The following is a 48937-nucleotide window of genomic DNA, read 5'->3' as shown; positions in this document are numbered from 1 at the left end:
GCAGCCTGCATCAAGATGTGATTTAATATTAAAGACCCATCTAACCAAAAATACGCCGGAATGCCAGCACTACTTTGGCAGAAAATTTGGGACAGGGATTCCTGCTGGCTACGATCAGTGTTTCATGAAAGGCCCGTTATAGTGAAAGGCTGGCGATGAATGATAACTGGCGATCGGGTCTGGAAGTGTGGTTCGAGCCATTTCTGGCTGCATTGGGCCGTAAAGCGTCGAGGCGGATGCGGCCAACCCTGTGGGCAATGCCGCGGCCTGTGGAAACCTTCCAATTCACATCCCACAAGGTATTTCCCAACGTTTTCCCTGGTTATTCTATCGGGGATATAACAGTAGTAATCAAGCTGAAGAATTTATAGAATCTGTTACTTGATGCATTGGCAATATAGATAAGATCGTGATCCCGCATCATGAAACGTTCCGCAAGGAAATAGCTGCTGGGGTTCATCATATCCAACTGATAAACCACAGGTGCCGTTGTCGCGCTATCAGCAATCGGCATGCCAAGGCGGCGGACGATGTCTGCATTTTCAAAGCGGAACAGATACACCGCATTGGGGTCCGCACGGGAATCAATCGGGCCACCATTACGTGAAATGGCTTCGGCCATGGTCAGGGTCGGGGTCGTGAACTGGGTCTGGGTTACCCGACCACTTGCGCCAAAAACCGAATAACTGCGTGGTTTGAAGGTTAACTGTACCCGATCGCCAGGCTGCATCAGGATATTCTGCGCCGGCGTATTTTCAATTGTCTTGAGCGGCAGTTCAGCGATCTTGCCGTTGCGCGTCAGGCGCACGACATAATCTTCATCCGGCTGGTTGGGGTGATCCGCGCCACCGGCCAGAGCGATGACATCCAGGATATGTTCCCGATTTGGTGTCAGGGGGACACGGCTGGGCCGTCGTACACCACCATAAACCATGACTGAATTGGCGATATCCGCCATAATCCGCACCAGAACCTGCGGCGAGAGGGATTTCTGCTTCAGTCGTGCCCTGATTGCTTCCGCCACCTGAATGGTGGTCATGCCAGCCACATGGATTTCGCCCACAAAAGGCACCCGGATATTGCCGCTGGCATCAACGCTAAGTGGGGGCAGGTTGGAACCCGAAGACGTACTCGGTATCGTACTTGCACCACCGGCCGCATTTGTCGAGGCGGCCATATTCACGCTGCTGAGACTGAACAGGGAACTCCCGACCTCGTATATCGAAACCTGCAGGATATCGCCCGGGCCAACCGTATCGTTATGGGTGTAATTAACAGGCGTATTATTCTGGTCCAGACTGCTGAACAGGGGTGGCGCCTCACTTTCCAGAAGGGAAATGAGGTCCGGGCTGACCTGGACAATAGCATACCCGACCGCATTGCGTTTCGGGTCACGCTGGGCGTGGTTGACCTGCGCTTCCGTTGGTCCGCTATCTGGCAGGGAATTGCAGCCAGCCAGTAACAGGAGTGTGCCACCGATCACAGCAAGATGCTGACCTTTTCGACCACGCTGTAGAATTGAACCCAAATTTTTCGGAAAGCAGAAATTGGTCAATGTAGCACCGCGACTGGAGGTTATAGTGAAGGTAGCAAACAGGTTTAAGGACGTATTCCCATGTCTACGGCATGTTGTGTGGACGTGGCCTGTCAATATCTATGCGGAAACTTTTTATCACGTCGTATTTTAGCTGGCTATGTTAATTCATGACGTGAGAGGCTTCACCCTGAAAATGGCTGAAAACTGCCGTAAAAAGCAATTTTTATCCTTGATGCCCGGCTGGTGGTGGCTGTCCCTGACCGTTCTGAAGGAATGTCGTGACCGTTGCAGGCGCTCCTGTCGGGACGGTCTGGTTTTTGGTCCTGCGGCAAAAAATGCAGACATTCAATTAGCATCTTTATGGACAGCAGACGGCATCGTGAGGGTGGAGTGTCATCAGTTTTTTCAGGACCATAATTCCGGCAGGACCGACCGGCTATTATAATCATCATACCCATGCGGGTGCCGTTTGCGCCACTGCAGGGCGGTTTCTACAATTGCATCGATACTATGGTATTTGGGGTTCCATCCGGTTTCACTGCGCATCCGTGATGAATCAGCCACCAGGATGGCTGGATCTCCCGAACGGGGCGGGGCCCATTCCCATGACACTTTCTGTCCGCTTACGCGTTCTACGCTCTGGATGACTTCAAGGTTGGTAAATCCCAGACCGTTGCCCAGATTATACGAAACCGACCTTTCATCCAGTTGATCAATAACACGGATATGCGCATCTGCCAGATCGGTTACATGGATGTAATCGCGAATGCATGTACCATCCCGTGTGTCGTAATTATTGCCAAATATTTTCAGGCAGGGACGCACACCCAGAGCTGTATCAATGGCAAGGGGGATCAGGTGGGTTTCCGGTCGATGGTCTTCTCCCAACCGTCCCCTGGGATCAGCGCCAGCAGCATTGAAATATCTCAGGCAGGCACTGCGCATGCCATAAATGCGATCCGCCCACAGTAATGCACGTTCAATGAAAAATTTACTATCACCATAGGGAGATGTCGGATTGACCAGTGCATCATCCGTAATCTGGGGTAAATCGCTTTCATCACCGAACAATGCCGCAGTGGAGGAAAAAACAAAGCGCCTTACATTATGGAATGTGCATGCCTCGATCAGGTTAAGGGAGTTCATGGTATTGTGCCGCAGGTAGTGGAACGGCTCGGAAATGGAATGCCCTACCGATGAAAGGGCGGCAAAATGGAATACGACATCCCAGTTTTCCCGTGCCACAGCGTCATATGTCGCCTGCGCGTCTTCCAGATCGACATTCCAGAAGCGAACCCCTTCAGGAATGGCGGCAATATGACCCGTGCTCAGGTTATCCAGAATAACGACGTCATGTCCGGCATCCAGCAGGCTTATTACAACATGGCTACCCACATAACCTGCCCCACCTGTAACAAGACATTTCATAATAGTTGCCGGTTTCCCTATGATCCTGAACGTATGGGGAGATTTGAAAAGCTGAAAATTATACAATATATGTCTGTCTATGGCAATATACAGGCATATGCTTTCGCCCTGCCTGCATGGCCTGCCGTCAGCATTGATCCGGCTGGATAGCGCCAGTACCCATCATGCAAAACAATCCTGAAAAAATCTGAAGCATGTGCCCTGTCTGTCCGGCAATTTTCTGAAACAGGCGAGCCTATAGCAGTTTCATGATCTTGAGCAGCAGCCATGTAATCATCATGAACACGAAGCAGATCCCGCCGGCTTCCACGGTTCCCAGTGTGCCGGTGGCCAGAAACATGCCGCCAGTATTCATGCCGAAAAAGCCCGTCACAAAGGTTGCGGGCAGCATGAGTGTCGTCACGATGGACACGGTATATAGGCGGCGGTTGGTTTCTTCCGCCTGACCGGACGCCAGTTCGTCCTGCAGCGATCGTGCACGATCCTGCAGGGCCAGCAGGTCATCAAGGGCCGCATGGATCTGTCGCTGCGAACGGTCGCGGATGTCATCTTCCGCCCATTCGGGCAGTTCCAGATCCTCGTTATGGAAAATACGGTCCACGGGCGAGATCACGCGGCGCAGTTCGGTTGAACGGCGGCGCACACGCCCGATCAGCCCGCTTATGCGACCAAAATCAGTGTGCTGGTCCAGCGTCAGCAGCAGGTCCTCGGCCCGGTCCAGCTGGTCATCCAGCATGGCGATATTGCGCCGTACGGTATCGGCAAATTCCAGCAGGGTATGATCCACCACCTCGGCAGGGGAGTCGTAAGAAGCCCGCTGCATGGCCCGGTAAATCACCCCCAGAGCCGGAACCGGCTGTCGGCGTGTGGTAATCAGCAGGTCGGGCAGGACCGCAAAACGCCATGCAGACAGATTCTTGTCGTCTTCCGACATGGCGTCGTCAAAGCCGGGCAGGGCGCCATAGACGATGTTCCCTTCCGCTTCGACATTGGTGCCCCGGTCCGTGCTGCCCAAAGCAAGGCGCACTTCTTCGGACAGGCATGGAATGGCCTGGATATGGGCACGGCTGGCAGTGTGAACAATATCGTAATGCAGCCAGACCCACGTGGCTGGCTCACTGGGGGGGCTGCCTTCCAGCGCGCGGACAATCTGTTCATCCGTCAGACGCTCGGGCTTCTGACCCGGCTGGCAGGCAATGGCCCATACAAGACCATTGGACACAGAAGACGCGGATAACATGTCAACAGACAGCCCGGTGGCGTTGTCCATCATGGGGAAGTCGGGGACGTTTTCCATCGCGTATCCCTCCGTCATGCTGCCGGTCTGGCTGGTTCTGGTGGCCCTGTCCGTAGCTGATACGAAACGGGCGGCCGGTGGCCAGTGGCCACACGCCCGCCCGTTTCGCCAGCGGCGTATTACTTCATCAGGTCAGGGGAGACCTTGCCACCATTTGCGGCCAGCTTCTGCATGACCTGCTTGATCAGCCAGACGTTCATGGAAGCAGAATCGTTCATGTCACCGGTGTAGTGCAGTTCCGTCGCCAGTTCCTTGCGCGCGGAAAGCGAGCTGTCCAGACCCAGCAGCTTCAGCAGGTCCACGATGGAGGTCTGCCAGTTCAGCTTTTCAGGGTTCTTGGCAGCCAGCGCGCTCAGCACCGCGTCCACGTCAACCGGCTGTGCCGGGGCGGTGGGAGCCGCAGCTGCTGCAGGTGTTGCCGCTGCTGCAGGTGCAGCAGTGGTTGCGGCATCCGGCGTAGCGGCAGCAGCTGTGTGGTTTCCGAAGATCTTGGACAGGATTGAACCGAAAATGCTCATGTTCTCTTTCTCCATCACATGATGTGGTCCGGCGGATGCCGGACCAGTCACGCATATGTTAGGGACGTTTGCAGCACTTAGTAACGATACAGGTCATTCTTGAACGGGCCATTGACCGGCACGCCAATGTAATCCGCCTGCGTCTGCGACAGCTTCGACAGCTTCGCACCCACTTTTGCGAGGTGGAGGAAGGCTACCTTCTCATCCAGGTGCTTGGGCAGGGTATAGACCTTGTTCTCGTACTTGCCCGCCGGTGCCTGCCACAGGTCGATCTGCGCCAGCGTCTGGTTGGTGAACGATGCGGACATGACGAAGGACGGGTGGCCCGTCGCGTTGCCCAGGTTTACAAGGCGCCCTTCGGACAGGACGATCAGGCGCTTGCCGTCAGGGAAGATGACCTCGTCCACCTGCGGCTTGATGTTGTCCCACTTGTAGTTGCGCAGCGCGTTGATCTGGATTTCGGAATCGAAATGCCCGATGTTGCACACGATGGCACGGTTCTTCATCTCGCGCATGTGCTCGATGGTGATGACGCCCTCGTTGCCGGTCGCGGTGACGAAGATATCGCCGCGCGGCGCAGCATCTTCCATCGTCACGACCTCATAGCCTTCCATCGCGGCCTGCAGCGCGCAGATGGGGTCGACTTCGGTCACCAGCACGCGGCAGCCCGCGTTGCGCAGGGATGCGGCCGAACCCTTGCCCACGTCGCCATAACCGGCAACCACGGCAACCTTGCCCGCCATCATCACGTCCGTGCCACGGCGGATCGCGTCCACCAGGCTTTCACGGCAGCCATACAGATTGTCGAACTTCGACTTCGTGACGCTGTCGTTGACGTTGATGGCCGGAACCTTCAGCAGGCCCTTCCTGGCCATGTCCCACAGACGATGCACGCCGGTCGTGGTCTCTTCAGAGACGCCCCGCACGTCATTGAGCATGTCGGGATACTTCTCGTGCATCAGCGTCGTCAGGTCCCCGCCGTCGTCGAGGATCATGTTCGGCGTCCAGCCGTCAGGCCCCTTGATGGTCTGCTCGATGCACCACCAGAACTCATCCTCGGTCAGACCCTTCCACGCGAACACGGGCACGCCAGTCGCGGCGATGGCGGCAGCCGCCTGGTCCTGTGTCGAGAAGATGTTGCACGAGGACCAGCGCACCGTGGCGCCAAGCGCCGTCAGGGTCTCGATCAGCACGGCGGTCTGGATCGTCATATGCAGGCAGCCGGCGATACGGGCGCCCTTCAGCGGCTTGGACGCGCCATATTCCTCACGGAGCGCCATAAGCCCCGGCATTTCGCCTTCCGCGATCGAGATTTCCTTGCGGCCCCACTCGGCAAGCGAGATGTCCTTGACCTTGTAGTCGGTGCTGGTGGTCATTTCTTATCCTGTATTCGTCAATGCGGCACAGGATATACCCCGTTGGGCCCGCGTGATCCAGAGCGCGCGGGATTCCATATTCACGCGATCGTGCTGGCGACCTCTTCCGCCTGCTTCAGGATACGCAGGAAATTTTCTCCCCACAGGGCCGCGATCTGGCTGCGGTCATAGCCACGGCGCAGCAGTTCTGCCGTAAGATTGGGCGATTCCGATGCATCGGCCCAGCCGCGTATGCCGCCTCCGCCATCGAAGTCGGACGAAATGCCAACATGCTTGATCCCGATTCGCTGCACCGCGTAATCGATATGGTCCACGAAGTCCGCCACCGTGACCGGGCGTATGTCGCGCACGTCACGCGGGCGCAGGAAGGCATCCATGGCGGTAATGTGGATGACACCGCCACAGGCCTTCAGCGCATCAAGCTGTCCATCATCAAGGTTGCGCGGGTGATCGCACAGGGCGCGCACACAGGAATGGCTGGCGAAGACCGGCGCGCGGGACAGATCGACCGCCTGCATCATGGTGTCGCGTGACGTGTGCGATACATCAACCAGCATGCCCGCGCGGTTCATCTCGGCCACCGCATCCCGGCCAAGGCCGGACAGCCCGCCATGCAGCGTTTCGGGATCATCAAGGTGATGCATGGGCCGAGCCGAGTCGGCCAGCTGGTTGTGCCCGTTATGCGTCAGCGTCATGTAACGCGCGCCCAAGGCACGGAAACGCGCGATAAGCGACAGCTCCTCGCCAATCGCATAACCGTTTTCCACGGCGGGGATGATGGCGATTTCCCCTGCGTCATAAGTGGCGCGCACTGCTGCCGCCGTATCGCATACCCGCACGCCCGGAATCTGGCCGGTCTGCCCGATTACGCGCAGCATCGCTTCTGCCCGGGTGGAGGCCGCCTCATGCCCCGTCACGTCACGTGCGCCCTGTCCTACATAGGCGACAAGACAGGCCGCCCGCAGGCCGCCTGCGCGCATGCGTGGCAGGTCCACCCGTCGCGACGGTGCACCCGTGGCGAAATCATCCCGGTCCGGCCAGGGGATGTCCACATGGGTATCGATGGTCAGCAGCGTGCGGTGCAGTTCGATCGCGTCCGTGGCGGATATGTCGGTTGGTGTGTCAGTCATGGGGCCTCCAGCAATGGTGATAATGAACCACATGCAGCCCAGTCCTGAAAACTGGGCATAAACCAAAAGTGGTTGCCTGTCGTTAGGGTAGGGACCGGCGACGCACGTCCAGCCCCCGGCCCGGTCGCCACCCCGCCGCCTGCGCGCCGGGGCACCATGAGCCGCCGGGAGCGCCTGACGAAGGAACGACCATGACCACCTCCATTCCCCTGCTTAAGCTGAATGATGGCCACAAGATCCCCGCCATGGGGTTCGGCACCTATCCGCTGGACAATCCGCAGGCCGAAAAGGCCGTGCGTGAGGCCCTGACGGCGGGCTATCGGCTGTTCGATACCGCGTCGCGTTACGGAAATGAAAGCGGGGTAGGGACCGGGCTGGTCAGCTTTGACGTGGGGCGTGAGGACATTTTCGTCACCACCAAGCTGCGCGGCGCCGATCAGGGATATGACAGCACGCTGCGCGCGTTTGATGAGAGCCTGGCACGTCTGAAGATGAGTTATGTCGACCTGTACCTGATCCACTGGCCGCTTCCCGCCAAGGACCAGTATGTCGAAAGCTGGAAGGCGATGATCCGCCTGCAGAAGGAAGGACGCGTCCGCTCGATCGGTGTTTCCAACTTCCTGCCTGCGCATCTGCAGCGCCTGATTGATGAAACCGGCGTCACCCCCGCCGTCAACCAGATCGAGATGCATGCCGATTTCGCGCAGTCGGAACAGGTCGCGCTGCACAGGAAACTGGGCATCCTGACCGAGGCATGGAGTCCGCTGGGGCGCGGGAAGCTGCTGGAAAACCCCGTTGTCAAACGGATCGCGGACCGGCATGGCAAATCCACCGCACAGGTCCTGCTGCGCTGGGTGATCGATTGTGGCGTGGTGCCCATTCCCAAGAGCGCGCATCCCGATCGTATGCGCGCGAACCTGCATTCATTCGATTTCCAACTGACATCGGATGACATGAGTGATCTGGCAACACTCGATAGCCCCCACAACCGCACCGGTGGCGACCCGGCCACCTACGTCGAGGAATGAGAGGTCATTAAAAGGTAAAAGGTTTCGGGTGCCGCCTTTTTTCAAAAGGGCGGTATTCTTCTGAAGCTTTCTGCCTGCAAAAACTTCACTAGGCATTGTGACAGGCCCATATCAACCTGACCCGCCGGTTACGTCATGGACATGTTAACGGGTCAGGATTGCACAAGCCGAAGTCACGCTGGTATGGTGCGGCGCCCGTCCCGTCGGGCGGGCCATGTTGGCGCGTCTGCCATGGGAAAATGGGCATGACCGGGATCATACCACCAGCATGGCACCAGCGCAGGCAGTAGCGGCATCTGACGAACATGACGGTCTGGCGCAGGCTTCCTCCAGACGTCGGTCACTGCGATGGCTGGCGCTGGGGTTCGCGGGCATGCTGGCCGCCTGCGCTCATAATCCTTCTTCTGAAATGAGCGAGGAGCAGATCATTCACGAGGCCGAGTCCTATCGTGCCCATGCCCACGCCAACTATATCCCGCCAGGGCCGCCGGAAGACCCCTGGGGGCCTTATATCAACGAGGCCGCGCAGCGTTTCGATGTGCCCAGCGTCTGGATTCGTGAGGTCATGCGGCGCGAGTCGGGGGGCCAGCTTTACCATAATGGCCAGTTCGTGACCTCACTGCCGGGCGCCATGGGGCTGATGCAGCTTATGCCGCCGACCTACGATATAATGCGGGCGCGCTACAACCTTGGCCCTGACGCCTATGACCCGCATGACAATATCGAGGCGGGCACGGCCTATATCCGTGAAATGTACGACATTTACGGCTCCCCCGGTTTCCTTGCCGCCTATAATAGCGGACCGGGACGACTGGATGATTTCCTTGACCGTTACCATACCCTGCCCAAGGAAACGCGCGATTACGTCGCTTCCATCGGGCCACGGATCGTGGGCAGCAGCCCGGTCAACCGTTCACAGGCCGACCTGCTGGTGCAGGCGCGCGCCCTTGCCCGCGCGCAGGCGGCGCAGAATGCGCGTGGCGGCCGGAGCCGTGGCCGCCAGCTTCTGGCATCCGTGCCGCGCGGGGCTGCGGCTGATACGCCATCGCCTGAGGCCGCCGCAGTGCGCGCGGCATGGAGTGCCCGGGAACAGAATGGACTGGCCCCGATGGCCACGGCCGGAACCCGCCCCGGCGTCATCAGTATGGCAAACAGTCATGACTGGGTGGTGCAGGTCGGTGCTTATGGATCGATCGGGCAGGCGGAGCATGCGGCGGGGCAGGCACGGGCGAAGGTTTCGTTCAGTGGCGTGCATACGCAGGTTGCAACCGTTGCATCGGCGCGCGGTCATGTCTATCGTGCAAGGCTGACCGGCCTGTCGCACGAAGCGGCCCAGCAGGTCTGTCAGCGACTGGGTGGATCAGGATGCCAGATCCTGCCGCCAACCACATGATGGCATAAACCCTGTCCCACAGGGTGATGAGGATACATGAGGTATTTTTACAGGCGTTCACGCTGGTCCCTGCCGGGGCTGTGCCTGCCGCTGGTTGGTGTCATGGCGTTTGCCGGCTTTGTCTGTTTTTCCTCCGCGCGCGCGGCCCTGCCGGTAGGCAGCCAGGCCCCCATGTTCGATGCGCAGGCTACCACGAATGGCAGCGAGTTCGATTTCCGGCTGGCCGATGCGCTGCGTCAGGGACCCGTAGTGCTGTATTTCTATCCCGCTGCCTTTACCCGTGGCTGTACCATGGAGGCGCATGATTTCGCCAACGCCATGGATCAGTACAAGGCGCTTGGTGCCACGGTCATTGGTGTTTCCACCGATGACATGCCAACCCTCGACCGTTTTTCCGTAAGCGAAGGTCATGGCCGCTTCCCCGTCGCGACCGACCCGAAGGGCCAGATTGCAAAGATGTATGACAGCCGCCTGCCGCTGGTGAACCGCGCCAGCCGCACGTCCTATGTCATTGCCCCGGATGGCAAGGTGATTTACGCCTACAGCGCCCTGTCGCCCAAGGGACATGTCAGCGGGACGCTGGGGGCGCTGAAGCAGTGGCACGCGGCGCAAGGTAATGCCAGCAAGGTCACGCTGCCCGCCACATCCCGGTAAAGACCTGTTTCCAAAAAATACTGATAAAGATAAAAGTTTTTTGAGTGCCGCCTTTTTCAGAAAGGCGGCGTTTCCTGGAGCTTTTTGAAAAAAGCTTCACCAAAAACTTCTTATGATTTCACATAGACTTCTGAAGTAGCCCTCAGGGCCGCAACATTGACTTGCGCTCTCTGCGCGGTATTGACTGGTCTCTCCGTATCCGTGGGGAGAAGCCGGTGGGATTCCGGCACGGTCGCGCCACTGTACACCGCAGCCCATGCGGAAGTCAGACCTCCCGGCGGATAGAGCTTCATTCCGTTACGGGACGCGCTTTCCCGACAGGAGATCTGACCCCATGTCCTTTATTTTTCCCCATATGCATCGGGATATGCCCTGATGGCCGGACGCCTTCTGCTGCGTGGCATGCTGGCTGGCATTGCCGCCGCTGCCCTTGCGTTCCTGTTCGCCCGTGTGTTCGGCGAACCGCAGGTCAACCTTGCCATCGCCTTTGAATCCGCCATGGATGCGGCGGCGGGTGAACCGCCGGAACCCGAACTGGTCAGCCGGGGCGTACAGGCATCCCTTGGCCTGCTGACGGCGGCCGTCATGTATGGCGCGGCCTATGGCGGGCTGTTTGCGCTGGTGTTCTCGCTGGCGTACGGCCGTATTGGCCGCTTTTCGCCGCGCATGCTGTCCATGCTGCTGGCGGGGGCGGGGTTTCTGGCCGTGGTGGTGGTGCCGGACCTGAAATACCCGGCCAATCCCCCCGCCGTGGGGCAGCCGGAAACCATTGGCCTGCGCACGACCGCCTATTTTGAAATGGTTGTCTTTTCGCTGTGCGCTCTGACGCTGGCGGTCCTGTCGGGTCGCGCACTGGCTGTACGCCTGGGCAACTGGGGTGCCACGCTATGTGGGGGGGCGGTGTTCGTTGTGCTGGTGGCGCTGCTGCAATGGGCACTGCCCGACATCAATGAAGTGCCGGACAATTTCCCCGCCACCCTGCTGTGGCGCTTCCGTGAAGCCGCCCTTGGCATGCAGATCGTGCTGTGGGGCGGCCTCGGGCTGGTGTTCGGCATGATGGCCGATCGGCTGCTGGGACGCGGTGCGCCGCGTTACGGCTGATCCGGCGTATCATCCCCATCGTTCTTTCCGCCCATTTTGTCAGGCGTCGGGGCGGCGGTGGGGGTGTTGTCCTTCATGACCCTGTCCCATATCGCGTGCAGCTTGGTGTCCATGGCCTCATCCAGCACGGGGAAGGAATGGCTTGCCGCGATATAGGCAGGCTGCTGGTCCCAGTGAAGTGCGGCTTTCGTGTCCGCATCAAGCGGCGCGCCTGTATTGGCGGGCATGCCCCAGAAACACGATGACGTTGCCAGCCGTGCCTGTGCCGCAGGCGTGCGCAGGTATTGCGCGAATGCCAGCGCCAGCGCCTTGCGCTGCGAGGCTTCGATGATCGAGATGCCATGCTGCCACCGGATACCGCCCTGCCGTGGCAGGGTGAATGTCAGGTCCGGCCGCTGTTTCGGGATATCGGGTTGTGCCGTGGGCGTACTGACCGTGCCACCTTCGCCAACACCCGCCGTGGTCCATGCGCCACCACCAACGACAATATCCACCACGCCATCGGCCAGCGCCTGTTGCACGCTGGCGCTATCGCCCACCAGTGTTGCATTGGCGCGCAGGGCCACAAGCCTGTCCTGCAATGCGGGCAGGTCGGCGTCCGTCAGATGCGCGGGATCAAGTCCCAGCGCCAGGGCGATATAGGACAGGATGGGCAGGTAGCTGTCATAAATTGCGATATGCCCGTGATAACGCGGCTGCCATACCGCGTTGATGTCCTGCATGTCCTGCGTGCTGACATGGGCCTGATTGAAGGCGACGGCGTGGAAGCCGTATTTTTCCGGTACCGAGTACAGCCGCCCCTGGTACGAACCGCCTGCCGGATTGGCAATGGCGGCAGGAATGCCGTCCGATGGGAAATCCGCTGTGTCCAGCGGCGCCAGCAGGCCGGCGGCGGCCAGTTGCGGGGCGGCTGTTTCCTCCAGGATCACCACGTCCCAGTCGCCTGCCTGCGACTGGCGCAGGATGGTCCGTGCAGCGGCGGTGCTGTCGATATCCTTGAAATGGACCCGTACCTTGTTCGCCTGTTCAAAAGGGCCGAGCAGTTCCGGGTCTTCATGGTCGCACCATGTCAGCACGTTCAGCACATCATCTGCCGCCCATGTCGGGCCGGGCTGGATGGCTGCAAGGATGATGAGGGCGGTCGTGGCGGCAACAAGGGGGCCGCGACGGCTGCATGCGGACATAAGGGACAACTCCTGAAGGATAGGGGCCCAACATGGACGGGTATGCACGATGGGTCCAGTCAGGAAGGATTACAGATGTGACAAACGGATCGCATGACGCGCATGGATATTCATGCATCCATAATATGACCGTATGATGAAAGGGTTGATGCATGCCGCGTCGTTGCGTGCAGGACACGTCCCGTGCCTTGCACGCTTTCGCCATATTGTCGCGTCCCATCAGGTGGGGCTATGGATAGGCGCATGATCGCCGATTTCATCCGCCGCCTTATCCGGCGTCGCTCTCCACAGCCTGTGTCCCGGTCCACGTCGCGCGCTGCCCGTCCGGTCATTGCGCCCCAGCCCGGGTCGGTTGCGGAACGGGCCATCGCCACCACAACGGTCCTGCCATCGGGGCGCATACGCGCCTGTGCCCGGACCGTGCGCGGGGTGGGCCGCCTGGCCGCCATTACCGTGTGGGTACCACTGTCGGTCGGGTTCGAGGCGGTGCTGCTGCTGGTGCCCGGCACGGCCAAGATCCGGTGGACGCGGATGGTCTGGGGCGGGCTGTGCCTGCTGCTGTCGCTGCGTATCCGCGTTGTGGGGCGCAGGGCTGGCGGCGTGGGTGGCAGGCGCGCGCGACAGAATGGCGAACGCCCGGTAATCTATGTGTCCAACCATTCGTCATGGCTGGATGTGCCGGTGCTGGGAACGGTGCTGCCGTCCAATTTCGTAGCCAAGGGCGATATCGAGGGCTGGCCCATCATGGGACTTGTCTCGCGTATTGGCCGGACCATATTCGTCAGCCGCCAGCGCAGCACGACAGGCCGGGAACGGGACGAAATGCTGCACCGCCTGATGGTGGAAGGCGACAACCTGATCCTGTTCCCCGAAGGCACGTCGTCCGACGGGTCGCGGGTGCTGCCGTTCCTGTCGGCCTTTTTCGCCATTGCCAAGCCGCCGCGCCTGCCGCCGGGCAAGGCTCCGGCGGCACCGGAAAGCGAGGCGGAAGCCATCGCGGCGCGTCCCGGCATGACGCCGCTGATCCAGCCGGTATCGGTGGTGTATGACCAGCTGGAAGGCGTGCCGGTCAACCGTGGACGTCGCCCGGTCTTTGCCTGGTATGGTGATATGGAACTGGGGCCGCATGTGTGGCAGCTGGTCAAATGGCGTTCGATGCGTGCGACCGTGCTGCTGCATGCACCGTTGGACCCCAATGATTTTCCCAGCCGCAAGGCGCTGGCACAGGCGGCATGGCGGGCGGTAGCCGCCGGGGCCGCCGAACTGCGCCAGAACCAGCCCCAGCCGGAAAACGAAAGTGCGTATGCCTGCCGCCCGCTGGCGGGCATGCTGCCGCAGGATCTTGAACGGAGCCGGAACTGAAGGCTTTGTGTCAAGATTGAGGCATGTCATGTTTTCCCTGTTCCTTACCCCGTAGGGTAACCCCCCAATCGACGGTCCCGGTGGTGTCTGCCGCCGTGTAGGGCTGGTCTGCCCGGCGTGGTATCGCAGGCGTACCCGCCACGATCAGGAAAAGTGATCTCACATGGCGCGATGTGTTGTGCCAACGTTCTGGAGTTTACGGTGGATCAGCCGAAGATAAGCGCCGATGTCCTGCTGTCCGCAATGGAGCAGGCCATTGATCCCATGGTCGTGATTGATGAGCATAACCGCATCATCTTCTTCAATGCCGCGGCCGAACGGATATGGGGCCTGCCGCGCGCACAGGTCATGGGACAGAATGTCAGCTGCCTTGTGCCGCAGACGGACCGCGCGCTGCATGACAGCTATATCGACCGTAACCGTGAGACGGGCATAGGCCGGATTGTCGGCACATCGCGTGAGGTGGAATTCCGCCGCGCCAACGGCGAATATGTATGCGGTGAACTGTCGATTTCCCGCGTGCAGGTAGGTGAGGCAGGCAGGATCTACTACATCGCCGTCATGAAGGACGTGACGGAACAGAGCCGCCAGCGCAGGATCCTGATCCTGCAGAACGAAGTGCTCCAGTCGCTGGCATCCGATGTCACCCTGCAGGAAGTGGGCGACCAGCTGTGCCGCCGCGTGGACAGTTTCGTGCCCGGCGGTGTGGCGGCCCTCCTGATGTTTGACGGCGCGCACAAGGTCTCCGTCACGTCTTCCCCCGGCATGCCCAACCGCTACCGTACCGCGCTGGACAGCATGCAGCTGACGCCGGAACAGATGGATGCGCTGCGCAGTGATCCCGCCAGCAGCAACACCGTGGTGTGGGATGGCTATTCCTCCCTCGCCCGTTCGCTGGGGCTGGAGCGATGCTGTTCGTCCGCCATCATTTCCCGCAAGGGGCAGGTCATGGGTGTGTTCGCCCTGTATCTGCGTGATGACGAGCCATCGCTGGCATGGCCCGAACGGGTGGTTTCGACCTGCATGCCCTTCTGCGCGCTGGCGATCGAACAGAACCAGACGCGCCAGCACATTGCCCAGCTGTCCAATTTCGACAGCCTGACCGGGCTGTTGAACCGTACGTCGCTGCATAATGTCATCGAACGCCTTATCATGCGTGGCGGTGACAGCCAGTTCTCGCTGTTCATGGTGGATATCGACCGCTTCCGTGATATCAACGACGCGCTGGGTCATGTGAACGCCGACCGTTTCCTGATCGAGATCGGTCGCCGCATTCGCGCGTTGGTCAATGACGAATATATCGTCAGCCGTTCGGGCGGGGACGAGTTCATCATTGTCGTGCCCGACTGTTCGCACAGGCGCGCGGAACAGTTTGCCGAAAACCTGATCAATTCCATCGCCAAACCCCTGCAGGTCGGTGAGAACACGCTGAGTATTTCCTGCTGCGTGGGCATCAGCACGTTCCCCGAAAACGGGCCGGACAGTGAATCCCTGCTCAGCCTGGCCGATGCCGCCGCCCGTCAGGCGAAAGAGGACGGGCGTGGCCTGTACCGCTTTGCCGGTCACGAAAAAAACCAGGTGGCGCAGGAACGGCTGATGCTGGGGTCTGCCCTGCGGGACTCTCTGGCCAGGGGCATGCTGAAGCTGCATTACCAGCCGCAGGTGGAAACCATGACCGGGGGCCTGTACGGGGTGGAAGCCCTGTCGCGGTGGCATCACCCGACATTGGGCAACATCTATCCTTCCCGCTTTATCGCGGTGGCGGAAGATACGGGGCAGATCGAGGCCATTGGCCGCTGGTCGCTGCAGGAAGCCTGCCGCCAGATGGTGAAATGGGACCGCGACGGGGTGCATGTCCCCACGGTTGCGGTCAACCTGTCGGCGGTGCATTTCCGCAATCGCGCACTGCCGGAATATATCGCCAACCTGCTGAAGCATCATAACCTGACGCCCGACCGCCTGACGGTGGAAATCACCGAAAGCGTAATGATGGATAACAGCAGCGACACCGAAGAGGTGCTGTACGCCATCCGCAGGCTGGATGTCGGACTGTCGATGGATGATTTCGGCACGGGGTATTCGTCCCTGTCGCGGCTGACGCGCCTGCCGCTGACGGAAATCAAGATCGACCGCAGCTTCATCAATGATTTCGAGCATGATACCAATGCCCAGGCCGTAACCATGGCTGTGATCGGCATCGGTTCGCGTCTGGGCATGACGGTGGTGACCGAAGGGGTCGAGACCGAGCAGCAGTGGCGCCTGCTGGAAGAACTGCACTGCGATGTGATGCAGGGCTACCTGTTTGCGAAACCCCTGCCGCCGGAGGAACTGGAAAAGTGGTTTCGCGAGCGACAGGAACGCGGTTCGTTCCTTGTCCCGACCAAGGTATAATATGGCGTGGTCTCTGGCATGACGAAGCTGCATGGGTATATCATGCACCGTTCCGGTCCTGTTGCCGGGCTGATTTCATGAAGCATTCTGTTCTGTTTTTTATTGTAGGTTCCAGGCGGGAATATGGCATTGCAACACGATGATCGGCTGCGGGCACTGACACATCAGGATTCGGATTTCTGGGCCGACCTGGTTGATAGTGTCCTGATCGTCGCCATTACCGACACAAAGGGGGTCATCACCTATGTGAATGACCGTTTTTGTGAAATCAGTCAGTACTCGCGTGAGGAACTGATCGGTTCCACGCACCGTATCGTCAATTCCGGCTATCATGACGCGGATTTCTTCCGTGACCTGTACCGCACGATCGAGGCGGGCGAACTGTGGCAGGGCAATATCTGCAACCGCGCCAAGGACGGGTCGCTGTACTGGGTGGCGACCACCATCATCCCCAAGAAGGACAGACAGGGCCGGATACAGGGGTATGTCGCCAGCCGGTTTGAGATTACCGAACTGATGAACACCCGTGACCGCCTGTGTGAACTGGCGGAAACGGATACGCTGACGGGGCTGCTCAACCGGGGCGGGTTCAATACTGCCCTGGCTGACGAGATCGCGCGCTGCCGCGAAACCGGTGGTGGCGGGGCGCCCCAGCCAGCCCTGGCCATGTTCGACCTTGACGGTTTCAAGCAGATCAATGATGTGCATGGCCATCATGCCGGTGACATCGTGCTGCGCGCCATTGCCTCGCGTCTGATTGAAATGACCCACCCGGATGACCCTGTCAGCCGTCTGGGCGGGGATGAGTTCGCGGTGATCCTGCACCGCACGCTGGAGGATGTATCGCTGGAGCGGTACATGGACCGCCTGCAGGGCGTGCTGGAACGTCCCATCGACATTGAAACGGTGACCGTAAGTGTCGCGGGCAGCATTGGCGCGGTGCTGCTGGATGGCACCGACACGATGGAAGACGTTCAGAAAAACGCCGACATGGCGATGTATGCGGCCAAGCGTGCGGGTGGCAAGCAGTCGCAGATGTTCACCCGCAGCCTGCGTGAGCGCGCGCAGGCCCGTGTGTCCATCCTGAGCGAGGCGCGGTGCGGTGTCGAACGCAACCAGTTCGAGGTCTATTACCAGCCGATCCTGAACTGCCGCACGCGTGAAGTGGACCAGATCGAGGCGCTACTGCGCTGGCAGCACCCTGAACGCGGGCTGCTGGCGGCGGAAGATTTCTCCGATGTGTTTACCGATGCCGGCCTGGCGCAGGCCATGGGCCCACGCATGATCGAGGCTTTCCGCCATGATGTGTGCATGTGGAACGAGAAGGGCCAGCCCCCGCGCCAGCTTGCCATCAACCTGTCGCGCATGGACCTGATCCGCGATGACTACCAGCGCGAACTGGAGGAATCGCTCAGGCGTTTCAACATGTCCCCGGACAGCTTCGTGCTGGAAGTGACCGAGGCGATGCTGCATGGCCGCCGGGCGGATCAGGGGATCCGCAACCTGCGCGAACTGGCCCGTTCGGGTTTCCGCATTGCGCTGGATAATTTCGGCAAGGGGATTACCGTGCTGAACCACCTGCGCGAACTGCCCTTTTCACAGGTCAAGATCGACCAGAGCATGGTCGCCAACATCGTCGGCAATCCCGATGCCTGCATGGTCCTGTCCAGCCTGATCGACATGGGGCAGGGATTCGGGATGGAAATCACGGTCGAAGGCGTCGAAAACCGTGAACAGTTTGACCTGGTCATGCAGATGAAGCCGGAACGGATACAGGGTTTCTATATTTCTTCCGCCCTGTCATCGCAGGATATACTCAAGCTGCCATCGCATTTTGATGGGACAACCTGCGCATGACCGATACCCCCCGTACCGTTGCCGCCCGGATTGGTGACGACCTGCCGCGTATCGATGTAATCGAGCTGGCCAATACGCGGCGCATCATGCATGCCGAACGGCATAATGACGGGTCGCGCATGCCCATGTTCATTCCGACTGCGGCATGGGCAAGGCTGTTGGAACTTCATTGCACCGGTGACGGCCCGCCAGGGCACCCGCGCCTTGCCCCATCACGTGTCATGGATGGGCTGGAACGTGCGCTTGGCCGCATCATGACGGAGGTGGCGCGCCATGACGCCACGGACAATGAACCCCTGCGTCCGGCCTATGTCGTGACATCCGATCTGTTTGGCGCGGAAGGCCCGGTGGATATCCGCATGGTGGTGGACCGCACGACCGGGGTTGCCTGCATGCTGGCGGGGCCGCCTGCGGATATTGCGGCCCTTGGGCTGGATAGCCTGTAATCAAAGAAATTCTGGTGAATCTTATTTTCAAACAGCTTCAGAGAGCGCCGTCTTATTTGAAATAAGGGGGCACGCAAAAACTTTTATCAGTTAGTATGCTTATGCAGTCTGTGGCACGCGGTAGTACTGCCGGTACCAGTCCACGAACGCATCCACCCCTGCCTGCACCGGTGTCGCAGGGCGGAAGCCGGTCAGGGTCTGCAGGGCGGAACAGTCGGCCCATGTGCGCGGCACGTCACCGGGCTGCATGGGCATGTAGTTGCGGATGCAGGGACGGCCCAGCGCCTTTTCAATCGCTTCGATAAACGCCATCAGGCTGACGGGATGGCTGTTGCCGATATTGATGACCCGGTAAGGGGCAACCGGACTGGCACCGGGATCGCTTTCGCCCGGACCGCGTGGCGGCTTTTCAGACAGCAGGCAGATCGCTTCCACCAGATCGTCGATATAGGTGAAATCACGTTCCATATCACCGTTGTTGTAAACGTCGATCGGTTGGCCTGCCAGCGTATTGGCTGTGAACCTGAACAGCGCCATGTCCGGCCGACCCCAGGGGCCATAGACGGTAAAGAAGCGGAAGGCGGTGATCGGCAGCTTCCAGATATGGGAATAGGAATGCGCCAGTTCTTCCGTGGCCTTCTTGGTCGCGGCATAGACGCTGAGGGGATGGTCACAGCGCTGGGTTTCCGAAAAGGGCACGTCTTTGCTGGCCCCATAGACGGATGAGGTTGAAGCGATCATCAGATGTGCGGGCTGGCATCGCCGGGCCTGTTCCAGCACATTGAAGGTGCCCACCATGTTGGCGCTGACATAGGTGCCGGGATTTTCGATGCTGTAGCGCACGCCCGCCTGTGCCGCCAGATGGACCACCAGTTCTGGATTGCAGCGCGTAAATGCGTTTTCCATCGCCTGCGCATCTTCCAGCATGAATTCATTGCAGGTGAAGTGTTCGAATTCACGCAGCATGGCATGGCGTTTCTGCTTCAGCGTGACATCGTAATAGCTGGTCATGCCATCAATGCCGGTGACCGCGTGCCCATCGCGCAGCAGGCGGCGGGCAAGGTGGAAACCGATGAACCCGGCCGTGCCGGTAACAAGGATACGCATCCCCGAACTCCCAAAAATCCGGACAGTCCTGGCAGGCTGCCCTGTTCACGTCCTTACGTCACGTGGTCTGCTTTTCCGTTATCGGCCTGCAGGTGGTTCGCCGGGAAAAGCGCATCATCTTCAGGCGGATAAATGGAACACGGGCCACGATACGACCAACGGTAAAAACGGATGGCAGCCCTTTCAGGCAGATTTGGGGCCGGTGTGGCCACGACCCACGCCGGTATACGAAAAGCCGGCCTTTTCCACGTCACCGGGGTTATAGACATTGTGCAGGTCCACCAGAACGGGCGTGTTCATGAGGTTGCGCATGCGTGCAAGGTCCAGCGCACGGAAGGCGTCCCATTCGGTCACGACCGCCACGGCATCCGCCCCGGTGACCGTTTCATACGCATCGGTGCAGAAGGTGATGCCGTCCAGCACCCGCCGCGCCTGTTCCATGCCAACCGGGTCAAAGGCGCGTATATGCGCCCCGGCATCGTGCAATGCGCGGGTTATGGCGATGGAGGGGGCGTCGCGCATGTCATCGGTATTGGGCTTGAAGGTCAGGCCCAGCAGGGCAATCGTCCGGTCCCGCACGTCACCGCCTGCTGCCCGGATGATCTTGCGGCCCATGGCGCGCTTGCGCTGTTCATTCACATGGGCCACGGCTTCGATGACGCGACCCGGCACGCCGTAATCCTGCGTGGTTTTTATCAGGGCGCTGACATCCTTGGGGAAGCATGACCCGCCAAAGCCGGGGCCTGCATGCAGGAATTTCGACCCGATGCGGTTATCCAGCCCCATGCCACGGGCGACATCCTGCACATTTGCTCCCGCACGTTCACACAGGTCGGCCATTTCGTTGATGAAGGTGATCTTGGTGGCAAGGAAGGCATTGGCCGCGTATTTGGTCAGTTCCGACGTGCGGCGGTCGGTAAACAGGATCGGGGCCTGATTGAGGAATAACGGACGGTAGACTTCCGCCATCACGTCGCGTGCGCGTGGGTCGGTCGTGCCGATTACGATGCGGTCGGGGCGCTTGAAATCACCAATGGCGGCCCCTTCGCGCAGGAATTCGGGGTTGGAGGCCACGGCAAAATCGGCATCAGGCCGGGCTTCGCGGATCAGGCGTTCGACTTCATCGCCCGTACCCACCGGCACGGTGGACTTGGTGACAACCACGGTATAGCCCCGCAATTCGGCAGCAATGTTGCGCGCGGCATCATATACATAGCTCAGGTCTGCATGCCCGTCCCCCCGGCGTGACGGGGTGCCCACGGCAATGAAGACGGCATCCGCATCGCCCACGCCCCATGCCAGGTCCATGTCGAAGCACAGGCGGCCTGCCGCCATATTGGTTGTAATCAGTTCCGCAAGGCCGGGTTCATAAATCGGAACCCTGCCCTGCCGCAGGGCCGCGACCTTGTCCGGGTCCGTGTCGATACAGCGGACTTCATGTCCAAAATCGGCAAAACAGGCACCCGTGACCAGTCCGACATAGCCAGCCCCGATGACAGCAATCTTCATTCCATTCCCTCCTTGTCGGGAAATCTGCCTGTGCGACAGCTAATTTGGTCGGGTTGATATCATGGTTCGGAATGCGAAAGGCTGTCCGCCGCATCCTTATGTCCTGCGTTCCTGCCATCGGTCAGGTCACAGACCGCCCCGTAAATATGGTACAGCGAACTGGCGGGCATATGATCCATTGCCGGGGTCCCGTCCGCATTCAGGCGGTCGATCCACCCTCCGTTCAGGTGGGGTGGAATGTAATGGGTGGTGAAATGGGCCAGCACGCCCGCGATCACGCCGGATGAGACCGCTGTGGAATGGTTCATGCCAAGGGAGCGGATCAGTTCCGTCTGGGGCCAGATGCGCGTCCCCCCATCCACGACCCGTCCGTCCTGCCCCACGGCATTGCGGATGACGGGGGGATGGATGGGCGCTGTATGGGCCAGCGCAGTTGAATGGAGCCGCACGGCGACCTGCCGGATACTGTCCGCATCCCGTGGCGCGCACAGGCGCAGGTATTCGTGCAGCAGCCACGACCATTCCAGCAGATGACCGGGTTCCGCACGGTTCTGCCCCGCAGGGTGAAGGGGCTGCCAGTTCGCAGTAAAGTCCTCCAGCAGCAGGCCGCTTGCCGGGTCAATGAAGCGTGTGATGGCCAGCGTGACCAGTCTGGCTGCGCGGTCGCGGTAAATATCCTCTCCCGTAGCTTCAAACAGGGCCAGCCACGCTTCCAGCAGGTGCATGTGGGGATTCTGTCGCCGGATGGCGTCATGGGGCGGGACGGCATCCATGAATCCCGGGCCAGGGGTGTGGAATATGGTCTCCAGTTCGGTCGCCGCATCCCCCGCACGGCGTCGCAGGCCCGGATCACCCGACAGGCGGTAGGCCCATGCATGGGCATACAGGATGAAGGCATGGCCATACAGGTCACGCCGCCGGTCAGCGGGCCGTCCATCGGGCGAGAGGGAGAAGACCCAGCCCGCCGCGCCATCGGCACGGTGGTAGCGGCGTTTGACTTCCGCAAGGCAGTGCAGGGCCATCTCTCCTGCGGGGTGATCACCGCGCAGGGCCGCGCGGCAGTAGGTCGCGATCTGGCGCGCCTGCACCATCAGGCGCAGGGCGGGCAGGATGATCGGGCGGCCACTGAAATCCAGCCGTTCATGGAACAGGGTCCGGTCCCTGTCGAACCCATTTTCAGACCATAGCGGCAGGGCTTGCCGGACAGCCCATGTCTGGAAGTGGTCGGGGGTCACGCTGTGGTATCAGTCTCGGCCCGGGGCTCGCCGCCTGCCTGCCGCACAAGCGATGTGGTTGACCGGCCGGGCATGATGTCAACCAGCACGACGCGTCCGCCACTGGCCTTTACAATATCGCCGCCCACCACTTCATCCTCGCGGTAATCGGCACCCTTTACGATGACATCAGGCAGGATCGCGCGGATGGCCTCTTCCGGCGTGTCCTGATCGAACAGCACCACCAGATCGACATTGCGCAGCGCGCCGATCACGGTAGCCCGTGCGCGTTCATCCTGTATGGGGCGGCTTTCCCCCTTCAGGCGGCGGACGGAGCGATCGGTGTTCAGTGCCACGATCAGCTTGTCCCCCTGGGCTGCGGCCCCCTGTATCAGCGAAATATGGCCCGGATGCAGCAGGTCGAAACATCCGTTGGTAAAGACAACCCGTGCCCCATGGTGCCGCCAGTCCCGCGCCATGGCAGCCGCCTGTTCGAGGGAGACGCATTTTCCCGAATCCGGCATGTCACGCATCAATGCGTGGCTGAGTTCGGCGCGTGAAACGGTGGTCGTGCCCAGCTTGCCCACTGCCACGGCAGCGGCCGTGTTGGCAATTGTTACCGACGTTTCCATGGAATGACCCGCTGAAAGGATCGCGGCCACGGTTGCAACCACGCAGTCCCCGGCGCCCGAGACGTCAAATACTTCGGCCGCCTGGCTGCGCACATGGCTGACCGCCCCATCATCCCGCCACAGCGTCATGCCTTCTTCCGAACGGGTGACCAGCACGCTGCCGCCAAACTGTGCGCCCGCCATCCGGGCTGCGGCAATGATCTGCTCATCCGTGCGGACCGGCAGCCCGGTGGCCCGTGCCAGTTCCTGCCGGTTGGGCGTGACCAGTGTCGCCCCCCGATAGGCGGCAAAGGATGTGCGCTTGGGATCGACAATTACGGGAATGTTCCGTGCGCGGGCGCGTGTGATGATTTTTTCCAGCACACCGTCATCCAGCACGCCCTTGCCATAATCCGAACAGATCAGGATATCGGCCCCGTCTATGGCCATATATGCCTTTTCCACCAGTTCAGCCTGTATGGCGGGGGCAGGGGCGTGAGTGTCTTCGTTATCAATGCGCACGATCTGCTGGCGACCGCTCATGACCCGTGTCTTGGTCGTGGTCTGGCGGTGGGTATCCTGTACCAGGCCATGGGTGTCGATATGGTCCCAGCGTGCAAGGGTACGGGCCAGACAGGTTGCATGATCGTCAGCCCCCACCAGTCCAACCAGTGCGACGCGGGCACCCAGTGCCGCAGCATTCGCCGCCACATTGGCGGCTCCGCCGGCAACGGTATTGAGGTGTTCATGCACCAGAACCGGCACGGGGGCCTCGGGGGAGATACGGTCAGTCCGGCCGGAAATATAACGATCCAGTATCACATCGCCCACAATGGCAATGTTTCCGAAATGCATGTTCTCGATCATGAGGTGCCTACCGTTCCCGTCCCCGCCTGCGGCACTGCTTTAATATGGGATCCATGCCCTTCACAAGAACAAGAGACTCCCTTTGCCCCGCCTGCATTGTGACCGGAACAGGCAACTGCGGCAGCATATTCGGCCACATGCACCCGGTCGAGAGGGGAAAGGCATCAGAATGTCTGATTGCTGCGGATATGGGGACAGGGCAGCCCGGTCGGGCAAAAGGGCGGGATATCCATGCGCCCGGTCAGCCATACTGGCCCAGACGGACGCGGCATGTGCATTTTATTCCATGGCCCACCCGGACCGGAAACATGCAAGGCGGAATATGTAGGGAAATCATGGTGCTGCTGGACAGGATTGAACTGTCGACCTCTCCCTTACCAAGGGAGTGCTCTACCACTGAGCTACAGCAGCACTGTATGCGCGCTTCCTAACTTTTCCTGCATCGGCTGGCAACCCCCTTTTGTCGTATTCTGGAAAATTGGGGGCATCCAGCCGGGAAGCAGGCGTCATCAGTCGTCGCGGTGGATGCGTTCCATGCGTTCGTGACGTTCCTGCGCCTCGATCGACAGCGTCGCGATGGGGCGGGCTTCCAGCCGTTTCAGGCCGATGGGTTCACCCGTTTCCTCGCAATAGCCGTAGGTCCCGGCCTCGATGCGCAGCAACGCCTGGTTGATCTTGGAAATCAGCTTGCGCGCCCGGTCGCGCGTGCGCAGTTCCAGTGCACGGTCCGTCTCGACACTGGCACGGTCGGTAATGTCCGCTTCGTGAATGCCGCCTTCGGACAGGCTGGCAAGTGTCTCGTCCGCTTCCTTGAGGAGGTCTGCTCGCCACTTCAGCAGTTTGAGGCGGAAATATTCCACCTGCTGCGGATTCATGAATTCCTCATCATCCGAAGGGCGATAATCGGGGGGCAATGTAATCATGATGACAGGTCCCTGCGCCGTGGTTCCGTGTGGCGGCGTATGCCCATCCAGTCGGGAACGGGGCGGCTTATACTAGCAAGGCGCGTGCACGCCAAGCCTTTAACGCCGGTTTCAGGCCGGTTGGTGCAATGTGGTGGGGGCAGGGCTGGTTGCGGGCGTGGTGGTCGTGACCGGGCCCTGGGCCGTCTTCGTCTGCTTCGTGCGGGGAACGGGTTCGGGATATGTGGTTTCCCAGCCACCGCCCAGTGCGTTGTAAAGACGGACAAGATTGCCCGATATGGTGGCCGTGCTGGTGGTCAGGTCGGACTGCGCGCCCAGGTACTGGCGCTGGCTGTCCAGCACGTTCAGATAGGTCACCATACCGTGACGGTACTGGTCCTGCGCCAGTTGCAGGGCATGGTGGCTGGCTTCCATGCGCTGGGTCAGGTTGTCGTGGCGGATCTGTTCATCGGAATAGGCGGTCAGCGCGTTGTCAATGTCATGCCATGCGCCCAGCACGGTCTGCTGGTAGCTGATGGCGGCTTCCTTCTGGGCTGCCTTGCGCAGTTCCAGCTGCCCGCGCAGGCGTCCGCCCTGAAAGATGGGCAGGGTGATGGACGGGCCGACATTCCATGCCTTCGCATTCCAGAAACCAAGGTCGCGGAACGACAGGGATTCAAACCCGAACCCGGCATTGATCGTCACGCGCGGATAGAATTCGGCCACCGCTTCGCCCACCTGCGCTGTTGCGGCGTGCAGGTTGGCTTCGGCGCGGCGAATATCGGGACGGCGGCGCGCCAGTTCGGACGGCACGCCCACCGGCACACGCGGCGGGACGGGGGGAATGGCGGATGCGGTCAACAGTTCATCGGACAGGGCACGCGGCGGCTCACCCATAAGCAGGCTGAGCGCATTGACCTGTGCCACCAGCTGCTGTTCCAGCTGAGGCAGTTGCGCCAGCGTGTTCTGGTACTGCACGCGGGCCTGTTCCACTTCCATGTCGCTGGCCAGTCCCCTGGTGTAGCGCTGCTGGTTCAGGTCCAGCATGGATCTGGCCACGTCGCGGTTTTCCATGACGATGCGCAGTTGTTCCTGCGTATTGCGCAGTTCCATGTAATCGCGCGCCACTTCGGCCTGGCGTGAAATCAGCATGCCGCGTCGGGCTTCGTTCGTGGCCTGTGCCTGGGCTGCGGCGGCTTCATACTGGCGACGCACGCGGCCCCACAGGTCAATTTCCCATGTGGCGTCAATGCTGTCGCGCCACTGGTTGAATAGTGGAATCTTGGCCTGTCCGGGTGCCGGCGCGTATTGGGAAAATACGGGGTTGTTGCTCAGTTGCGGGTCGCTTTCCACGTCGGTTACGATCCGCTGCAGCATCTTGGTGCTGTACTGCTGGCGGGCGTATGACCCGCTGGCTGACATGGCGGGATAGCGTTCGGCCCCTGCGATACGCAGTTCCGCGCGGCTTTGCGCCATGCGGTAGGCATAGCGGCGGACATCAAGGTTGTCGGTCGCGACGCGCTGTTCCAGCTTTGTCAGCTCGGGATCGTGGAAAATGGTCCACCATGCGGTATCGGGGTCATCCGACGAGGTCTGGCTTGCCACCGGCGCGGGCGTGCCATCCTTGCCATTCGTGGCCTGGATACGCTTCGGGCCGCCATACTCCTTGGGCGTCCACGGGGTTGGCTTGTGGAAGTTCGGGCCAACCGCGCATCCGGCGGTCATGACCGACAACCCAACCACCGCCGTGCGCCATGAAAATCCCTTACCCACCAACGCGGCCCCCTGTTGTCCCGGAAACAGTTAATATAAATCTGTATGCTCTTGGCATGGTTTCGTGACCATGCCATGAATTGACCGATCAGTTCGGTCAGTCCCCTAGCCTATCGGCTTTCCACACGGGGTCAATCGAAAGTACGCACCGATAATGGGAGCAGGATGATTTCCATGGGTACCACGCCAGACCATCCGGGCCAGATACAGGCCGAAAGCTGCCCGCTGTCCGGTGCGTCCGCAGCCAAGCGCCAGCAGATACTGGCCGGTGCCGCGCGTGTTTTTGCCCAGCAGGGGTACGAAGGGGCCAGCATGTCGGGCATCGCGCGGGATGCGGGCGTGTCCAAGGGAACGCTGTATAATTATTTCGAAAGCAAGGCCATGCTGTTCTCCGCCTTTGTGGAACAGTGTGCGTGCGAGAAAATGCCCCTGCTGTTCAGCCGGATTGACGAAGGGGCGAACCTTACGGAATCGCTCGAACACCTTGCCGTGGCCATGATCCGGCTGCTGACATCGCCGCTGTCGCTCATGCTTAACCGTATCATCATTTCGGAAGCGGGGAATTTTCCCGACCTTGCCGAAACTTTCTGGAAACACGGGCCGCAGAAGGCCATTGGCATCCTGTCCGCGTGGCTCATGCAGCATAATGACGCGGGCGTGCTGAACATTCCCGATCCGGTTTTCGCGGCGGAACAGTTCTATGGCCTGTGCCAGACCCGAATCGTGGCGCGTGCTCGGCTGCAACTGCCGGTCAATACGGATGAGGCGCATATCGAATTCATTGCCCGGTCCGCCGTGCGCACGTTCCTCAATGCGTACCTGCGTGATGCCCCACGCCTGCCGCCCATCGTGATGGAACGCCCGGCATCCGGTTCAAGGTCATAAAAGTTTCTGGATGCCGTCTTTTTTCAAAAGGCGGCATCCCCTGGAGGCTTTCTGAAAAAAGCTTCACCAGAAACGCGGGCAGGGTAGCCCATATACTCCGCTGTTTCCTACCTGTTGCGGAGTGACAGGATCACGACGTCCCGACTGGTGATGCATCGCGATCCCGTCTGTACTTTTCATCTGAAACGGCTGGCTTTCTGGCCTGATGCCATCGTTGTCCTGCTCATAGATCAGGGCGGTCATGCTTATGTTGCATAAAAACAACATTCTGGCTGCGTCGTGAAGAAGTCTGCTTTTTTAGATTGTTATGTTATATTGTACCAATATACGGCTGGGTCATCCGAAATCTCCTGACTGGATGCGAGCCCACTCTGATATGACGCGCTTATGGTTTTCCCGCCACCCGCTGTCTCCCGCCGTGCTGGCGGCCATGACCGTGCTGACACCGGTTTCCTCCCTCGTGGCGCAGACCACGACGGGGGAAAGTGTGCCCACCCCCACTGACACCACCATCGTGCAGGCGACGGATCTGGAGAGCACGCGCCGGTCTTCCGCCCCGGACGCCATGACGGTCACCGCCCGGCTGGATCGTGCGCGTATCCAGTTGCAGCCTGCCACCGGGGCCACGGTGCATGCCTTCAGCCGCAAGGCGCTGGAAACCATTCCCGGTGGCGATAATGCCGGGATGAACAGCGTGCTGCTGCAGGCCCCCGGCGTGGCGCAGGACAGCTATGGCCAGATCCATGTCCGTGGTGACCATAACGAGGTGCAGTTCCGTCTTGATGGCGTGCAGTTGCCCGAAGGTCTGAATGTGTTCGGGCAGACGCTGATGACCCGTTTTGCCGACAACCTGTCGCTCTCAACCGGTGCGCTGCCCGTGCAGTATGGCTTCCTGCAGGCCGCCGTGGTGGACATCAACACCAAGAACGGATCCACCAACAAGGGCGGCAACGTATCCATTTATGGTGGGGCGCGGGATTATTTCTTTCCCTCCGCCCAGTATGGGGGACAGTCGGGCAAGTGGGATTACTTCTTTACCGCCGATTACGTGCATGACCGGGTGGGGATCGAGAACACGACCCCGTCCTTCAATGCGCCGCATGACCTGAGCAATCAGTACCATTTTCTGGGCCACGTGCGGTACACGGTTGATGAGAATACGCGGATCAGCCTGATCGCCGGTGTATCCAATGCCGAGTACCAGCTGCCCAATATTGGCGGCCAGCCGATGTTTGGCGATAATTACAGCAGCCTGCTGCCCCAGGCGCCGGGCAGCAGCAATCTGAATGAACGCCAGAAGGAAATTACCGATTTTGGTATCCTGTCGCTACAGAAGACGATTGGCGCGTTCAGCCTGCAGACATCGGTTTTCTCGCGTTACAGCAGCCTTGGCTACAGCCCCGACCCCAATATGGGTGATCTTGCGTATATGGGTATAAGCCAGCACGCCGAACGTTCGGTCATGTCCACCGGCACCCAGAGTGACGTGACATGGCGCGTGCGCCCCGACCACACCATCCGTTTCGGCTTTCAGGTCTTTGCCGAACGCAACATCACCAAGGCCGATGCCACGGTGTTCAATGATGCAAACCAGCAGGTCAACATCCACACGGGCAATGGCCGCACCGGCGATATCTACGGCCTGTATGTGCAGGATGAATGGCAGCCGGTGCGTAACCTGACGGTCAATTACGGCCTGCGCTTTGACGGTGTCGGGGAATACACCGACGAACACCAGCTCAGCCCGCGCATCAACGTGGTATGGCGTGCATGGAAGGGGGCGGCACTACATGCAGGGTATTCACGCTACTTCACGCCGCCGCCGTTCGAAGTGGTGGGGGGCACCGACCTGCGGCAGTTCGCCAATACCTCCGCTGCGACCGATGTCAGCCGTAGCGATACGGTCAAGGCCGAGCGTGACCATTATTTCGACGCAGGCATCGAGCAGGTCATCCTGCCCGGCTGGCGCGTCTCGGTCGATGCCTATTACAAGCTGGCCCATAACCTGATTGATGAAGGGCAGTTCGGCGCGCCCATCATCCTGTCCGGATTCAATTACCGGCGCGGGCAGGTCAACGGGTACGAATTTTCCACATCCTATGATCACGGGCCGCTGTCGCTGTATGGCAATTTCGCGTGGTCGCGGGCGATTGGCAAGGACATTACCAGCGCGCAGTTCAACTTTGACGCCGATGACCTGAAATATATCAGCCAGCACTGGATCCATCTGGATCATGACCAGCGCTGGACGGCATCTGCCGGTGGGTCTTACACGTTCTTCTATCGCAGCGGACATCCCACGCGCGTTTCGGCCACCATGGTCTATGGCAGTGGCCTGCGGCAGGATTCGGACGTGCCTAATGGCGGCGTCATTCCGCAATATGCGACCTTCAACATGTCGGTCGTGCAGTCCTTCCGTGACCTGTTCCATTCCCGCTTCCTGCGCACCACGCAGTTGCGGCTGGATGTAACCAACCTGTTCGATCACCCTTATATGCTGCGCAGCGGCACCGGCGTGGGCGTGGGCGCACCGCAATACGGGCTGCGTCGGACCATCCTGACCGGTATTTCACAGTCGTTCTGACGGGTGTGCTAGGGTCATCCCGTTACATAACCGGGATGACCCTATGTCTTTTTCCATCCGCGTGGCGGTCGATGATGACGCCAGCTTCCTTCCCGCCATCGAACGATCGGCCGGGCAGGCTTTCCGTAGTGTGCCCGAACTGGCCTGGGTGGCGGATGACGGGGTCATGTCCGTTGACGCGCACCGGGCCTGCATCGCCACGCGCACCTGCTGGGTCGCGGTTGATGAACAGGGGCGGATCGCAGGTTTCCTCAGCGCGCAGCCGTGTGGGCAGGATCTGCATATCCTTGAAATGTCGGTAGCCCATGACCGGCAGGGAAGGGGGCTGGGGCGACGGCTGTTATCAGCGGCGTATGGCGGTGCACGTGCGCTCGGTCTGTCCGGGCTTACGCTGACAACCTTCCGCGCGCTTCCTTGGAACGCCCCGTTTTATGAAAAATCGGGCTTTTCCCTGCTGTCGTCCGACAGGCTGGATGCGCGTCTCGCGGCCGCGCTGCGGGAGGAAGCACAGGCGGGCTTTCCCGCCGGATCACGCTGCGCAATGCGGAGGGACGTGACGGCTGCAGATTAAAAAGAAGTTTTTGGCGAAGCTTTTTTCAAAAAGCTTCGAAGAACGCTGCCTTTTTGAAAAAAGGCAGCACCCAAAAACTTTTATTTTTCATCAATGGATTATTGCGCATGAAAAAAGGACGACCCGTCAGGGCCGCCCTCAGTTTCAGGGGATGGCAGGAACAGGCAGAGGGAATCAGGAATTGATCCGCTCGCCATGCAGGCTCATGTCCAGCCCTTCCATTTCCTCGTCGCGTGTAACGCGCAGGCCGATGGTCAGGTCGATCAGCTTGAGCAGGATAAACGTCAGCACCGCGCACCAGGCGATGGTGATGCCAACGGATTCCGCCTGCGCTACGAACTGTGAAAACGACCCGCTGATCCCTTCGGGACTGGCGTCGGTGGCCGAAAGCGGGCCATAGGCGAACACGCCGGTCAGCAGTGCACCTACGATGCCGCCAATGCCATGCACGCCAAAGGCGTCAAGGCTGTCGTCATAGCCCATCATGTGCTTGAGGCCCGTCGCCCCCCAGAAGCAGATCAGGCCAGCAGCCAGACCGATCATCAGCGCGCCACCGGGCAGCACGAAGCCCGCCGCAGGCGTAATGGCCACAAGGCCGCCTACGGCGCCGGAAATGATACCCAGCACGGTCGGCTTGCCGGTTTTCATCCATTCGGCGCACATCCATGACACGCCAGCGGCGGCAGCCGCGATCTGGGTGGTGGCCATGGCCATGCCCGCACGGCCGTTCGCGCCTACGGCGGACCCGGCATTGAACCCGAACCAGCCCACCCACAGCAGGGACGCGCCAATGATGGCGTAGGTCAGGTTGTAGGGGGACAGGTCTTCTTCCCCATAACCCTTGCGCCGCCCGATCACCAGGGCCGCGACAAGACCCGCGATACCGGCGTTGATATGAACGACGGTGCCACCGGCGAAGTCGATCGCGCCAATCTTGCTGGCGACCCATCCATCCGGTCCCCAGACCCAGTGGGCAACCGGCACGTACACGATCAGCGACCACAGGATGGTGAAGACACACAGCGCGCTGAACTTCATGCGTTCGGCAAATGCGCCGGTAATCAGCGCGGGCGTGATGATGGCGAACGTCATCTGGAACGTCATCCACACGCTTTCGGGAATGGTCATGGTTGTTGCGGCGGGCGTGCCGGCAGCCATGGTGAAGGCCACGTCGGACCCCTTGGAGATCCCTGCGCCCACGCCGTTGAGCATCACGCGCGACAGGCCGCCGATGAACGCGTTGCCCGACGTGAAGGTCAGGCTGTAGCCCAGCACCATCCACACCACCGTCATGATACAGCAGATGCTGAATGACTGCATGAGTGTCGCCAGCACGTTCTTCTTGCGCACCATCCCGGCATAGAACAGGGCAAGACCGGGGATGGTCATCATCAGCACAAGGCCCGTACTGATCAGCATCCATGCCGTATCACCCGTGTCGATCGCGGCGGGGGCCGCATCAGCCGCCATGGCGGGCAGGCAGCCCATGGACAGCGCGACAGTTGCGGCCGCAGGCCCGAACTGGCGGGCGCTCTTGCCAATCTTTGTGATCACAGCGCGTTTTCTCCGGTTTCCTGTGTCCTGATACGCATTGCCTGCTCAAGGTCGAGTACGAAAATCTTGCCATCGCCGATCTTGCCTGTGCACGAAGCGGTCTGGATGACTTCCACCACCTTGTCGCACTGCGCGTCCGCCACCGCGATCTCCAGCTTGATCTTGGGCAGGAACTGGATGTTGTATTCGGCGCCGCGATAGATTTCGGTCTGGCCTTTCTGGCGGCCATACCCCTTGACCTCGGTTGCGGTCAGGGCGTCCACCCCGATGGAATGCAACCCTTCACGCACCTCATCGAGCTTGAATGGCTTGATGACGGCAATAACGAATTTCATTTCGTTCCCTTCCTGCCTTGCCCCTGAAACATCATTTCGCTGTCTCTGTTCCGTACAGGTAACCATATCCGGAAGCAATATGAACTTGCTACCGCCTTTGGCCCCGGTTGTGCAGTGCCTGTGTGTTGCCATTACGGAGCCGCCGTGTTCCCGGTTTTCGTTTGCGATATGGGGAAATGCCGTTATTGGAATTGTTTCGTAACGAAAGGTGCTTTTCCACTTTATGTCTGATCTTTCCGTCCGCACGGTTTCGCGGCGTGTCCGGCCTTTGGGGCGACGTCCTTTTTCCGCCCTTGTCCTGCCGGTATCGGGTGCGCTGGCATGGGGCGCGCAGCTACCCGCAGCCTTTGCATCCGTCACGCAGCCGGGACGCAGTGCGCCGGAAAACATCCATGTGCACGCAGTCCCCGTACCACCGGTTGAGTACCTGCCATCGGCCAACCCCGTGGGCCAGCCCGTCCGCATGCCCGCCATGGCGTATCGCCGCCCGTCGGGCCACCAGTATGACTGGGGCGTGTTCAACCGCGACAGCGGCGAGGCGGCAGGCTTTGGCCCGGTCGGCCGGTATGGCGTGGCCCGCTGGGCGGAGGACTGGAGCAGCCTGCGCAGCAAAAAGAAGGGTGATGATCCTTTCGATGTGCTGAAATATATTCCCCTGACCCGCAGCGGTAGCGTGTGGATCAGTTTTTCGGGTGAGACGCGGGCCCGCAACTGGTTCGAGAACCGTCCGGTGCTGGGGGCGGCGCATGTTGCGGATTCGGGGCGCTTTACGGTGCGTAACCTGTATGGGGCGGACCTGCATCTGGGCACGCATGTGCGGCTGTATGGCGAACTGATCAATGCCGATGCGGGTGGCTGGCGACCTTATGGCTATGGCGACACCTATCGCAAGCAGCTTGACGTGCAGCAGGCCTTGATTGAAGTGAAGGGGCATGTGGCGGGGGCAAAGGCGGGCTTCATGTTCGGTCGGCAGGCCTTTCTCGATATGCCGGCCTATGTGCTGTACTATCGCATGTCCTCTTCCGTGCCGCTGGCGTGGAACGGGTTCCGGGCTTATGCCGCATGGTCGCGCGTGCGGGTGGATGCGTGGGATTTTGTCGGCACCGACATCACGCCAGATGGCATTTTCCACGATACGGAAGATTACGGCACCCGCCTGTATGGCGTGGAGACCACATGGGCACCGCCTGACTTCGTCTTCATGGGGCAGACGGGCTACTCCTTTCTTGACCTGTTCTATTTCGGCACCAAGGCGGGCGGCGGGATCAGTGGCGTATCTGCGCCATCATTCGCGGTGCAGCCCGGCATGGCCACGCGCAACAACTTCGGCGGCCGGTGGCACGGCATCGCGGGACCGATCGAGTTTTCGGTGGGCGGCATATGGCAGGGCGGCGCCTTTCGCGCCACGGGGGCAGACAGCCCGTCGCGCCCCATTGATGCATGGTCGTTCAGCAGCAATGCGGGCTACCGTATCCCGCATGACCGTTTCCATACCTTTGTGGGTCTGCAGGCGGACGTGTTTTCGGGGGGCGATGCGCGGCGTAATACGGTGGGCACGTACAGCCAGCCGTTCAACCCGCAATTGACCTATGTCGATGCCTCGCTCACCGTATCCGAATCGAACATGGTCGATATCGCGCCAGAGGTGCGCATGACGTTCTTCAGGTCGCTCAGCATCATGGCGCGCTATCCGCTGTACTGGCGCTACAGCACGCTGGCCCCGCTGTCACGGCCGGGTGCGTTGCAGTATGCATATCATTACAACGGTTCGTTCATTGGCATGGCCCCGCAGGCCACGCTGACATGGCAGATCGGGCCCCATCTTTCATGGGCGCAGACCCTGTCGCGGTTCATGACCGCGTCGGCGCTGAACCGCGTGGGGGGCAGCAGCGGCACCTATTACATGTCCAACCTGTCCTTCCGCTTCTGAAACCTGTCTTGCGCCCGCACCCTGATCCGGCATACCCCATGCAGCCATGACCACACCCGCTTCGCCTTCCGTTCCGCCTGCTGCCTCCACGCCCTGGCCGGTCATGGCCATGGCGGTTGTCTGCACGGGTATCCTGTCCGGGCTGGGCGGCACGGTGCTGTCGCTGCTGCTGCACGTGATCCAGCATATCGCCTATGGCTACGGGCAGGCGGGCGGGCCGCATAACTTCCTGCTCGGCGTCAGCGCGGCCCCCCACTGGCGGCGTATCGTGGCCCTGTCCGTTGCGGGTGTCGTGGCCGGTGTGGGATGGTGGGCGCTGGGGCGTTTTGGCAGGCCGCTGGTCAGCATTGCCGCCGCTGTTGGCAAAACGGGGCCGGGCAAGCCGATGCCGCCGCTTTCCACCGTGATCCACCTGCTGCTGCAGATCGTGACCGTGGGCCTTGGCTCGCCGCTGGGGCGTGAGGTTGCACCGCGTGAACTGGGCGCGGTGCTGGCGACCGGGACGGGCCGTATGCTGAACCTTGTGGCCGATGACCGGCGTATCATCATCGCCTGCGGCGCGGGGGCGGGACTGTCGGCGGTCTATAACGTGCCGCTGGGGGGGGCGCTGTTCATACTGGAGGTGCTGCTGGGTACGGTTGGGCAGCGGCCTGTCCTGTGCGCGGTGGCGGCTTCGGCCATCGGGGCGTTCGTGCCGTGGGCAGTGCTGGGTAACGTGCACCAGTATGAGACCGGGGCGATGGGGGTGACTGCCCCTGTGGTGCTGTGGGCGATATGCGCCGGTCCGGTCATTGGAATTGGCGCGCATGTTGCCAGGCGGCTGATGGGTATCGTGCAGAACCGCGCGGCGAAGGGTGTTTCGCGCATTGGCTGGTGCCTGGTGGTATTTCCCCTGCTGGGGGGGCTGGCCTGTTTTTACCCACAACTGCCGGGTAACGGGCGCGGGCCGATGCAGCTTGCGCTATCGGCCCGGCTGGGCATGGAACTGGCGGCCATCCTGCTGTTTCTCAAGGTCGTGGTCATCATGGGGGCATTGCGCGCGGGGGCGGCGGGTGGCCTGCTGACACCCAGCCTGACCATGGGGGCGCTGCTGTCTACCGTTCTGGCGGGGCTGTGGAACATGGTGCTGCCTGCGGTGGATGCAGGCAGCGTGGCGCTGCTGGGTGGCATCGCCTTTCTGGGCACGTTCATGTCCATGCCACTGACGGCCGTGGCACTGGGGATCGAGTTCACGCATCTGGGGCATGACATGTGGATCCCGGTTTTCATTACATCCGCCGGTGCGCTGCTGGCCTTCCGGGTCTGTACGCGGTTGGGAGGACGGATGGCAATCCAGACACAGCCCGGCGCGCCGGGCAGCATGTCGGTCCGGTCCTGACTGCCTGAATGGAAAAAGGCGGCATCGGTGCCGATGCCGCCTTTCCCTGAGGACAGTCGCCGTTTTCGTTTCAGCAAAACCGTCAGCGCCATTCATTCCACGCGGACCAGCCTCCCTACAATGGGGGGAACACTCACGTTTCAATGACCTCACGTCATCGTGGCCCTGCCGTTGCGCCATCGTGCAAATTATAAAGAAGTTTTTGGTGAAGCTTTTTTCAAAAAGCATTCGAAGAATGCTGCCTTTTTTAAAAGGCAGCATCTGAAAAATTTTTATTATTATAAATAACTATCTGAAATTAATATATTATTTTTCGGAAAATGGATCGAAGTCGCCGTCATTTTCACGCACGCTCCACCAGCCTTTGTTCCACTGTTCATAGGTGGGCAGGGTCTCGTCAAACGGGTTTTCGATCAGCGGTTCGCCCCTGGTGGCGGCTACCTTGCCCTGTTCAAAGGCGTCGGGCTGGGTCTGGTCGGTCATGGGTTTTCCTGACTTGTCTCTGTCTGGTGATGCGTGACGCTTACACCATGTGTCCCGCGTGGGCAGCCCCACCCGGCGGAAGGGGGTAATGCGTCAGGCGCAGGTGTTCAGGCCGTCGTGCCATAGGTCACCTTGCGGTCGCGCAGCCACCGGCGATAGGCGACGGACATGCGGTCCGCCATGGTGGGGATTTCCGCCCCGGCCGAAAGCGGCAGCCGGCGCGGGCGCTGGTTTTCCAGTATGATGCGGTCCTGCAGGAAGATGGTCTGCTGGAATTCGATCAGGCTGGCCTGGGACGAGACATCGTCAACCAGGAACATGACCGGATGCGCACGTGAACATTCCTGCGTCATGGGCTGCACGAACAGGGCAATGACATCAAAGCGTTCGGGCTGCGCGGGGCAGGTCTTGTACAGCAGCGTCACGAACGGCCCCGCCACGCGGTACAGGTATTCCGTATCCAGCCCGTCGGTGGCGGACAGGGCGGCCTGTGGCTGGAAGAAATGGCAGTCCGTAGCCCAGACCTCGTTACCGTCTTCACGCATCTCGATGGTGTAGCGGGCGACTTCGGTGTTCGGCTCGGCGCCAAGGATGTTGGTGTGGACAAAGGGAAAATGCGCCATGTCGAGGAAATTCTCGACAATGCGCGGTGCCGATGTCCGCACCGTGAAGACCCCGCAATCCACCAGCCTGCGGTCTGGTTCCTGTGCTTCGTCAATGGCGGGAATATCGCCTGCGGGCGTGCCCAGACAGGTCCACAGACAGCCATGGCGGGCACGGACCGGCAGGCTGCGCCTGTCCGTCACGTCGCAGGCGAAAGGATTGCCCTGCGCATCAAGGCCAAAGGTGATGTGCCGGTCCAGCAGCATGGTGTCGGTGGGCGTGGTGCGCAGCTGTGACAGGGGACTGATTACATGCCAGTCGGACAGGATGGTTTCATCGGCGGTGATCTGTGTCATTGCCCGGTTCCTGTTTGCGGTATGCCATCGCGTTGGGCGCGGATTGCCGTGACGATGACGTAATGTTAGCTGCCTCCGTGGTGGTACGCCATGGTGTTGCGTGAAAGAATACACGCTGTTGTGTCCGGTAAGCCCGGCGGTGTGCAATCCTCAGGGTCTGATGGAAGAGAAGTGGGGAACGTATGAAAAGATGGCAGCCGGTCAGTGTCCTGTCCGATATACGCCGTGGCGAGGTCGCGGGTGTGCGGATTGATGGCCGCGAAGTCGTGTTGTGGCGCGAGGACACACCCACTCCCGCGCTGCATGCGTGGGAAGACCGCTGCCCCCATCGTGGCATGCGGCTGAGTTTCGGCTTCGTGCGTGATGATGCGCTGGGGTGCCTGTACCATGGCTGGCAGTTTGGCGGCGGTGCACGGTGCAGGCTGATCCCGGCCCACCCGCAGGTACGCGTGCCCGCCTCGATCCATGTGCATGCCTACAGCGTGCGTGAACATGCAGGCCTTGCATGGGTCAGCATGGACGGGGCGGAGGATTTTCCTGTCGGGGGGACAGGACCGGACAACGTGCAGCCGGTGCGCACCCTTCACGTCAATGCATCCGTGGGGGCATTGCGCCATGTGACCGGCATTGCGCCTGATGCAGGGATTGCATGGCACGGGCCGGTTGGCCTTGCGGTGCATGAACCGGTGGCAGGGCAGGGCATGCTGCATGTGGTGCGGGTGGCGGATGCGGAGGAAGTACCGCTCCCCGCGCTGTCACGCTGGGCCGAACGGTTGCGTGACGCGGTGGAAAGCGGGGCTGTGACCGACCGCATCATGAACGAACTGGCTATGGGAGAACTGGCATGAGCGCTGGAGTGGTCCTGTATGACTGGACGCCGGATGTGCGCTGCTATGCCGTGCGCCTTGGCCTGTCGCTTATGAACATGACGTATGAGACGCGGGCGGCTGACATGGACCTGCCCATGGGCCAGCGCCCGGCGGGACTGCGGCCGGGTGAAAGGCCGCCGGTACTGGTGGCAGGCAGCGTGAGGCTGTCACGTCCGGGTGCGATCATGCAGTTTGTCGCCCGCCAGCCTGCGGTCGCGCGGGCATGGCTGGACCCGGCGCATGAATGGATGATCCTCGACTGGCTGGATTTCGGGGCCACGGCGCTTGATACAATGGCGGCGGCTCGGGATATTGCCTTCGGCACCACGCTGCCGGTCCTGCCGCCCATGGGCGCGCTGGTGGCTGCCCTGCGCCGGATGGAAGACCATATGACCGCCCGCGCGATGGAAGGGCACGACTGGTTCGCCTCCCCCGCTCCCAGCATTGCCGATGTGGTGCTGTTTGTCGTGTTCGCGCTGACGGTGGACCTTGGGGTGGAACGCGATACCTGCCCCGCCCTGCGGCGATGGGCACGCCGGATGCGCGGCCTGCCGGGCTTTATGGTCATGCCCGGCGTTCCGGACTATGCCTGATCATCATACATCTTTGGATACATGACTGCATTTAGGGGGTATGGAATATGACGAAGCCGGCCCGGGCGCAGGCCCGACCGGCAGGGATCCATACCCGTCAAGAGACTGAGGAAAGAACAAGAAACATGGACATGAAGCTGTTTGCACCCCGCCGCGTTGCGGCGGCACTGGCCATTACCATCACGGCAGGTACCACCAGTCTGTGTGGCGGGTCGCATGCGGCCATGGCGCAGGCCGCCCCGGTTATCGTGGGCAACCAGACGGCGACCGCAATCGTCGAAAGCGTGGACCACGATGCGGGCATGGTGCTGCTGCGTGACAAGGCGGGCAACCTGGACACCGTGCGCGTCGATCCCGACCTGCGCGCCAGGCTGCCGACCCTTCATGCCGGTGACAAGATCGGCCTGCGTATCGTGCGCACCATTGACGCCGCTATCGCACCGCCGGGCGCGCCGATGCCGGAATCGACCGAGAGTGCCGCAGGCACGCGCACCGGACCGCACCCGCATGGCATGATGGTGTCCTTCAAGCGTGAACGCGTGAAGGTGACGGGCGTGGACACCACGCGCAATCAGGTTGTGTTTGTCGATCCTGATGACATTACCCGCGTCGTGCTGGTGCGTCAGAAGCCGATGCAGGAATTCCTGAAAACCCTGAAGCCGGGTGATGAAGTGGACACGACGGTCATGGATGCGGTGTCGTTCTCGGTGCTCAGCCGGATTCCGTCCTGACGGCCGCAAGCGGCGGACGGTGGGCGGCGGGATAATCCTCCGCCCATTGCAGCGGGCCGCGCTGGTCGAGAAAGCCGGGAATATCCTGTATGATCCGCGCCGCCTGTTCCAGACACGCCATGGCTTCCACCTGCGCGGGGGGACGTAGCGTGATCGCATCGGGCGGGCACAGCACATCTGCTGCCCGCCGCAGGCCCGCCGCCGTCAGCAGCGGGTTGTGCGCCAGTTCGGAAAACGTATCGAGCGCATCGTAAATGGCGACCTGCTGCGCCCCGGTTATGTCGGGGCTTGCGGCCAGCATCCGTATCCGTTCCACCAGTCGCCCCAGTGACAGCGTGGCAAGTGCGGCATCTATGTATTCATGAATCATGGCGGGCCGGGCGAAAAAGGACAGCCGCATCGCCAGACGCAGCACTTTCTGCAGTTGCAGGTTTTCCCATACCAGCCATTCCTTGCCCTGCCGGCGTCCCGACAGCGCCAGCCTGCGCAGGCTGCGGGTCAGTGACGTGACGAGGCGGGCGGCATCCAGCCTGTGGTTGGGCGGCAGGATGACCCGAAACGACAGCACCAGCATGATGCAGCCCATAAGCAGCGCCATCCACCCGTTAAGCAGGCTGACATCATTATAGTAATGGATCGGGTTGTTGACCTGCAGCATCACGGTCGAGAACACGCCGTAACCAAACCCGCCAACCCCGAATTTCGGATGGAACTGCAGCCATATCCCCGGCAGCAGCATGATGCATAGCGAAAGCCACAGCAGCGGGTACCCGTCTATCTGTGGCAGCAGGTAGGTATGGCACAGAAGCCCTGCCGGAACCCCCAGCGCGGTCCCTGCCGCCATAAGCCCTGCCGCGCGTGATGCGGAAGGCAGGGTGGACAGCAGGCTGGCCGCCGCCACCACATACAGCATCATGGTCGGGGCCGCAGTCCAGTGCAGGACGTACCATATCAGGCAGGCCGACATGGTGATCAGCATGCCGCGCGCACCGTTGCGCAGCGCCGTCGGCCATTCCAGATAGGGTTGCAGCCGCAGCCTGCGCCCCGCGCTGCCCCGGCGCGAAAGATCCTGCAACGCGGTTTCGATCTGGCCCAGCAGGTCCTGTATGTCGTCAAGGAACAGCAGCGATTGCGGGGAATGCGTCTCCCGTGCCTGCGTGATCATAAGGTCGCGGGTATGGCGTATACGCGCGCATCCTTCCATCCAACTGGCTTCCAGCGTCCGGCCCGCCGTCCTGTCCATGAGGAACTGCAGCATGGACACGATCTCGGTATGCACCACACGGTCCTGTTCGGTATCGGATGCGGTGATGGTGTGAGGATGGTAAGACGCCACGATACCCGACAGGCGCGCAAGCCCCGCGCGGATTTCGCGTTCGCGTACGCTTATGTCGTAATTATCGGTGGCTGCGTATTCCACCGCATCCGACAGCCGCCCTATCCGTGCCAGCATGGCCGCCCGGCTGTCATGAAAATTGGTGGGTAGCGTGCGGAACGTGCTGCCCGGCAGGGCGTCCGGGTTCCGTGCCGGCACGTTGGTGTAGCCCTGATGAAAGGCCAGGATATAGCTGACCGTATCGCGGAACAGGTCATGAATCTGCACGAACAGCGTGTCTGACCGGCGCGGTGACGTGACCATGAATACCGCCGCCGTCGTCACGATTCCCACCACCACGGCGGAAAGCCGCGACATGGCGCTGAGGAAAATGCCATCCGGGTCGTCAAAGGCGGGGGCCGAGATGATGACGATGGTATAACCCGTCAGCACGGCGGCATAGGCGCGGAACAGCCGCAGGAAGGTCGCCGCCATACACGCCAGCCCCACCGTGGCGGACAGCCCCATGAAATACAGGGCCGGCGACTGCACGAACACCGCCATCAGCCCCACGCTTATGGATGCGCCGATAATGGTCCCGATCACGCGCCATACGCTTTTGGACACCAGCGCGCCCACCGTCGGGTTGGCCACGATCATGACAGTGGTGACCGAACTCATGGGGGATTGCAGCTGGAAGCTGAACGCCAGGAACAGGGCTATGGCGACTGACAGAAGCGCCCGCCCGCTGAACGCCGCCGTGGTGCGTAGCGCGGCCCATTGGGCATCATCGGAAAAATGGCGCGTAAGGCTGGAAAACATGTGGGTGCCGACTCCCGGCTGCGGCGTCTGGGGCATCTGATAACGCATGCCGCAGGAAGATAAAGGGCCTGAAACGCAATTTATTGTATGACAATTAATGCCATGTCAATTATATCCGCCCTGTATATATCGGTGCCGCCGGGCAGCCATCGCATAAATGGGTCATGATCCGGCCATGCGGGCATGCTATCGGGCACGCAGAGGACTTCGGCGGGGTCTGACACCAGCAGGGGATGCGCATGGCTGACCGTTCACCATTGCCTGATATCGAGGGCGCGGGCTTTCAGGACATGAGGATGACGTTCCTGACCATGCGGCTGGCCAATACGTGGCGGCTGGGCCTGGACCGCGCCCTGCGGCCCGAAGGCATGAGCATGGCGATGATGCGCCCGCTGGCGTACCTCATGATGCTGCCCGACCGTGTCAGCCAGCGCACGCTGGCCCAGGCCATGAATACCGACAGCTCGGCGCTGGTGCGTGTGCTGGATCTGCTGGAGGAAGAAGGCCTGGTCGAACGCCACCCCGATCAGGAGGACAGGCGCGCCAAGAGCCTTGTGCTGACTGCGCGTGGCAGGTGTAAATGCGCGACCCTGCACCGCATCTGTGCCGACATGGAGGCCCGCGTGCTGGATGGCGTTCCCGCCAACAGGGTGCAGGACATGATGGATGTCCTGTCCCGTGTGTTGCGGCAGGCGGAGAATGTGATGATGGATTCCACCGTTACGCCGTAAACCATCAAAAAGCTTCAGGGAACGCTGCGTTTTGAAAAAAGACGGCACCCCAAAACGTTGATTGTTTTGAAATGCTTTCTGACTGACCCGTATCAGTTCTTCCTGTCCGGCCCTGATATAGTAAACACCATGTCCACGCCCGCTGGCTGATGCCATGACAGGCCACGCATCGGGACATGGAACTGGAGGATAGGCGTCAATGTCGGTCGGAATGGCCCTGTTACTGGCTGTTGTGGCCATTTGCGTTGTCGTTTTCCTGATTGAGCGGATCAAGCTCAACCCGTTCCTGGCCCTGCTGATCGCCTCCATGCTGCTGGGGTTCGCCGCGGGTATGCCTGCGGCACGGGTCGTGGCGTCGTTTGAAGGTGGCGCCGGGCAGGTGCTGGGGCAGATTGCTTCCGTCATCGCGCTGGGAACCATGCTGGGCAAGATGCTGGAAGTGTCAGGCGGCGCTGACCGCATCGCCATGACTGTGGTGGCTCTTGCGGGGCCACGGCGGCTGGACTGGGCCATGATGGTGATCGGCCTGCTGGTCGGGCTGTCGGTTTTCTTTACCGTGGGCTTCGTCATCCTTGTGCCGCTGGCGTTTTCCATCGCGCGGCAGACGGGGCGGCCTATCCTGCATGTGGCGTTGCCGGTCACTGCCGCCCTGTCGGTGGTGCAGGGGTATATGCCGCCCCATCCCGGCACCATGTTCGCCCTTGCAGCCTATCATGCCGATATCGGGCGCCTGATCTGGATGGGGGCTGTGGTCAGTGTGCCGGTCGCGATCATTTCCGGGCCGGTCTATACCCGTTTCATCGTCCCATACCTGCCGGCTGATGCAGGGGCCGGGGCGGAACACGCGCACGGGCATGACGCACCCCGCGCGCAGGCGGACCTGCCGGGATTCGGCATTACCCTGTTCACCATCCTTGCCCCCATGGTCCTGATGCTGGCGGGATCGACCACCCGTTTCATGGGGACGGCCGCCAGCAGTGGCTGGGCCATTGTCCTGCGGTTCGTGGGCGACCCGAATGTGGGGCTGGCGCTGGCGGCCCTGCTGTCGTTCTGGACGCTGGGACTGCGGCGGGGGATGACGCGTGAGAGAATACTGGCCTATTCCAACGAATGCCTCGGCCCGCTGGCCAGCCTGCTGCTGATGATCGGCGCGGGTGGCGGGTTTGGCGCAGAACTTATGGATAGCGGCATTTCCGATGCGATTGCCAGCGCCGCGGTGGACATGCATGTGCCGCTGCTGGTTCTGGCATGGGGACTGGCGGCGGGCATGCGCGTGGCGGTGGGGTCCGCCACGGTCGCCATGAGTACCACGGCCGGAATCGTCGCCCCGATCATGGCGCATGGGTCGGGCGTCTCTCCCGAACTGCTGGTGCTGGCGACAGGGGCGGGGGCCGTCATGTTCGGACCGATGAATGATTCGGGGTTCTGGCAGGTGCGTGATGCACTGGGTCTTACGGTGCCGCAGACATTGCGCACATGGTCCGTGATCGAGACCCTGATCGGGGTGGCGGGGCTGGCCATGTGCGTGATGCTGGGCTGGTGCGGCCTGTAGGATGCGGCGGGAATTACTGCGTGCAATATTATGAAAACAAAGCCACCTGTATAATATAGCGGGTGGATTTGTTATGTATATATGTTTCTATATTTTAATCATGCCTCATGAATAGTTTAATTTCCAGCCCTGTGCCTTTTCTTGATATTGTAACTTTTGGGTATAGATTAATATTTTTTGTTAGATAATCATCAAAATCAATAACATAAGAATCGCCGCCTATATGGAATACAAAGCCTTCACTTGTATTCAATACAGTCCTTTCTTCCTGTTCGTATAAAAAATTTTGTAAAATATCCAATTTATCCGGAATGATTTTTCCATCTTTTATTATGGATATTTCATCAATAGATATTTTTTCTATATAAAATGTATCTTTGTAATTTCCGAAAAAGGAATTGAGGTTGTTTATTATCCCCATGGTAGGTGCTCCTTTATATGATGCATTTAAAATACAACAAACACCCTATTGTAATTACAATTTATTATAAATAAAATATATTCTGTAAATATTGTAATGCCAATGATTGAACAGGCTGATATCCGACATGATGGGGGTTTGCGGACTGGCCAGATGATCATGATCAGGGGAGGGGGCCGAATGGCATGGCGGTTTTGTCCATGCGGAGGCACCAGCCAGACGGGACAGGCGGAACTGACTGGGAATTCGAATATCATCGAATCCGTTTTTGATCGCGATCTGGACAGGCTTACCCACGCGTTGCCCTATGGAATCACGGGAACGGTTTATGAATGGGGGTAAGTTTTGAAATCTTGAAAAACTGGGGGAAGGTGGTGCCGACACTCGGAATTGAACCGAGGGCCTACTGATTACGAATCAGTTGCTCTACCCCTGAGCTATGTCGGCAAACCTGTGGCGTCTGATAAACGATGGTCTGGCATGATGCAATATCTCAAATGCGGCATTCCCCATTTTAATTTGGTCTATATGCTGTGTCCGGTATGAACACGTCTTCTTCTTCCCCGCGCCTGCGTTGTGATGATGTGGAACCAGGTCCCATCCGCCACGTGCGTGTTATTGGCGGGTTGTCGGAATGCCCCGGCTGCGGCCTGTACCAGCGCCTGCCGGATCTGGAGCCGGGGCAGCAGGCGTCTTGCGTGCGCTGCGGGCAGAAACTGGCGCGCAGGCGGCGCACCGCCCCACTGGCGACGCCACTTGCGTTCTGCATAAGCTCGGCTGCGTTCTATCTGGCGGCACTTGCATCATCGCTCATGACACTGGATGTGTATGGCAGGCAGCGCACCGTGGACCTGCTGACCGGGCCGATGGAACTCATGCACGAAGGGTGGGGGGAAGCCGGTGTGCTGGTCGGCGCGGTCACGATCCTGGCCCCGGCTGTAGCCATCGGGTTCATGTTTGCCATCCTGTACGCCGCGTCATCCCGGCAACTGCCCGACTGGGCACCACGCGTCCTCGTCTGGTATGACAAGCTGCGACCGTGGTCGATGGTCGAGGTCTACATCCTCGGCATTTTCGTTGCCTATACCAAGCTGACCGACATGGCCCATGTCGATGTCGGACCTGCCGTGTATCTGATCGGCGCGTTGATGCTGACCATGGCTGCCACGGATTCGACGCTGGATACCGAAATGATCTGGCGGCATCGCCGCATCGATTCCCTGACCCGTGCCGAAGGGGATCAGGCGGTCGAGGTGGATTACGTGCATGTGGACGATGTCGGCATGCCGCCGGTGGACCATCTGGTGGCCTGCACGTCGTGCGGGCTGGTGGGAGAACTGGCGCACCCGGTATCCAACCTGACCTGCGTGGGGATCTGCCCGCGCTGCGAGCACAAGGTCTGGCGCCGTCTGCCGCAGTCACTGACACGCACCACCGCCTTCCTGATCGCGGCCATCGTTTTCTATATTCCCGCCAACCTGTACCCGGTCATGACCTTCATGCGCATGGGTGGTGGGGGTGGCCATACCATTGTCGAAGGCGCGATCGAATTGTGGGTGGACGGCATGATTCCGCTGTCACTTCTGGTGTTCTTTGCCTCCATCACTGTTCCGATGCTCAAGATCGCAAGCCTTGGCTGGATGGTCTGGCAGACATGGCATGGTGCGCGCGGGCATCTTGTAGCCCGGACCCGGCTGTTCCGGGTGGTGGATATGGTGGGCAGGTGGTCCATGATCGACGTGTTCATGATTTCAATCCTTGTAGCGGTGGTCCGTTTCAACGCCATGGCCAGTGTCACTGCCAATGCGGGCATGGTGGCCTTTGCCGCTGTCGTAGTGCTGACCCTGCTGGGGGCATGGAGCTTTGATCCGCGCATCATGTGGGATGCGGCGGGACGCAATGGGCGGGTGGTGGATGGCCTGCCCCCGTCCGTGCTGCGTGCGCAGGCCGCACGGGATCCCGGACAGATGCCCCCTTCACCTTCCCTTTCCCCGGTCGGCACCGGACCGGCCAGCATGGAGCCAGATCAGGCGTGAATGACGATTTCCTTTCCAATGACCCGCAGGGGGACGTGCCACAGGCCCGTGCGCGGCGGTACCGTTTCTCCGTGGTCTGGCTTGTGCCGATTGTCGCCATCCTGATCGCAGGTTACCTGGGCTGGCGCGGCCTGACCGAGCGTGGGCCGCTGATCGTCATAAGCTTCGATACGGCTGATGGCCTGACCAGCGGCCAGACCGAGGTCAAGAACAAGTCGGTACCGCTGGGCACGGTCGATTCGATCCGGCTGAGCGATGATCTGCACCATGTCGAGGTCGCCGTGCGCATGACATCATCGGCAGCCCGCACGCTGACCGATCATGCCCGTTTCTGGGTCGTGCGGCCACGTATCAACGGTGCCAGCGTGACCGGACTGGAAACTGTCATGTCCGGCGCTTACATTGCCATGGATGCGGGGGAGCCGGGCGGTCATTACACCACGCATTTCAAGGGGCTGGAATCGCCGCCGGGCGTGCGTTCGGACCAGCCGGGGCATACCTATACGCTGATTACGCAGTCCCTTGGCTCGCTCGGTCAGGGCGCGCCGATCTTCTTCCGCGACGTGGTGGTGGGCGAAGTGCTGGGTTACACCATGCCGCCCGAAGGCCGCGGACCGATCAAGGTGCAAATTTTCGTGCAGGCCCCGTATGACAGCTACCTGCGCACCACTACGCGTTTCTGGAACGTGTCGGGGGTGCAGGTGGGGCTTGGCCCGGGTGGGCTGAAGGTCAAGCTGCAGTCACTGCAGGCGCTGCTGTCCGGTGGGGTCGCGTTCGACCCGCCCGATGCGCGTAACGAGAAGAATACCCTGCCCAGCACCGCCGGGGAGGATACCACTTTCCTGCTGTATGACAGCGCGGAAGAGGCAAATAGCGCGGGCTACCGTGAACGCATCCCCCTTGTCACCTACCTGACCAGTTCGGTTTCCGGCCTGACGAAGGGGGGGCGCCTGACCATGTTCGGCATTCAGGTCGGCATGATCGACGATGTAAAGCTGGAGGTTGATCCCGCCACCGGCAAGGCGCATGTACGCGTGGCCATGGAACTGCAGCCCGAACGCGTGCTGGATAACCAGCAGGTTCCGCCCGATGCCATGACCGGACTGCTGCGTACGCAGGTGGCGGATGGGCTGCGCGCATCGGTGCAGAGCACCAGCATGTTGACCGGCGAATCCGAAATCGCGCTGACCTTCGTCAAGAACGCGAAGCCCGAGCAGATCACGATAGAAGGCGACGCCATGGTCCTGCCGGGTCAGGCGGGTGGCATGGCGGGCATCATGGATTCGTTGTCCGTCATTGGCGACAAGATCGCCGCGATGCCGCTGACCCAGATGGGCGACAATCTGACCAGCCTGCTGGCCCACGCCGATGCGCGGATCAACAGCCCCGATACGAAGCAGGCGCTGACCGCGCTGCGCAGTTCGCTACAGAACCTGCAGGTCATTTCGCGTGACGCCCGCAGCGAAATGCCGCAACTGCTGACCGGCATGGACAAGACGCTGAAAAACGCGAACTCGGTCCTGTCCAGCTATGGCGGCGATACCGACTTCCAGCGCAATCTGCAGCAGATGATGCAGCAGCTTAACGATGCCGCACGTTCGCTGCGCTTCCTGTCGGACTTCCTGACCCACCATCCCTCGGCACTGATTACGGGACGATAAGACCATGCGACGCCCCTTCTTCACACATTCCGCGCGGCGGGCCATGGCCGTGACTGCTGCCATGGCGGGAACGCTTATGCTGGTCGGGTGCGGGTCATCCGACCCGACGCTGTATTCACTGGCCCCGGTGGCCAGCACGCAGCCTGCCGTTGTCGGGTCGCAGGTTCCCGCCGTGATCGAAGTCCGCACCCCTGGTGTTCCGTCCACACTGGACCGGCAGACCATTGTGGGCGTGCAGGATGATTACAGTGTGACACCGCTGACGGGGGCTGCATGGAGCGAGCCGCTGGCCCTGATGCTGGGGCATGTGCTGTCCACTGACCTGCAGCAGCGCCTGCCGGGCCGGACCGTTTTTGCCCAGAATGATGCGACCACCATACCGGCGGAGGGTGCTGTCGAGGTCGAGATCACCCGCTTCGCGCGCGATTCGGCGGGGCTGGTACACCTCGCCGGCAGTCTGTCCGTGCATAGGGTAGGAGATGCGGATCACGGTCTGTCCGTGCCGCTTGACCTGAGTGCGTCACCCACCGGCACCGGCACGCGGGCCATGGTGGCAGCGTTGAGCCAGTTGACGGGACAGGTGGCGGATCTGGCGGCTGAACGGTTGCAGGCGTTGCCTGTGGCGCCAGCAGCGCATCACCCCTGAACGGTAAATAAAGGTTTCTGGGTGCCACCTTTTTTCAAAAAGGCGGCATTCTTCAAAGCCTTTTGGGGCCTGTTGGGAATTATCTTGAATTGATGATTGCGCCAACGAGATAGATCATGGCTTCGAATGATCTGTCTGTTTTTTCGCTGCGCATGGCGATGCGCTTGAACTCCTTGAGCTTGCAGAAGAAGTTCTC

The 48937-nt window shown here is 60.7% G+C and carries 40 protein-coding genes, 2 tRNA genes and 1 pseudogene; 21 read left to right on the top strand and 22 right to left on the bottom strand.

The features are described 5' to 3' along the window. Positions 1 to 322: 322 nt before the first annotated feature. The 6 genes from MSKU9_RS09765 to MSKU9_RS09740 all read right to left on the bottom strand — a co-directional run bounded on the left by MSKU9_RS09765 (position 323) and on the right by MSKU9_RS09740 (position 7286). On the bottom strand, positions 323 to 1651 hold the full coding sequence (locus tag MSKU9_RS09765; RefSeq protein WP_227002442.1) for a polysaccharide biosynthesis/export family protein: 1329 nt from the start codon (positions 1649 to 1651) through the stop codon (positions 323 to 325). A gap of 291 nt (positions 1652 to 1942) precedes the next feature. Next, complete coding sequence (gene galE, locus MSKU9_RS09760) at positions 1943 to 2965, bottom strand: UDP-glucose 4-epimerase GalE (protein ID WP_141261280.1); 1023 nt, start codon at positions 2963 to 2965, stop codon at positions 1943 to 1945. A gap of 235 nt (positions 2966 to 3200) precedes the next feature. Further along, a complete protein-coding gene (locus MSKU9_RS09755; RefSeq protein WP_370685923.1) occupies positions 3201 to 4280 on the bottom strand; it encodes a CorA family divalent cation transporter in 1080 nt (359 codons plus the stop codon). Between the two features lie 101 nt (positions 4281 to 4381). Continuing rightward, on the bottom strand, positions 4382 to 4780 hold the full coding sequence (locus MSKU9_RS09750) for a DUF3597 domain-containing protein (RefSeq protein WP_141261279.1): 399 nt from the start codon (positions 4778 to 4780) through the stop codon (positions 4382 to 4384). 77 nt (positions 4781 to 4857) lie between these two features. Beyond that, positions 4858 to 6156 carry an adenosylhomocysteinase gene (gene ahcY, locus MSKU9_RS09745; RefSeq protein WP_141261278.1) on the bottom strand — a complete coding sequence of 433 codons (1299 nt, stop codon included), beginning with the start codon at positions 6154 to 6156 and terminating at the stop codon, positions 4858 to 4860. Positions 6157 to 6236: 80 nt separating this feature from the next. Beyond that, positions 6237 to 7286 carry a dipeptidase gene (locus MSKU9_RS09740; protein WP_193557676.1) on the bottom strand — a complete coding sequence of 350 codons (1050 nt, stop codon included), beginning with the start codon at positions 7284 to 7286 and terminating at the stop codon, positions 6237 to 6239. A gap of 191 nt (positions 7287 to 7477) precedes the next feature. Between MSKU9_RS09740 and MSKU9_RS09735 the strand changes: the two genes are divergently transcribed. From MSKU9_RS09735 to MSKU9_RS09720, 4 genes are all read left to right on the top strand, one after another. Beyond that, a complete protein-coding gene (locus MSKU9_RS09735; protein ID WP_141261276.1) occupies positions 7478 to 8314 on the top strand; it encodes an aldo/keto reductase in 837 nt (278 codons plus the stop codon). A gap of 214 nt (positions 8315 to 8528) precedes the next feature. Continuing rightward, positions 8529 to 9707 carry a lytic transglycosylase domain-containing protein gene (locus tag MSKU9_RS09730; RefSeq protein ID WP_141261275.1) on the top strand — a complete coding sequence of 393 codons (1179 nt, stop codon included), beginning with the start codon at positions 8529 to 8531 and terminating at the stop codon, positions 9705 to 9707. Between the two features lie 36 nt (positions 9708 to 9743). Further along, positions 9744 to 10361: a peroxiredoxin gene (locus MSKU9_RS09725; RefSeq protein WP_141261274.1), complete on the top strand. Its 618-nt coding sequence runs from the start codon at positions 9744 to 9746 to the stop codon at positions 10359 to 10361. 375 nt (positions 10362 to 10736) lie between these two features. Beyond that, the gene (locus MSKU9_RS09720) at positions 10737 to 11462 is read left to right on the top strand and encodes a CbtA family protein (RefSeq protein ID WP_141261273.1); all 726 of its coding nucleotides are present in this window, start codon (positions 10737 to 10739) and stop codon (positions 11460 to 11462) included. On the opposite strand, the gene MSKU9_RS09715 is transcribed toward MSKU9_RS09720, so the two are convergent. Next, entirely contained in the window at positions 11453 to 12646 is a 1194-nt protein-coding gene (locus tag MSKU9_RS09715; RefSeq protein ID WP_141261272.1) for an extracellular solute-binding protein, read from the bottom strand. The two genes, MSKU9_RS09720 and MSKU9_RS09715, sit on opposite strands and share 10 nt — an antisense overlap. Positions 12647 to 12889: 243 nt before the next feature. Here MSKU9_RS09715 and MSKU9_RS09710 point away from each other — a divergent pair, with 243 nt between their 5' ends. The 4 genes from MSKU9_RS09710 (at position 12890) to MSKU9_RS09695 (ending at position 18702) form a co-directional block, all read left to right on the top strand. Beyond that, positions 12890 to 14008: a lysophospholipid acyltransferase family protein gene (locus tag MSKU9_RS09710; protein WP_227001013.1), complete on the top strand. Its 1119-nt coding sequence runs from the start codon at positions 12890 to 12892 to the stop codon at positions 14006 to 14008. A gap of 171 nt (positions 14009 to 14179) precedes the next feature. Continuing rightward, entirely contained in the window at positions 14180 to 16399 is a 2220-nt protein-coding gene (locus tag MSKU9_RS09705; protein ID WP_227001031.1) for an EAL domain-containing protein, read from the top strand. 123 nt (positions 16400 to 16522) lie between these two features. Continuing rightward, positions 16523 to 18256, top strand: a complete 1734-nt coding sequence (locus MSKU9_RS09700; RefSeq protein ID WP_141261269.1) for a putative bifunctional diguanylate cyclase/phosphodiesterase — start codon at positions 16523 to 16525, stop codon at positions 18254 to 18256. After that, the gene (locus MSKU9_RS09695; RefSeq protein WP_141261268.1) at positions 18253 to 18702 is read left to right on the top strand and encodes a hypothetical protein; all 450 of its coding nucleotides are present in this window, start codon (positions 18253 to 18255) and stop codon (positions 18700 to 18702) included. Before MSKU9_RS09700 ends, MSKU9_RS09695 begins: the two co-directional genes overlap by 4 nt. Before the next feature lie 99 nt (positions 18703 to 18801). On the opposite strand, the gene MSKU9_RS09690 is transcribed toward MSKU9_RS09695, so the two are convergent. From MSKU9_RS09690 to MSKU9_RS09660, 7 genes are all read right to left on the bottom strand, one after another. Continuing rightward, positions 18802 to 19809: an NAD-dependent epimerase/dehydratase family protein gene (locus MSKU9_RS09690; protein ID WP_141261267.1), complete on the bottom strand. Its 1008-nt coding sequence runs from the start codon at positions 19807 to 19809 to the stop codon at positions 18802 to 18804. A gap of 183 nt (positions 19810 to 19992) precedes the next feature. Beyond that, positions 19993 to 21318 carry a UDP-glucose dehydrogenase family protein gene (locus MSKU9_RS09685; RefSeq protein ID WP_141261266.1) on the bottom strand — a complete coding sequence of 442 codons (1326 nt, stop codon included), beginning with the start codon at positions 21316 to 21318 and terminating at the stop codon, positions 19993 to 19995. A gap of 59 nt (positions 21319 to 21377) precedes the next feature. Next, positions 21378 to 22553 carry an AGE family epimerase/isomerase gene (locus tag MSKU9_RS09680; RefSeq protein ID WP_141261265.1) on the bottom strand — a complete coding sequence of 392 codons (1176 nt, stop codon included), beginning with the start codon at positions 22551 to 22553 and terminating at the stop codon, positions 21378 to 21380. Then, positions 22550 to 24010 carry a D-glycero-beta-D-manno-heptose-7-phosphate kinase gene (gene rfaE1 / locus MSKU9_RS09675; protein WP_141261264.1) on the bottom strand — a complete coding sequence of 487 codons (1461 nt, stop codon included), beginning with the start codon at positions 24008 to 24010 and terminating at the stop codon, positions 22550 to 22552. The genes MSKU9_RS09680 and rfaE1 overlap by 4 nt, the downstream gene beginning before the upstream one ends. Before the next feature lie 336 nt (positions 24011 to 24346). Beyond that, a tRNA-Thr gene (locus MSKU9_RS09670) sits at positions 24347 to 24421 on the bottom strand. Between the two features lie 98 nt (positions 24422 to 24519). After that, positions 24520 to 24933 carry an RNA polymerase-binding protein DksA gene (gene dksA, locus MSKU9_RS09665; RefSeq protein ID WP_010508899.1) on the bottom strand — a complete coding sequence of 138 codons (414 nt, stop codon included), beginning with the start codon at positions 24931 to 24933 and terminating at the stop codon, positions 24520 to 24522. Positions 24934 to 25044: 111 nt separating this feature from the next. Then, complete coding sequence (locus MSKU9_RS09660; protein WP_370685924.1) at positions 25045 to 26637, bottom strand: efflux transporter outer membrane subunit; 1593 nt, start codon at positions 26635 to 26637, stop codon at positions 25045 to 25047. Positions 26638 to 26859: 222 nt separating this feature from the next. On the opposite strand from MSKU9_RS09660, the gene MSKU9_RS09655 reads away from it, so the two are divergent. The 3 genes from MSKU9_RS09655 (at position 26860) to MSKU9_RS09645 (ending at position 30725) form a co-directional block, all read left to right on the top strand. Beyond that, the gene (locus tag MSKU9_RS09655) at positions 26860 to 27570 is read left to right on the top strand and encodes a TetR/AcrR family transcriptional regulator (RefSeq protein WP_141261263.1); all 711 of its coding nucleotides are present in this window, start codon (positions 26860 to 26862) and stop codon (positions 27568 to 27570) included. A 376-nt stretch (positions 27571 to 27946) separates the two neighbouring features. Beyond that, a complete protein-coding gene (locus tag MSKU9_RS09650) occupies positions 27947 to 30154 on the top strand; it encodes a TonB-dependent receptor (protein ID WP_141261262.1) in 2208 nt (735 codons plus the stop codon). Positions 30155 to 30197: 43 nt separating this feature from the next. Beyond that, positions 30198 to 30725, top strand: a complete 528-nt coding sequence (locus MSKU9_RS09645) for a GNAT family N-acetyltransferase (protein ID WP_141261261.1) — start codon at positions 30198 to 30200, stop codon at positions 30723 to 30725. A gap of 174 nt (positions 30726 to 30899) precedes the next feature. Here MSKU9_RS09645 and MSKU9_RS09640 read toward each other — a convergent pair whose 3' ends face one another. Beyond that, positions 30900 to 32279: an ammonium transporter gene (locus tag MSKU9_RS09640; protein ID WP_141261260.1), complete on the bottom strand. Its 1380-nt coding sequence runs from the start codon at positions 32277 to 32279 to the stop codon at positions 30900 to 30902. Next, positions 32276 to 32614 carry a P-II family nitrogen regulator gene (locus tag MSKU9_RS09635; RefSeq protein WP_141261259.1) on the bottom strand — a complete coding sequence of 113 codons (339 nt, stop codon included), beginning with the start codon at positions 32612 to 32614 and terminating at the stop codon, positions 32276 to 32278. Before MSKU9_RS09635 ends, MSKU9_RS09640 begins: the two co-directional genes overlap by 4 nt. A gap of 223 nt (positions 32615 to 32837) precedes the next feature. Here MSKU9_RS09635 and MSKU9_RS09630 point away from each other — a divergent pair, with 223 nt between their 5' ends. Together MSKU9_RS09630 and MSKU9_RS09620 are read left to right on the top strand one after the other, a co-directional pair. Further along, positions 32838 to 34544: an alginate export family protein gene (locus MSKU9_RS09630; protein WP_141261258.1), complete on the top strand. Its 1707-nt coding sequence runs from the start codon at positions 32838 to 32840 to the stop codon at positions 34542 to 34544. Between the two features lie 103 nt (positions 34545 to 34647). Further along, positions 34648 to 35922, top strand: a complete 1275-nt coding sequence (locus MSKU9_RS09620; protein WP_141261256.1) for a chloride channel protein — start codon at positions 34648 to 34650, stop codon at positions 35920 to 35922. A 306-nt stretch (positions 35923 to 36228) separates the two neighbouring features. On the opposite strand, the gene MSKU9_RS18230 is transcribed toward MSKU9_RS09620, so the two are convergent. Beyond that, positions 36229 to 36405: a hypothetical protein gene (locus MSKU9_RS18230; protein ID WP_162851937.1), complete on the bottom strand. Its 177-nt coding sequence runs from the start codon at positions 36403 to 36405 to the stop codon at positions 36229 to 36231. A 107-nt stretch (positions 36406 to 36512) separates the two neighbouring features. Further along, positions 36513 to 37364, bottom strand: a complete 852-nt coding sequence (locus MSKU9_RS09615; RefSeq protein ID WP_141261255.1) for an aromatic ring-hydroxylating oxygenase subunit alpha — start codon at positions 37362 to 37364, stop codon at positions 36513 to 36515. Between the two features lie 182 nt (positions 37365 to 37546). Here MSKU9_RS09615 and MSKU9_RS09610 point away from each other — a divergent pair, with 182 nt between their 5' ends. The 3 genes from MSKU9_RS09610 to MSKU9_RS09600 all read left to right on the top strand — a co-directional run bounded on the left by MSKU9_RS09610 (position 37547) and on the right by MSKU9_RS09600 (position 39557). Beyond that, entirely contained in the window at positions 37547 to 38212 is a 666-nt protein-coding gene (locus MSKU9_RS09610) for a Rieske 2Fe-2S domain-containing protein (protein WP_141261254.1), read from the top strand. Continuing rightward, a complete protein-coding gene (locus MSKU9_RS09605; protein WP_141261253.1) occupies positions 38209 to 38826 on the top strand; it encodes a glutathione S-transferase family protein in 618 nt (205 codons plus the stop codon). Before MSKU9_RS09610 ends, MSKU9_RS09605 begins: the two co-directional genes overlap by 4 nt. Before the next feature lie 125 nt (positions 38827 to 38951). Then, positions 38952 to 39557 (top strand): preprotein translocase subunit YajC, encoded by a 606-nt coding sequence (locus MSKU9_RS09600; protein WP_141261252.1) that lies wholly within the window; start codon positions 38952 to 38954, stop codon positions 39555 to 39557. Here the strand turns inward: MSKU9_RS09600 and MSKU9_RS09595 are convergent. Beyond that, complete coding sequence (locus MSKU9_RS09595) at positions 39538 to 41742, bottom strand: FUSC family protein (RefSeq protein ID WP_141261251.1); 2205 nt, start codon at positions 41740 to 41742, stop codon at positions 39538 to 39540. The two genes, MSKU9_RS09600 and MSKU9_RS09595, sit on opposite strands and share 20 nt — an antisense overlap. Positions 41743 to 41933: 191 nt before the next feature. Between MSKU9_RS09595 and MSKU9_RS09590 the strand changes: the two genes are divergently transcribed. Next, the gene (locus MSKU9_RS09590) at positions 41934 to 42425 is read left to right on the top strand and encodes a MarR family winged helix-turn-helix transcriptional regulator (protein WP_193557675.1); all 492 of its coding nucleotides are present in this window, start codon (positions 41934 to 41936) and stop codon (positions 42423 to 42425) included. 199 nt (positions 42426 to 42624) lie between these two features. Beyond that, complete coding sequence (locus tag MSKU9_RS09585) at positions 42625 to 43977, top strand: GntT/GntP/DsdX family permease (protein WP_141261250.1); 1353 nt, start codon at positions 42625 to 42627, stop codon at positions 43975 to 43977. A 94-nt stretch (positions 43978 to 44071) separates the two neighbouring features. On the opposite strand, the gene MSKU9_RS09580 is transcribed toward MSKU9_RS09585, so the two are convergent. Then, entirely contained in the window at positions 44072 to 44398 is a 327-nt protein-coding gene (locus MSKU9_RS09580) for a hypothetical protein (protein ID WP_141261249.1), read from the bottom strand. Between the two features lie 372 nt (positions 44399 to 44770). After that, positions 44771 to 44845: transfer RNA gene (locus MSKU9_RS09575), tRNA-Thr, on the bottom strand. Positions 44846 to 44940: 95 nt separating this feature from the next. Between MSKU9_RS09575 and MSKU9_RS09570 the strand changes: the two genes are divergently transcribed. From MSKU9_RS09570 to MSKU9_RS09560, 3 genes are read left to right on the top strand one after another with little or no spacing between them, the layout of a single operon-like run. Continuing rightward, positions 44941 to 46434 (top strand): paraquat-inducible protein A, encoded by a 1494-nt coding sequence (locus MSKU9_RS09570; protein ID WP_141261248.1) that lies wholly within the window; start codon positions 44941 to 44943, stop codon positions 46432 to 46434. After that, positions 46431 to 48095, top strand: a complete 1665-nt coding sequence (locus MSKU9_RS09565) for a PqiB family protein (protein ID WP_141261247.1) — start codon at positions 46431 to 46433, stop codon at positions 48093 to 48095. The genes MSKU9_RS09570 and MSKU9_RS09565 overlap by 4 nt, the downstream gene beginning before the upstream one ends. 4 nt (positions 48096 to 48099) lie before the next feature. Then, positions 48100 to 48741, top strand: a complete 642-nt coding sequence (locus MSKU9_RS09560) for a PqiC family protein (RefSeq protein WP_141261246.1) — start codon at positions 48100 to 48102, stop codon at positions 48739 to 48741. A 79-nt stretch (positions 48742 to 48820) separates the two neighbouring features. Here the strand turns inward: MSKU9_RS09560 and MSKU9_RS18080 are convergent. Beyond that, positions 48821 to 48937 (bottom strand): annotated as a pseudogene (locus MSKU9_RS18080) (IS5/IS1182 family transposase); the annotation flags it as partial.

This window comes from Komagataeibacter diospyri (genome assembly GCF_006538165.1).
GTDB classification, from domain to species: domain Bacteria; phylum Pseudomonadota; class Alphaproteobacteria; order Acetobacterales; family Acetobacteraceae; genus Komagataeibacter; species Komagataeibacter diospyri.
Note: the sequence above shows the minus strand (reverse complement) of the source record. Positions and strands in the feature narration are given on the sequence as shown.

Bases quoted from the DNA above. Each gene is read 5' to 3' on its own strand.
- galE (WP_141261280.1), bottom strand. From the start codon at position 2,965: ATGAAATGTCTTGTTACAGGTGGGGCAGGTTATGTGGGTAGCCATGTT.
- MSKU9_RS09755 (WP_370685923.1), bottom strand. From the start codon at position 4,280: ATGACGGAGGGATACGCGATGGAAAACGTCCCCGACTTCCCCATGATG.
- MSKU9_RS09750 (WP_141261279.1), bottom strand. From the start codon at position 4,780: ATGAGCATTTTCGGTTCAATCCTGTCCAAGATCTTCGGAAACCACACA.
- ahcY (WP_141261278.1), bottom strand. From the start codon at position 6,156: ATGACCACCAGCACCGACTACAAGGTCAAGGACATCTCGCTTGCCGAG.
- MSKU9_RS09740 (WP_193557676.1), bottom strand. From the start codon at position 7,286: ATGACTGACACACCAACCGACATATCCGCCACGGACGCGATCGAACTG.
- MSKU9_RS09735 (WP_141261276.1), top strand. From the start codon at position 7,478: ATGACCACCTCCATTCCCCTGCTTAAGCTGAATGATGGCCACAAGATC.
- MSKU9_RS09730 (WP_141261275.1), top strand. From the start codon at position 8,529: ATGTTGGCGCGTCTGCCATGGGAAAATGGGCATGACCGGGATCATACC.
- MSKU9_RS09725 (WP_141261274.1), top strand. From the start codon at position 9,744: ATGAGGTATTTTTACAGGCGTTCACGCTGGTCCCTGCCGGGGCTGTGC.
- MSKU9_RS09720 (WP_141261273.1), top strand. From the start codon at position 10,737: ATGGCCGGACGCCTTCTGCTGCGTGGCATGCTGGCTGGCATTGCCGCC.
- MSKU9_RS09715 (WP_141261272.1), bottom strand. From the start codon at position 12,646: ATGTCCGCATGCAGCCGTCGCGGCCCCCTTGTTGCCGCCACGACCGCC.
- MSKU9_RS09710 (WP_227001013.1), top strand. From the start codon at position 12,890: ATGATCGCCGATTTCATCCGCCGCCTTATCCGGCGTCGCTCTCCACAG.
- MSKU9_RS09705 (WP_227001031.1), top strand. From the start codon at position 14,180: ATGTGTTGTGCCAACGTTCTGGAGTTTACGGTGGATCAGCCGAAGATA.
- MSKU9_RS09700 (WP_141261269.1), top strand. From the start codon at position 16,523: ATGGCATTGCAACACGATGATCGGCTGCGGGCACTGACACATCAGGAT.
- MSKU9_RS09695 (WP_141261268.1), top strand. From the start codon at position 18,253: ATGACCGATACCCCCCGTACCGTTGCCGCCCGGATTGGTGACGACCTG.
- MSKU9_RS09690 (WP_141261267.1), bottom strand. From the start codon at position 19,809: ATGCGTATCCTTGTTACCGGCACGGCCGGGTTCATCGGTTTCCACCTT.
- MSKU9_RS09685 (WP_141261266.1), bottom strand. From the start codon at position 21,318: ATGAAGATTGCTGTCATCGGGGCTGGCTATGTCGGACTGGTCACGGGT.
- rfaE1 (WP_141261264.1), bottom strand. From the start codon at position 24,010: ATGATCGAGAACATGCATTTCGGAAACATTGCCATTGTGGGCGATGTG.
- dksA (WP_010508899.1), bottom strand. From the start codon at position 24,933: ATGATTACATTGCCCCCCGATTATCGCCCTTCGGATGATGAGGAATTC.
- MSKU9_RS09660 (WP_370685924.1), bottom strand. From the start codon at position 26,637: ATGACCGCCGGATGCGCGGTTGGCCCGAACTTCCACAAGCCAACCCCG.
- MSKU9_RS09655 (WP_141261263.1), top strand. From the start codon at position 26,860: ATGGGTACCACGCCAGACCATCCGGGCCAGATACAGGCCGAAAGCTGC.
- MSKU9_RS09650 (WP_141261262.1), top strand. From the start codon at position 27,947: ATGACGCGCTTATGGTTTTCCCGCCACCCGCTGTCTCCCGCCGTGCTG.
- MSKU9_RS09645 (WP_141261261.1), top strand. From the start codon at position 30,198: ATGTCTTTTTCCATCCGCGTGGCGGTCGATGATGACGCCAGCTTCCTT.
- MSKU9_RS09635 (WP_141261259.1), bottom strand. From the start codon at position 32,614: ATGAAATTCGTTATTGCCGTCATCAAGCCATTCAAGCTCGATGAGGTG.
- MSKU9_RS09630 (WP_141261258.1), top strand. From the start codon at position 32,838: ATGTCTGATCTTTCCGTCCGCACGGTTTCGCGGCGTGTCCGGCCTTTG.
- MSKU9_RS09620 (WP_141261256.1), top strand. From the start codon at position 34,648: ATGGCCATGGCGGTTGTCTGCACGGGTATCCTGTCCGGGCTGGGCGGC.
- MSKU9_RS18230 (WP_162851937.1), bottom strand. From the start codon at position 36,405: ATGACCGACCAGACCCAGCCCGACGCCTTTGAACAGGGCAAGGTAGCC.
- MSKU9_RS09615 (WP_141261255.1), bottom strand. From the start codon at position 37,364: ATGACACAGATCACCGCCGATGAAACCATCCTGTCCGACTGGCATGTA.
- MSKU9_RS09610 (WP_141261254.1), top strand. From the start codon at position 37,547: ATGAAAAGATGGCAGCCGGTCAGTGTCCTGTCCGATATACGCCGTGGC.
- MSKU9_RS09605 (WP_141261253.1), top strand. From the start codon at position 38,209: ATGAGCGCTGGAGTGGTCCTGTATGACTGGACGCCGGATGTGCGCTGC.
- MSKU9_RS09600 (WP_141261252.1), top strand. From the start codon at position 38,952: ATGGACATGAAGCTGTTTGCACCCCGCCGCGTTGCGGCGGCACTGGCC.
- MSKU9_RS09595 (WP_141261251.1), bottom strand. From the start codon at position 41,742: ATGCGTTATCAGATGCCCCAGACGCCGCAGCCGGGAGTCGGCACCCAC.
- MSKU9_RS09590 (WP_193557675.1), top strand. From the start codon at position 41,934: ATGGCTGACCGTTCACCATTGCCTGATATCGAGGGCGCGGGCTTTCAG.
- MSKU9_RS09585 (WP_141261250.1), top strand. From the start codon at position 42,625: ATGTCGGTCGGAATGGCCCTGTTACTGGCTGTTGTGGCCATTTGCGTT.
- MSKU9_RS09580 (WP_141261249.1), bottom strand. From the start codon at position 44,398: ATGGGGATAATAAACAACCTCAATTCCTTTTTCGGAAATTACAAAGAT.
- MSKU9_RS09570 (WP_141261248.1), top strand. From the start codon at position 44,941: ATGAACACGTCTTCTTCTTCCCCGCGCCTGCGTTGTGATGATGTGGAA.
- MSKU9_RS09560 (WP_141261246.1), top strand. From the start codon at position 48,100: ATGCGACGCCCCTTCTTCACACATTCCGCGCGGCGGGCCATGGCCGTG.